The following is a 57,671-nucleotide window of genomic DNA, read 5'->3' as shown; positions in this document are numbered from 1 at the left end:
CCGACGTGCCCGTGGTGCTGGTGACCAACACCCGCCGCCGCGTGGCCGACTACTGCATCGACGCGATGGGACGCGACGCCTTCACCGCCACCGTCTGCGGCGACGAGGTGCCCGCCGGCAAGCCCGCCCCTGACCCGTACCTGCGCGGCGCCGAAATCGCCGGCGTCGACCCGGACGACTGCCTGGCCCTGGAGGATTCCGTCACCGGCGTGCGCTCCGCAATCGCCGCCGCCTGCCGCGTCCTGTGGGCGCCCATGCCGCAGGCCGCGCCGCCCGCCGAGGCGATCGCCGAGTTCGCGCCCCCGGCCGAACATCTCGACGGCGACCTCGGCGGCTGGTCCCTCGACGACCTCCGGGCAGTCCACGCCCGACTGGGGTGACCCCTCCCGTCGCAACGCAACGACCCGCGTGGAATGATGGTGCGCGTGAAAAACTTCGATGACCTCTTCGCGGAACTGATGGACAAGGCGGCCAACCGCCCCGAGGGTTCGGGCACCGTCAAGGCGCTCGACGCCGGCGTGCATTTCCAGGGCAAGAAGATCGTGGAAGAGGCCGCCGAAGTCTGGATGGCCGCGGAGTACCAGTCCGATGAAGAGCTGGCCGAGGAAATCTCGCAGCTGATGTACTGGACCCAGGTCGTCATGGTGCAGCGCGGGCTGACGCCGGAAGACGTCTACAAGCACCTGTGAGGCGCCCCGCCGCCCCGCCCGCACCGAACAACTAGGAGCAACATCGTGACCACGCTGCGCGTCGCAGTGCCCAACAAGGGTTCCCTGTCCGAGGCCGCCACCGAGATCCTCGAGGAAGCCGGGTACCCGGGCCGCGGGGAGTCGAAGTCCCTGTCGGTGGCCGACAAGGTCAACGGCATCGAGTTCTACTTCCTGCGCCCCAAGGACATCCCCGTCTACGTGGGCAACGGCCACCTGGACCTGGGCATCACCGGCCGCGACCTCGCCGCCGATTCGCTGGCGCCGGTCGACGAGGTGCTCACCCTCGGCTTCGGCGCGTCGACGTTCCGCTACGCGGCGCCGGCCAACGAGGAGTGGGGCGTGGAGGACCTGGCGGGCAAGCGCATCGCCACGTCCTACCCGAACCTGGTGCGCGAGGACCTCAAGGCCCGCGGCATGGACGCCGAGGTCATCCGCCTGGACGGCGCGGTGGAGATCGCCATTCGCCTGGGCGTGGCCGACGCCATCGCCGACGTCGTCTCCACCGGCCGCACGCTGCGCAAGCAGGGGCTGGCCGTCTTCGGCGACTCGCTGTGCGATTCCGAGGCCGTCGTCGTCGGCCGCCGCGGCACCGGCGTCACCGAGGCCCAGCGCGTGTTCCTTCGCCGCCTGACCGGCATCCTGCACGCGAAGAACTACATGATGCTCGACTACAACATCAACGCCGCCAAGGTCGACGAGGCCTCCCGCATCACCCCGGGCCTGTCCGGCCCGACGGTGTCGCCGCTGGCCAACGAGGACTGGGTCGCCGTGCGCGCCATGGTTCCCCGCGACCGCGCGAACCCGATCATGGACGAGCTCGCCGGCCTGGGTGCCGAGGCCATCTTGGCCTCCGACATCCGCATCGCGCGCATCTAGGGACCGCTTCACGAAGACCGGCGCCCGGCCGAACCAACCGGCACGCCGCACACGGCGCACCCGCTGCATGGCGGGTGCGCCGTCGTCGTCAAGCAAGCGCCCCCGCGAACCCATCACCGAGGGCCGCTTGATCGTGCGAACCGATCAAGCCCATGGAGCATGGTTACTCGCGTCACTTTATCGATCCGACCTGCAGTTTTTTCGTGACCCGCAGCCCGTGCGCACGTATGCTTGTGGGCATGAGCACAATTGGAAAAAACGAGGCACCGGGCCACAAGCACCGGATAGAAACCGACCTCCTCGGCGACCGGGAAGTACCGGCGGACGCCTACTACGGCGTGCACACAATGCGCGCCATCGAGAATTTCTCCATCTCGGGCACCACCGTCAACGACGTCCCCGAGTTCATCCGCGGCATGGTCATGGTGAAGAAGGCGACGGCCATCGCCAACCGGCGAATCCACACCATCCCCTCCGACGTCGCCGACGCGATCGTTTGGGCGTGCGACCAGATCCTGGTCAATCACCGCTGCCTCGATCAGTTCCCCACCGACCTGTTCCAGGGCGGCGCGGGCACCAGCATCAACATGAACACCAACGAGGTCGTCGCCAACCTCGCCCTCGAGTACCTCGGCTTCCCCAAGGGGCGCTACGACGTCGTCAACCCCAACGACGACGTCAACCAGTGCCAGTCCACCAACGACGCCTACCCGACGGGCTTCCGGCTGGCCGTCCACATCGCGCTGCAGGCTCTGCTCGTGGAGCTCGACGAACTCGAACACGCTCTCCACGAAAAGGGCGACGAGTTCAACGACATCATCACCATGGGCCGCACCCAGCTGCAGGACGCGGTGCCCATGACGCTGGGCCAGGCATTCCACGCCTTCGGAAACAACCTGTCGGAGGAGCATGCGGTGCTGGCGCAGTCCGGCGAAATGCTGCTCGAGGTCAACCTCGGCGCCACGGCCATCGGCACCGGCGTGAACGCCCCCGCGGGCTACCAGAAGGCCGTCGTGCAGTCGCTGCGCGAAGTCACCGGGCTCGAGATCCGGTCGGCCAAGGACCTGATCGAGGCGACCTCCGACACCGGTGGCTACGTCAACGTTCATTCCGCGCTCAAGCGCACGGCGATGAAGCTGTCGAAGATGTGCAACGATCTGCGCCTGCTGTCTTCCGGCCCCCGCGCCGGCCTCAACGAGATCAACTTGCCCGAGATGCAGGCGGGATCGTCGATCATGCCCGCGAAGGTCAACCCGGTCATCCCCGAAGTGGTCAACCAGGTGTGCTTCAAGGTCTTCGGCAACGACGTGACCCTGTCGATGGCCGCAGAGGCCGGTCAGCTCCAGCTCAACGTCATGGAGCCCGTCATCGCCCAGTGCCTGTTCGAATCGATCGGCCTCCTGCGCCGTGCTGCGACCACCCTGCGCTCCAAGTGCATCACGGGCATCACCGCCAACGCCGACGTGTGCCGCGCCTACGTGGACAACTCTATCGGCATCGTCACCTACCTGAACCCGGTGATCGGCCACCACCAGGGCGACATCATCGGACGCGAGGCCGCCGCGACCGGCAAGGGCGTGCGCGAGCTCGTGCTGGAGAAGGGGCTGCTCGACGCAGCCGAGCTCGACCGGATCCTGTCCACCGACAACCTCATGCACCCCGAATACCGAGGGAAGAGGTACGTGGCGGGGGAGACCCGCCTGGCGGAGTTGGGCCTGCAGCCCGACGCCGACGGGCCAGATTCACCGCAGGACGTTCCAGCCGACGTTTCCGCCGCGCCCGGCCATGCCGAGATCGACGGTGAAACCGGGTCCGCGGACCAGGAGAACGTCAATCTGCAGGGTGATGATTTGCGGTGATTCTCGCAGCTCAGATTATCGCGGTAGTGGCCGCGCTGATCATCGGTGCCCGTTGGGGATCCGTCGGCATCGGTTTCGCCGGTGGCGCGGGCGTTCTGCTTCTCGGTGCTATGGGCACCCCGGTCACGGCGGAGGACATCCCCTTCGACGTCATCGGAATCATCATGGCGGTCATCGCGGCGATCTCCGCGATGCAACGGGCGGGCGGAATGGACTACCTGGTCCATCTCGCCGAACGCCTCCTCCGCCGCAATCCCAAGCGAGTCACGTTGCTCGCGCCCCTGGTGACGTGGTCGATGACGGTCCTGGCCGGCACGGGACACACGGCCTTTTCGACGCTCCCGGTCATCGTGGAGGTGTCGAAGGAGGGCGGAGTCCGTCCGTCGCGGCCGTTGTCGATCGCGGTCGTCGCCTCCCAGATGGCCATCACGGCTTCACCGATCTCCGCCGCCGTCGTGTTCATGGCATCGGTGCTCGAACCAAGGGGAGTCGGGTATCTCCAGCTCCTCGCCGTGGTGATCCCGTCGACCCTTCTGGCGGTGATCGTCACGTCCTTCGTCGTGGTGCACCTCGGCCGAGAGCTCGAGGACGATCCCGTGTACCGGCAGCGGCTCGAGGACGGGCTGGTCAAGCCGCCCCGCGAGTCCGCGGCATTCGAGGCCGCGCCCGGAGCGAAGGCCTCCGTGGGCATCTTTCTCGCGGCCATCGTCACCGTCATGGTCTACGCGACCTTGATCTCCGACCAGATCGGGCTGATCACCGATCCCTCGCTGCCGCGCAATGAAGCGATCATGGCCATCATGCTCGCCACTGCGGGACTGATCGTGGCCGTGGCCAAGATCCCCGCCGCCGAAGTTCCCGGCACGCAGGTGTTCAAGTCGGGCATGAGCGCGACCGTCTGCGTCATGGGCGTCGCCTGGCTCGGCTCGACTCTGATCAACGCGCACATCGACGGCATCAAGTCCACTGCGGGGGACTTGCTCACCCAGTGGCCGTGGCTGCTCGCGGTGGTGCTCTTCTTCGCGTCGGCGCTCCTGTACTCGCAGGCGGCGACCGCGAAGGCGATGATCCCCGCCGCGCTCGCGGTCGGGGTCAGCCCCTTGACCGCAGTCGCCAGCTTCGCGGCAGTGTCGGCGCTCTTCGTTCTGCCGACGTACCCCACTCTGCTGGCGGCCGTCGAAATGGACGACACCGGCTCCACCCGCTTGGGCAAGTACGTGGTCGACCACCCGTTCTTCATCCCGGGCACCGTCTGCATCGCGCTTGCCGTGGCATTCGGTTTCGCCATCGGGGCAGTGGTCCTCTAAAGCGGCCGGCGAACGCGAACCGGTCCTATATAGCGGCCGGCGAACGCGAACCGGTCCTATATAGCGGCCGGCGAACGCGAACCGTCGCAAAGCCAAAACGACCCGCACCGGAAACCGGTGCGGGTCGTCCCATGCCGGGGGTCAGGCGACGCCGCCGGCGATGAAGTCGAAGGCCTCGTCGAGCAGCTCCGGCATCGATCGGCCGCCGGCGAGTGACTCGTCGCGGGCGGCCTCGAGCACGACGCCGGATGCCGACATGCACACGTGGATCAGCGCCTGCGCGCGGAAGGGCGACAGCCCGCCGCCGGAGCGCTCGACGATCGCGCCGCGCAAACCCTCGAAAACGCAGCGGGCGCGCTTGCCGGCGTCCGGGCCGAGACCCGCCATGATGTGCTCGGCGACGGTCGCCAGGTTCGGCACCGACGCGAGATCGCCCCGCGGCTTGCCGTACATGTCCACGATGATGCCCCGCAGCACCTCGAACGGCGTGAGGTCCGCCGGGGCGGCGCGCATCTGCGTCTCCCAGACGGCGATGGCCTCCTCGATGAAGAAGAGGAACGCATCCTCGCGGGCGGCGAAATAGTTGTGGAACGTGCGGGGCGACACGCCGGCGCCGGCGGCGATCGCCGCCACCGTCGCCCCTTCGTCGCCCTCGGTCACCAGCAACTCCACCGCCGCCGTCGCCAAATCGAACTTGGTCTGGCGCTTCTTTTGCTCGCGCAGTCCCGACATTCCCCTGCACCTTTCGGTTCGCGTGCGGTCTCGCCCCGCACGATCACGCGCATATCGGAAGAAGGTATCAGGAACGCGCCACCGACGAATCAACGGTTTCGGTCGGCGTGGCGGCGGCGTCATCAGGGCGCGCCGTCAGCGACTCGCCCTCGATGTCCACCTTGGGGAGGATGCGGTCCAGCCAGCCCGGGATCTTCCACGCGCGCTCGTCCAGCAGGAACATCGTCGCCGGGATGATGGTCATGCGGACGATGAACGCGTCGAGCAGCACGGCCAGCGCCAGCGCGAAGCCCATCACCTTGATGAACGGCTCGTCCAAGAGCATGAACGCCGCGAACACGGAAATCATGATCAGGGCCGCGGCCGTGACCACGCGGGCGCCGTGCTTGAAGCCGTTCGACGTCGCGTTGCCCGCGGTCTTGCCGTGGGCCCAGCCCTCGCGCATGCGGGTGACCAGGAAGACCTGGTAGTCCATGGCCAGGCCGAAGACGATGCCGATGCACATGATGGGCAGGAAGCTGATCAACGGCTGCGGATCGGAAATGATGCCCAGCCAGCCCTCCTGCCACACCGCCACGGTCAGGCCCAGCGTCGCGGCGACGGAGAGCCCGAAGCCCAGCGCCGCGAGCAGCGGCACCCACAGCGAGCGGAAGACGACCACGAGCAGCAGGAACGCCAGCACCATGATGATGGCGATGTACGGCACCAGCACCTCGGACAGCCGCTCCGAAATGTCCTCGTAGATGGGGGAGACGCCCGTGACCGAGTAGGTCGCGGGGGCCCCGGCCTCGAAATCGTCGACGCCGGCGCGGATGTTGTCCAGCACCTCGGCGGCGCGCGGGTCGGTGGCGCCGACCTCCGGGGTGATCAGGATCTGCGCGGCGGTGCCGTCCTCGGACATGCCGACGACCTGCGCGTTGGTCACGCCGTCGATGCCCTGGATGTGGGCGGCCGCCCCGCCCAGGATCATGGGCAGCTGCGCGGGGTCGACGTCGCCCGAGCCCGCACCCGCGTCGGCATCGCCGGTCACTTCGGCCAGCGCGACCATCGGCGCGTTGCGCCCCGGCCCGAAGGCGTCGTCGATCATCTCGTAGGCGGCGCGGTTCGGCGTGCCGGGGGCGGCGGAACCGTCCGAGGGCATGGCCAGGCGCATCTGCGTGGCGGGGATCGCGGCCAGCGCCAGCACGATGACGCCGCTGAGCAGGAACAGCACCGGGCGGGCGCGGATCATGCGCACCCACTTCAGGCCCATGGTCGGCTTTTCGTCCTCCGGGTCCGGGGCCTTGACGATCGGCGCCCGCGCCGCGAACACCTTCGTGCCCACCGCGCCGAGGATCGCCGGCAGCAGCGTCACGGCGACGAGCACCGCGATGAGGACCGTCGCCGCCGCGGAAAACGCCATCGCGGTAAGGAAGTCGATGCCGATGATCGACAGCGCCACCAGCGCGATGATCACCGTCATGCCCGCGAACACGACGGCCGTGCCCGCCTTCCCCACGGCGAGGCCGGCCAAATGGGCGCGCTCGCGGAACGGGATCCCGCGCAGCTCGTCGGCAAGCTCCTTGGGCTCCAAATCGTTTCCGCCGACGTGGAGCACCAGCTCATTGCGGAAACGCGACAGGATGAACAGCGCATAGTCGATGCCGACCGCCAGGCCGATCATGACCGCCAGGGTCGGGGTCATCGACGTGATCGAATCCGTGAACGACGTCGCCGCGTACACGCCCGCGATGCCGATGCCGACGCCGATGACGCCGGTGAGCAGCGGCAGGCCCGCCGCGACGAAAGACCCGAAGGTGATGATCAGCACGACCGCCGCCACCGCGATGCCCAGCAACTCGGCGATGAAGGACAGCTCGCTCATCTGGAAGACGTTGCCGGAGTAGGCGATGTCCAGCGCGCCGTCGTCATGCTCGTCAACGACCGCGGTGAAGGCGTCCTTCGCCTCGGGAGTCACGTCCATCGCGCCGTCCGCGTCGAACGTGACGGTCACGGTGCCGGTCGCCGCGTCCTCGGACAGCGGGGAGACCGCCGCGATGTTGGCGTCGATCTGCTCCTGCGGCATGCCCTGCGCCGCGTACTGCTCGTTCATCTGCTGGGCGACGCCGCCGGCGGCGAGCACGGGGGAGACCAGCGCTTCGGCGTCGGCCAGCTCGTCGAGCCCGCGCAGGTCGGCCAGGAACGCGTCGACCTCCGCGGACACCTCGGGGTCGGTCAGCGCCGCGCCATCGCGGGCCTGCATGACCACCGTGCCGGTCGGGGCTTCCAGGGCGTCGCCTTCACCGGGGAAGCGTTCCTGGATGCGCTCCTGCGTCTCGACCGATTCGAGGCCTTCGATGGTGAAGCTGTTGCTCATCGGCTGGGTCAGCGTCGCGGCCGCGGTGCCGGCGCCGAGGATCAGCAGGATCCAGATGGCGATGAACCGCCATCGGTGGAGGTAGGCCGATCGGCCCACCTTGTACAGGAATGTCGCCATGTGGGCGGGGCTCCTCGTTCGTCGTCGTGTGGGTCGTGGTCGGGTGGGGGGACGGGCGCCGTCGCGGCGGCCTCGCGATGCGCGCACGATGTTCGCGCCCGTTTCACGCTCGCCGCACGCCTGCTTGACGCTTGCTTCACGCTTGCTGCACGCCCGCTTTACGACGCCCACCTCACCCGTAAAGCCGCCCCAGATTATTGCAGGATGAATGCAAGCATCCAACGTGGCGCGGCCGAATGTGCGAAATGTCACCGCGCACCGATCGGGCGAGCCAATCCAGCGCCGCCCGGCGCGCCCGACCCCTCCCGCCCCTTGCCTCTCACACGCGCGCCCCGTCGCCCCGCGCACCCCTCGCTTCCCACGCGCCCCTGATCCCACATGCGTCGCACCCGCAACACCCAACCGCACCCCAGAAGGTGGAACCCCACAGGATCGACGCAGACGGCCGAACGGCGCGGAATCGAGGGAATGTGCCACAGGGCCACCCAACCCCGCAGAACGCCATACGGCGCGATATTTGAAATCGAGGTCATTTCACCAGACCCGAATTAATGGGCCCATCCCCACGAATTCAATACCGCGCCGTACGTAACCGATCTTTTCGCCGCGAAAGCGCTGATGTTGAAGAAATGGACCCTCAAATCTTCAACATCAGCCCGTTCGCGCCCCTCGAACTACCGACGTACGGCGGCTTCTTGCTCAGGAAATTCTCAGGCTCGGATTTGCGGTGGAAAACGGCGTCGATCGGGCACCACTCGCCCCTTCGTGGGCTCGATGGCGCGCATTGCCCGATCGCCGGAGGCTTCGGCGCCGCTGTTACTCGCCACGTGGCGCGTGCCGTGCGAAGTGAAGCGAAAATCGCGGCCGGCTACTCGCCGTGGGCACCCGGCCAGCCCGGGTATTCGGGCGGGGTGCCGCCGAACGCGGGACACAGCTCCTGGAACGAGCACCATCCGCACAGCTTCGACTTCTTCGGCCGAAAATCGCCGAACTCGCCGTCGCGGACGATGGACGCCCACAGGCGCGCGAGCTCACCCTCGAATCGCTCGAGCTCGGGCGCGGTCGGCGAATGCGTCAGATCGTCGGCGACCTTGAGGTACATCAGCCGCAGCTGCTCGGGGATCCGCCCGGTCATGCGCCACCACACCAGCGCGTAGAACCGCATCTGGAACAGGGCCTCGTTCTGGAATCGCGGATGCGGCTTCTTGCCCGTCTTGTAGTCCACGATGCGCACCTGCCCGGTGGGCGCGACGTCGACGCGGTCGATGAAGCCGCGCACGGGCACGCCGGCGGTCTCGTCGGTGCCGGTGTCGAGCCCGAGGGTCATCTGCACGAACTTCTCGATCTCCGCCGCATCGAAGCCCGTCGGGTTCTCCATGATGAAGTACCCCTTCAGCAGACCGCGGCATTCGACGAGGAAGTCGAGCAGGGAATCCTCGGGCACGAGCTCGGAAAGTTCGCCGCTGGGGTCGTCGTCAAGCATCTTCTGCCAGGTGGGCTTGAGTTGCTTGACGACGGCCGGGTAGGAGCGGTCCTCCCGAGGCTGCGCGTGCATGTGCTCGAGAACCGCGTGGACGAGGGTGCCCTTGACCTGCGCGACGGTGGAGGGCTCGGGAAGCTTGTCTATCGCCCGGAGGCGGTACTTCAGGGGGCACTGCCGATAGTCGCCGGCGCGGGACGGCGACAGGGCGAGACCACGGCGCTTCGCGGGGGAAGGGGCGGAGGACGGGTCCGAGGAAGGGTCCGGTGACGGGGACGCGGACGAAGTCGAAGACGAAGAGGGAGAAGCGGCCGAATCGGAGTGCAGGGGGCTTTCGGGCATACTGGCCAGGTTAACCCGGGGCCCGGATCGAACCGGCGAGCCCCGCCACCGACCGCACACGATGCAGCGAGGATCAGACGAACATGGCAGACAGCGGCCCGTTCCAGGAAGGCGATCGCGTCCAGCTCACGGACTCGAAGAACCGGCATTTCACCGTGACGCTGGAGAAGGGCGGCCAGTTCTTCACCCACCGCGGCGCCATCGCGCACGACGACCTCATCGGCGCGCACGAGGGCACCACCGTCACCTCCGCCGAGGGCACGGTCTACCTGGCCATGCGCCACCTGCTGGTCGACTACATCCTGTCCATGCCGCGCGGTGCCGCGGTGATCTACCCCAAGGATGCCGCGCAGATCATCGTCGAGGGCGACATCTTCCCGGGCGCCCGCGTCCTGGAGGCCGGCGCCGGCTCCGGCGCGCTGAGCCTGAACCTGCTGCGCGCCATCGGCCCGGACGGCAAGCTGTTCAGCTACGAGATCCGCGAGGACCACATCGAGCACGCCGAGCGCAACGTCGTCGAGTTCCTCGGCGGCAAGCCGGACAACTGGGACCTGCGCCTGGGCGACATGGCCGAGGCCACGCCCGACGATCTCGGCGGCCCGGTCGACCGCATCATCCTGGACATGCTCGCCCCGTGGGAGTGCCTGGACACCGCCTCGAAGCTGCTGCAGCCCGGCGGCGTGCTGATGGTCTACGTGGCCACGGTGCCGCAGCTGATGAAGGTAATGGAGGGCATCCGCGCCCAGAAGTGCTTCACCGAACCCCGCGCGTGGGAATCGCTGGTGCGCGATTGGAACGTCAAGGAGCTGTCCGTGCGCCCGGCGCACCGCATGCAGGCGCATACGGCGTTCCTGGTGTGGGCCCGCAGGCTTGCCGACGGAACGGTGCCCCCGCGGCCGCAGCGCCGCAATCAGAAGAGGTAGCAATCGGAGGTATCGGCTGCCGCGGCCGTACCGGTGGGTAACCTGGGGGCCATGACCACCCCCGCCGACACCATCCGTGATCTGCAGCAGAAGAACCGCTCGTTGGGCGCGCGCAACGAGAAGCTCGTGGAGCTGCTGCGCGAGTCGCGCGACCAGATGACGCTGCTGCGCCAGGACCTCGAGCAGATGACCAATCCGCCGAGCACGTACGGCATTTTCCTGGAGCCGGCGAAGGGCAAGATCGACGACCCGAACGGGCCGATCGGGCAGACCGGCGGCGCGTCGAAGCCCGCTCAGGCCGCCGAGGTGTGGACCGGCAACCGCCGCATGCGGCTCAACGTCATCCGCAGCATGGACGTCGCCGACCTCAAACCCGGCACGATGGTGCGGCTGACCGACGGCAACCTGATCGTCGAGGACTGCGGCTACCCCGACCATGGCGATCTGGCGCTGGTCCGTGAGACTCTCCCGGACCGCAAGCGCGTCCTGGCGACCGATCACCACGGCGAGGAGTTCGTCGTCAAGCTGGCCGGCGACCTGCAAGCCAAGGTCGGCGACACGGTGCTCATCGACCGCAAGTCGGGCCACGCCTTCGAGGTGATCCCGAAGGCCGAGGTCGAGAACCTGGTGCTGGAGGAGATCCCCGACGTCGAGTACTCCGACATCGGCGGCCTGACCCGCCAGATCGCGCAGATCCACGACGCGGTGGAGATGCCCTTCCTGCACCCGGAGCTGTTCACGCGCTACCAGTTGCGGCCGCCGAAGGGCGTGCTGCTCTACGGCCCGCCCGGCAACGGCAAGACGCTCATCGCCAAGGCGGTGGCCAATTCGCTGGCGCGCAAGATCGCGCTGAACAAGGGGCACTCGGAGGAGGAGGCGAGACGGGCGCAGTCGTACTTCCTCAACGTCAAGGGCCCGGAGCTGCTGAACAAGTTCGTGGGCGAGACCGAGCGCCAGATCCGGCTGATCTTCGACCGCGCCCGCGACATCGCGGAGAACGGCCGGCCCGTCATCGTCTTCTTCGACGAGATGGACTCGATCTTCCGCACCCGCGGCTCGGGCGTGAGCTCCGACATGGAGAACACGGTGGTCCCGCAGCTGCTGGCGGAGCTCGACGGCGTGGAGGGCCTGGAAAACGTCATCGTCATCGGCGCGTCGAACCGCGAGGAGATGATCGACCCGGCGATCCTGCGCCCGGGCCGCCTGGACGTGAAGATCCGCATCGAGCGCCCGGACGAGCAGGCGGCGAAGGAGATCTTCGCCAAGTACCTCACCCCGGAGCTGCCCTACGCCGCCGCGGAGATCGAGCGCCACGGCAGCGTCGCGGCGGTCGTCGAGGCGCTGACGGAGTCGGTCGTCGAGCGGATGTACCGCACCAGCCCGGACAACGAGTACGTGCGCATCCGCTACGCCGACGGGTCGAGCGAGATGCTGTACTTCCGCGATTTCAACTCCGGCGCGATGATCGCCAACATCGTCGACCGCGCGAAGAAGCACGCCATCAAGGAGGTCATCTCCGGCGGCGCGGACGGCATCACCGAGTCGCATCTGCTGCGGGCGGTGCGCGAGGAGTTCGCCCAGAACGAGGACCTGCCCAACACGGCGAACCCCGACGAGTGGGCGCGGATCTCCGGCCGCCCGACGGGACGCGTCGTCGACGTGCAGGTCGTGCAGCACGATCACTCGTCGGACGTGCTTGACGACGGCCCGCGCGACGGCGCAGGGGAGTAGGGGATTCACATGGCGCGAGTGCTGGGCACCGAAATCGAATACGGCATCACGTCGCCGGGCAAGCCGGAGCTGAGCCCGATCCTGACCTCCACGAAGGCCGTGCTGGCCTACGCCGAGGCGCACGCCGGCGGACTGGACCGACGGACCCGCTGGGACTACGAGCCGGAGTCGCCGTTGCGCGATTCCCGCGGATTCGACCTGCGGCGCTACCGCATGGCGCCGGTCGTCGACCCCAATGCGCTGGGCGCGGCGAACCTGATCCTGGTCAATGGCGCGCGGTTCTACGTCGACCACGCCCATCCCGAGTATTCGGCGCCGGAGACGACGTCCGCGCGCGACGCGCTGGTGGCGGATCTGGCCGGCGACCGGATCATGCTCGAGGCGGCGCAGCTGGTCGGACGGGGTTCCGTCGGCGCGGGGTCGAGCCGTTCGGACGAGGACTCCGAGCCGATCGAGCTGAAGATCTACCGCAACAACGTCGATGGCAAAGGCGCCAGCTACGGCGCGCACGAGAACTACCAGTTCCGCCGCGACACCGACTTCGACGCGATCATCGGCGGTCTGACGCCGTTCTTCGTCACCCGCCAGGTCTTCACCGGGTCGGGGCGCGTGGGCCTGGGGCAGAAGGGGCAGGAGCCGGGCTTCCAGATTTCGCAGCGCGCCGACTACATCGAGACCGAGGTGTCGCTGGAGACGACGCTCAATCGCGGCATCATCAACACCCGCGACGAGCCGCACGCCGACGCCGACGAGTGGCGCCGTCTGCACGTGATCATCGGCGACGCGAATCTGTCGCAGACGGCGACCCTGCTCAAGCTGGGCACCACGTCGCTGGTGCTCGACGCGATCGAGGACGGCGTCGATTTCTCCGATCTGAAACTGCGCGAGCCGGTCGCCGACGTCCAGCGCGTGTCCCGCGATCTGGCGTGCACGCAGAAGCTGCAGCTCGACGACCACGTCACGCATCTGACGGCCATCGAGATCCAGCGCCGCTACCTCGAGCGCGTCGCGCCCTACGCCACCGACGACGGCGGCCGGGAGATCATCGCACTGTGGGGCGAGGTCCTCGACCTGCTCGAGACCGACCCGCTGTCGACGGCGCATCTGCTCGACTGGACGGCGAAGCTCAAGCTCATGGAGGGGCTGCGGCAGCGCGCGGGCATCGGCTGGGACCACCCGAAGCTGGCCCTGATCGACATCCAGTACTCCGACATCGACCCGGCCCGCGGGCTGTACCACGCGCTGGTGCGTCGCGGCGCGATGACAACCATCGCCGACGACGCCGAGGTCGAGCGCGCCGTCACCCACGCACCCGAATCGACCCGCGCCTATCTGCGCGGCGGGCTGCTGCGCCGCTTCAGCGACGACGTCGTCGCCGCCAGCTGGGACAGCGCCATCGTCGATGTCGGCGACGAAGTCGTCAAGCTCACGATCTCAGACGTTTCCGGGTTGGGCGCGGGCGCCGTCGGAAAGCTGCTCGAGGAAGCACCCGACATCGCGAGCCTGGTTGCCGGACTGCGCGACCGCGGCCTGGCAGGATTGTCCTAGCTCACGCGAACCAGCGACGGCACGGTAAACCGACGGCAACAGAATTCGATAGCACCGAAAGAGGAGAACACCATGGCGGACATCAAGGGCGGCCAGATCCAGGGCGGCGGCGGTTCCGGCGGCGACGACGACGCGATCGACGAGGTCGCCGGCGGCGGCCAGGCGCAGGCCCACATCGACTCCACCGACGATCTGCTCGACGAGATCGACGGCCTGTTGGAGAACAACGCGGAAGAGTTCGTGCGCTCCTACGTGCAGAAGGGCGGCGAGTAGGCCGTGGTCGACGCGGTGGAGATGGACGGCGCCGGTGCCGCGGCGGCGTTGACCCGGCGCATCGCCGGCGTGGAGACGGAGTACGGCATCACGTGCACCCTCGACGGCGAGCGGCGCCTGGGCCCCGACGAGATCGCGCGGTTCATGTTCCGCCCGGTCATCGAGGAGTTCGGGGCGACGAACATCTTCACCGCCAATGCCGGGCGGCTCTATCTCGACGTCGGCAGCCACCCGGAATTCGCCACCGCCGAGTGTGATTCGGTGTCGCAGCTGGTCGCGCACGACCGGGCGGGCGAGATGCTTCTCGACGACCTGGCGGAGAGGGCCGAGAAGGGCCTCGTCGGAGAGGACATCGGGGGCAAGGTTTTCCTGTTCAAGAACAACGTGGACTCCGCCGGCAACTCCTACGGCTGCCACGAGAATTACCTGGTCGGCCGCGGCATGGGGCTCAAGGCGCTGTCGAAGCTGCTGCTGCCGTTCCTGGTCACCCGCCAGCTGCTGTGCGGCGCGGGCAAGATCGCGCGGCCGTACCCGGGCAGCCCGTACGAGGATGAGCCGGAGCAGTACTGCTTCTCGCAGCGCGCCGACCACGTGTGGGACGGCGTGTCCAGTGCGACGACGCGGTCGCGGCCGATCATCAACACCCGCGACGAGCCGCACGCCGACTCGACGCGGTTCCGCCGCCTGCACGTCATCGTCGGCGACTCGAACATGTCGGAGACGACCACGGCCCTGAAGATCGGCTCGACGCAGCTGGTGCTGGAGATGATCGAGGCCGGCGTGGAGCTGCCGAACTTCGAGGTGGCCAACGAGATCAAGGCGATCCGCCTGGTCAGCCGCGACATGACGGGCACCGCGCCGATCCCCCTGCGGGCGGGCGCGGAGAAGGCCGAGGCGTCGGCGCTGGAGATCCAGCGGGCGTATCTTGCGGCCGCGACCGAGTGGCTGGAGCGCCGCGACGACTCCGGCGGCGGCACCCCGAACGAGGAGATGGCGCGGCTGGTGGAGTTGTGGGGCCGGGTGCTCGACGCCGTCGAGTCGGGCGATTACTCCGCCATCGAGCGCGACATCGACTGGGCCATCAAGCTGTCGCTGCTGCGGCGCTTCATGGACCGGGGCCTGGACATCGCCGACCCGAAGCTGGCGCAGGTGGACCTGGCGTACCACGACATCCGGCCCGGCCGCGGCATCTTCCGCGCTCTGGAGGCCAGGGGAGCGGTGTCCCGCTGGGTCACCGACGAGGCCATCGACGAAGCAAAGGCGAACCCGCCGGCGACGACGCGGGCGGTGCTGCGCGGCCGTTTCCTCGCCGCGGCCCGCGCCGCGGGTGCGGCGACCGTCGTGGACTGGACGCACCTGAAGATCTCCGGCGAGGATCCGCGCATGGCCGTCGTCGACGATCCCTTCGCCACCGCCGACGCGGAGGTCGATGCGCTGGTCGCGCACCTGGAGTCGCTCGGGACCGCCTCCGACGGAGCAACCACCGAAGAAATCACCGAAGGAACCACCGAAGGGAACGCCGGATGAACGCCGCGCCCCGACCCGCGGATGGGGATGCTCGGTACTCGGCCGTCCGCATCCGGCGCGTGAGCCTGCTGGCCGCACTGGCCGATGATCCTGCGGGGCTGCGCGGGGACTGGATCCTGCGCACGGTCCGCGGGTACAACACCGTCAGCGAGGAATCGGCCGCGCGCTACCTGCGCGACGACGTCCCCGCTCTCGCCGCCGCCGGCATCCGCGTCGAGTGGGACGCCCGGAACGCCACCCTGACCCTCGACCGGTCGTCGTTCCGCACCGATGATCCGGGTTTCACCGAGGAAGAATCCGAAGCCCTGGCCATGGCATCGCTGGTGGCCTTCGACGACGATTCGCTCAAGGACCTGACCACCGGCGCGTGGGCGAAATTGGCGCCGATCGCGCGCCGCTCCAACCTCGCCGACGACCGCGGCACCGTCATCTTCGGCGACCGGGTCAGCCTCGACGGCACCCAGTTCGCCGACCTCACCCGCGCCATCCAGCCGCCGCGCAAGCGCGTGGAGTTCTACTTCGCGCCGCAGCTGTTCGCCGAAGAGGTGCTGCGCACCATCGAGCCGTGGGCGATCGTCAACCTCAAGGGCCGCTGGTACGTCGTCGGCCACGACGTCGACCGGGATGACGTGCGGACGTTCCGCATGACCCGCATGGTCGACGTCACCGTCACCGACGCCGACGCCACGCAGCCGATTCCCGCGGAGAATCTTCAGGACATCGCGGAACGCTCGCTGAACAGGGGAGCGGCGCCGGTCACCGCCGTGGTGAAGCTCGCCGACGGCGCGGACCCGCGGGCGTGTGCCGACGTGCTGGCCTCCGCCCGCGATCTCGGCGACGGGACCTGGGAAATCGGGCCGGCGACCACCGCCGAACTCGTCGACGCCGGATTGGAACATGCCGGCGACCTGATCGTCGTCAAGCCGAAGGACGTGCGCGACCGCATCGTGGAAACGCTGCGCGCCATCGTCGCGGCAGACGATGAAGCCGACGACGCAACGCCGAATGGGGAGGAGCGCCGATGAGCGACAAGGACGTGCCCGAACTGTCCTGGCTGCGGACGCTGACGCTGGTGCCGTACTTCGCCGAGGAGCGGCAACTGACCGAGGCCTCCGTGGACCTGGGCATCGAATACCGGCAGTTGCGCGAGGCGCTGGACTTCCTGGCGCAACTGGAGATGCCGGGGCTGCCCGGCACGGCCGCGTTCGAGGTGCGGGTCAAGGGGCTCTCGGCGCGGGTCACGCCGGCGGCCGAGCTGCTCGCCGAGCCGCTCCAGTTGGCTCCCGAAGAGCTGTCGGCGATGCTGCTGACGCTGGAAACCCTCGAATCGTCGCCGATGCAGCGCGACCCGGACATCGCGCGGTCCGCCGCGGCGAAGCTGCGTGCCGGCGCGACCGGGCGCACCGCCGTGGCCGACACGACGCCGCACGCGACCGTGGACGTGGCCCATGCGGAGATCCTCGCCACCGTGCGCGAGGCGATCGCCGAGCGGAAGGTGCTCGAACTCGACTACCGCTCGGCGTCGGGGGAACGGGGCGTGCGCCGCGTCGACCCGGTGACCCTGGTGATGATCGAGGACGACCCCTATCTCAAGGCGGTCGACCGCGCCGATGACGGAAGCGGTGCAGGCGAGACCGTCGTCAAGTCCTTCCGAATCGACCGCATGCTCGCGGCCGCGAAAACCGGCGAGGAAGCCCGGTGGCACGACGTGCCGGAGTTCGACGCGAACGATCCCCACGGATTCCTCCGCGACGGCGGCGCATGGGCCGCCGTGGAGGTCGCCGCCGATTCGACGTGGGTCGCCGAATACGACCCCGTGGCCTTCGCCCACGACGCCGACGACGAGGACTTCCCGGAAGGCGGCCCGTACCCGGCGTGGGTGCCGGCGACCAACGCCGACCGGACCGTGGGGTTCCTGCTCCGCCGCTGGCCGGGCGTGAAGGCCATCGACCCGGTATCGTTGCACAAGGCCGTGGCGGACCGAGCACGCGCGGGGCTTCGCGCGTATGGTGAGGTCCCTGTCGACGGGTGAACCGGCCCGGTCCACGAACCCGCCCACGCAATCTCGAACACGCAATTTCGAACACCGAACTTCGAATATAGCCCGAAAGGTGAAGCGGATGCCGAATCTCGGCCCCACCGAGCTCATCATCATCGCAGTCGTCCTGATCCTGCTCTTCGGATCCAAGAAGCTGCCCGACGCCGCCCGTTCCCTGGGCCGCTCGATGCGCATCTTCAAGTCCGAGGTCAAGGAAATGAAGCACGACGACGAGCAGCCCGAGGTCCCGCAGCAGCAGGCCATCCAGCAGGCGCCGCAGGCTCAGCCGCAGCAGCCGTACGCTCAGCAGCCTCCGCAGGCCCAGCCGCAGCAGTACCAGCAGGCTCCGCAGACGCCGCAGGCCCAGCAGGTTCCGCCGCACGTGCAGCAGCCGCAGCAGCCGAACCTCGACGACCAGCGCTAGATAAGTGGTGGCGGAAACCGCTCAGCGCCCCCGGCTCCGCAAACGCAAGAAGCGGGACCCCGAGGGCGTCATGTCGATCGTCGAGCACATCCAGGAGCTGCGCTCCCGGTTGCTCAAGGCCCTCGCGGGCATTCTCGTCGGCACCATCATCGGCTTCACCTGGTACCAGTTGTCCTTCACGCTCGGCCCGTGGCGCCTTCCCTTCGGCGATTGGACCTTCGGCCCCGCGCACGTCATGTCGTTGGGCGAGATCCTCAAGGAGCCGTACTGCCAACTGCCGCCGGAACAGCGCTTCGGCGGTGCCGAAACCGGGGAGTGCCGCCTGTTGGCGACGAGCCCCTTCGAAATGTTCATGCTGCGCCTCAAGGTCGGTGCCCTGGCGGGTCTGGTCCTCTCGGCGCCGTGGTGGCTGTACCAGATCTGGGCGTACATCACGCCGGGCCTGGTGCGGAAGGAACGCCGCAACACGCTGATCGCGGTGACCGCGGCGGCCCTCCTCTTCGCCGCCGGTGCAGTCCTGGCGTACTTCGTCGTCGCCTACGGCCTCGAGTTCCTGCTCCAGATCGGCGACAACGCGCAGATCGCCGCGTTGACCGGTGGGCAGTACTTCAACTTCATCCTCGCGCTGATCCTCATTTTCGGCGTCAGCTTCGAGCTGCCGTTGTTCATCATCATGCTCAACGTCGTCGGCGTGCTGCACTACGAGACGATGAAGGACAAGCGACGCCTGATCATCCTGCTGCTGTTCATTTTCGCCGCGTTCATGACCCCGGGCCAGGACCCGGTGTCGATGATGGTGCTGGCGCTGTCGCTGACGGTGCTCATGGAGGTCGCGATCCAGTTCACCCGCATCAACGACCGCCGGCGCGACAAGCAGCGACCCGACTGGCTCGACCTCGACGACGACCAGTCGTCCGGCCCGATCGCTACCTCCGGGGGCATCGGGCAGCTCGGCGGCATCGACGCCCCGGCGCCGGTGTCCGCGTCCGGTGCCGTCGGCGGCACGGCGCCGGTCGGCCGCACCGCCCCGGTTTCGGGTCCCGGCGCAGTCAGCGCGCCGAGCCCGGTGGGCACCTCGCCCCGACCGACGACGCGGCCGACGCGCAACTCGCGCCCGGCACCGCCCGCGGCGCCGCCGGCCGAGGTGACCCCGGACCTGTCCACGCGTTCCGGTTCGGACTTCGACGACGTGCTGTAGACGGACCGCAGACGACGCCGGCACCGGCGCGGATGCGGCTCCTATGAGCGTCCCGGGTACGCACCCCGAATACGCTCCGCCCCCACCCATTACCGCGTGGGGGCGGAGCGTTTCCGCATCTCAACACCGTCAACCGCGATTGCCATGTCTTACCCCCGTTGTCGGTCACCGCTATTGACCGTCGGGCATGGCCCCGGAAGACTCTCCGCAACGACCACGGAAGAGGCGCACCGGATCCGGCCGCGAGCACCGTGTCCGACGGGGACGGAGAAACCATGACCACGACGATGACGCCGACCAAGGCGGAGCAGCGCCTGCGGAAGCTTGTCGTCGGATGGGGTCTCGTCCTCATCGGCATGACGATCGGCTACATCGGGTGGACGCTGCCGAATGCCTGGACGGGCTGGACGCTGTGGGCGGTGGCGGGCACGCTGGCCACCATCAGTGCCGCGGTGGCCTATCTCGCGCACGTGACCCGCAGCATCGCGCTCGGACTGGCCGCGATCCTGCCGTTGGCGTCGCCGGTCATCGTCATCGCGGTGGGATTGTCGGCATACGGCCCGTGACGGCGCGCCCACCCGACGACCCCCGGTCCCGGGGCACGTTTTGTGACACCCTTGACGCATGACCCTTCTGGACGACTTCATCGCCGACCTGGGCTTCGCCCCCGATGATTTCCAGCTCCGCGCCTGCCGCGCCATCGAGGCCGGGCGCGGAGTTCTGGTGTGCGCGCCCACCGGCGCCGGCAAGACCGTCGTCGGCGAGTTCGCCATCCGCGCGGCCTTCGCCGACGGCGGCAAGTGCTTCTACACGACGCCCATCAAGGCGCTGAGCAACCAGAAGTACCACGACCTCGTCGCCGTCTACGGCGAGGAGAAGGTCGGGTTGCTCACCGGCGACGTGTCGCGCAACGGCGATGCCGACGTCGTCGTCATGACCACCGAGGTGCTGCGCAACATGCTCTACGCGCAGTCGCCGACGCTGAACCGCCTGAGCCACGTGGTCATGGACGAGATCCACTACCTCGCCGACCGCGAGCGCGGGCCGGTGTGGGAAGAGGTCATCCTCAATCTCGACGAGTCGGTGAAACTCGTCGGCCTGTCGGCGACGGTGTCCAACTCCGAGGAGTTCGGCGACTGGCTGTCCACCGTGCGCGGCCACACCGAGGTCGTCGTCACTGACCACCGCCCGGTGCCGCTGAGCCAGCACATGCTCGTCGGCCAGCGCCTGTACCCGCTGTTCGAGGCCGGCGGCACCGACGTCAACCGCGACCTGCTCGAAGCCGCCGCCCGCGCCGAATCCGGTTACGACGACGGCCGCGGCGGCAGGGGAGGCCGCGGCCCCGCCCCGCGCGGCCGCCGGGGTTCCGACGATTCCGGCGGGGGCGACTACCTCGGCGGCGGCAAATTCGCCCGCCACCAGTGGAAGCAGCGGGAGGAAACGCAGAAATGGCGGCCTCCGCGCCGGGGGGACGTCGTCAAGCTGCTCGGTTCGCGCTCGATGCTCCCGGCCATCGTCTTCATCTTCTCCCGCGCCGGCTGCGAGGGTGCGCTGCAGCAGCTCGGCGCCTCGCGCATGGAGCTGACCGACATGGGCGAGCAGGAGGAGATCGGCGCCATCATCGACGCCGGCGTCGCCGACATCCCGCCCGAGGACCTCGAGGTGCTCGGCTTCCGACGCTGGCGGCGCACGGTGATGCGGGGATTCGCCGCCCACCACGCGGGGATGTTGCCGGCGTTCCGGCACATCGTCGAAAAGCTCTTCAATCGTGGCCTGGTCAAGGTCGTGTTCGCCACGGAGACGCTGGCGCTGGGCATCAACATGCCCGCGCGCACCGTGGTGCTGGAGAAGCTGGTCAAGTACAACGGCGAGGCGCACGTCGATCTCACGCCCGGCCAGTACACGCAGATGACCGGCCGCGCGGGCCGCCGCGGCATCGACACCCAGGGCAATGCGGTGGTGCAGTGGGCACCGGCGATGGACCCGAAGTGGGTCGCCGGCCTGGCGTCGACGCGCACGTACCCGCTGGTGTCCACGTTCACGCCCGGCTACAACATGTCCATCAACCTGCTGCGCACCCTCGGCCATGCCGAGGCGCGGAAGATGATGGAGAAGTCCTTCGCCCAGTTCCAGGCCGACGGCGACGTCGTCGGTGACGTCGCCGAGCTGGACCGCGCGCGGGCGCGGGTGGCGCAGCTGTCCGCCGAGATGGGCGAGGCCGGCGCCGACGTCGAGGGCCTGCTGGCGTACCTGGAGCTACGCTCGACCATCTCCGCCGAGGAGAAGGCCGCCAAGCGCCGCAACATCGAGGACCGGCACACCGAGACCGTCACCGTGCTGCGACGACTGCGCCGCGGCGAGGTCATCGCCATCCCCATGGGCAAGAAGGCGCAGCTGGCGGTGGTGGTGCGCGAGGACAATTCGCCCAATCACCCGCGTCCGACCGTCGTCGGCGTCGGCGGGTTCACCGGCCGCATCGAGCCGGACGCGTTCCCCAGCGCGCCGGAGGTCCTCGGCCGCGTGAAGGTGCCCGGCGACGCCGCCCGCCATCCCAAGCGCGCCGTGAACATCATCCGTTCCGAGATCGACCGCCACAACATCCGCGGGCCCAAGCGCCTGCGCCGCCGCACGGCCGTCACGTCGCCCGAGCTCAAGCGCCTGCGCCGCGAGTTGCGCGATCACCCTTTGCACGGCGATCCCGCGGTGGAGTCGGTGGCCCGGGATGCCGATGCTTTGCGACGGGCACAGTCCACCGTGGCGACCCTGGAGCGGCGCGTGTCGGCAGCGTCGGACACTTTGGCGCGGACCTTCGACCGCGTGCTGGCGTTGCTCGGCGAGATGGACTACGTCGAGTGGCCCGAGGCGGGGGAGCCGGGGACGGCCGGCGAGGGTGGTGCGGTCGATCAAGGCGGTGCGGTCGGCGAAGGCGGTGCGGTCGGTGAGAGCCGCGCTCCCGGTGAGCCGTACGTTTCCGAGGAAGGCGAGCGTCTGGCGCGGATCCACAACGGCTCCGACCTGCTCGCCGCCCAGTGCCTGCGGCGGGGCATCTGGAATTCGCTGGACCCGGCCGAGCTGGCCGGCGCGGTGTCGACGCTGGTGTTCGAAAACCGCAAGGCGACCCAGGGTTCCGACGAGGTGCCCACCGAGCCCCTGGCCGCCGCGATCTCCGACACGTACCGGATCTGGCAGGAGCTGGCCGCAGACGAAAAGCGCCACCGCCTGCCCATGACGCGGATGCCCGACCTCGCTTTCGCCACCGCCATCCACCAGTGGACCGCCGGCGCGCCGCTGGGGTATTGCCTGTCGGCGGCGAAGGAGGCCGGCGCGGAGCTGACGCCGGGTGACTTCGTGCGCTGGTGCCGCCAAGTGGTCGACCTGTTGTCGCAGGTCCGGCACACCGGGTACTCCGAGGAGATCCGCGACAACGCCACCCAGGCCGTGCAGGCGATCCGCCGGGGAGTCGTGGCCCTGGGCCACTAGCGCGCGTCCGGCGGCCCGACTGGCTGTCCTCTGCGCTCAGCTGCCCGCCCGCCCGTCCTCTGCGCGCCAAGCTGCCCGCCCGGCTGTCCTCTGCGCGCTCAACCCACCCCGAATGAGCTAACCCACCCGTTACAGCGGGTGGGTTAAGCAATTCGGGGTGGGTTAAGCGGGATGGGGGCGCGATGCGGCGGTCCGACTCGCCGACCGGGTCCAATGCCCGGTTCGCCTGCGCCGCCGGCCACTCCCACCTAACCTGGTTTCATGGACGATACTTCCCCCGGCAACGGACACCCCGACCACGCAGCTCCCGGCAACGGACACCCCGGCAATCGGCATTCCGGCCACACGCGGCCCGGCGACGCAGACCTCGACCGCCCCGCCAGCCCGCCGCTGCCCAGCGGCCGCCCGGGGCCGGGCACGCGCAAGCAACTCGGCCTCGTCAACGGCGCCATCGAAGCGATCGGCGCCCGCGCGACCGGCCGCAAGCGCCTCGGCGTCTTCGCCACCATCGGCCGCGCCAAGCGCCTGTTCCGCGGCTGGCTGATCTACTCGGCGACGATGATGCCCTTCGGCGAGCTCTCCCGCACCGACACCGAGCTGATCATCCTGCGCGTCGCCCACGGCCGCGGGGCGGATTATGAGCGCGACCACCACCGGGTCATCGGCAAGCGCGCGGGCTTGACCGACGCGGAAATCGCCGCCGTCGACCGCCGCGATCACGGATTCACCGGACGTCGCGGGGCGATGATCGCGGTTGCCGATCAGCTCGTCGCAAAGCGGGACGTCGACGACGCCGCCTGGGCCGCACTGTCCCGCCACCTGTCCGACCGCGAATGCGTGGCACTGGTGCAGCTGATCACGCATTACGACGGCCTGGCCACCGCACTCCACGTGCTGGGCACGCCGGCCGACGAAAAGCGGTAGTCGGCGGCTACGTCGCCTCGGCGCCGTCGGCGGCCCAGCGCAGGCCCTTGTTCAGGGCCTTCATCACGCCGCGGTACGCCCACGGCATGTTCACCTGCGCCCAGCGGCCGAGGGGCACGTCGTGGGAGGTGGCGATGAGGTACGTGCCGGCGTCGACCTCGTAGCGGATGATCGCGGCGGCCTTCGCCGGCGAGATCGCGTGGCCCTGGAAGAGCTTCGTCGCCTTGGCCACGCGCGGGGCGCCGCGGTCGATGCCGTGGATGTCGATGGTGCGCACGAGCGGGGTGTCCACGGCGCCGGGTGCGACGGCGTGGACGGAAATGCCCTTCGGCGCGAGGTCGAAGCGCAGCACCTCGCACAAACCGAGCACGCCGGCCTTCGACGCGGAATACGCGCCGTGCCAGGGCAGGCCAAGGATGCCGGCGGCCGAGGACACGCAGATCAGCCGCCCGCGGCCGGCGTCGGCCATGGCGGGGGTGAATGCCTCGACGATGTGGATGGTGCCCATGAGGTTGATGTCGATGACGCCGCGCCATTTGGCGTGCGGCAGGGTGGTGGGGTCGCCCCACACGGAGATTCCGGCGGCGTTGTACACGTCCGTCGGGGCCCCGTGTTTTGCGACGACAGCGTCGGCCCATCCCTTCACCTCGTCGAAATCGGCGATGTCCAGTGCGGTGGCGTCGACGACGGGATGCCCGCCCGGCCCGGCGGCGCGATGGCCGCCGGCCACCGCCGCCCGGCGCGCCGCCCGCTTCACCTCCTCCAGGCCCGCGGCGTTGCGGTCGGCCATGGCCACGCGGAAACCGTCGGCGGCCAGCGAGATGGCCAGGCCGCGGCCGATGCCGGAGGCCGCGCCGGTGACCACGGCCAGCGGGCGGGGGTCGCCGAGGGTCGGGCGGTCGCTGGTGGGGTCGGGCGTGGCGTCGGGAGCGGCGTCATGGGCCGCAGCACCGTTGGTGGGGCCGGTGGCGTCGGTGGAGTCGTTCAGCGAGCCGTTCGGGGTGCCGTTCGTCGTGTCCGTCATTGCCTGACCTCCAGAGCCAGACGCACGGCGCCGGCGAGTTCGTCGATGGCCCGGCGCGAGGTGCGCCACAGGCCGGGGGAATTGATGAATGGGTGGACCATGCCGCGGTGCATCTTCACGCTGACCGGCACACCGGCTTCCGCCAGGCGCGCAGCGTAGGCCTCGCCCTCGTCGCGCAGCGGGTCGAATCCCGCCAGCGCGACGTATGCGGGCGCCAGCCCGGACAGGTCCTCGGCGAACAGGGGAGAGACCCGCGGATCGGCGGCCAGCTCGCGATCGGCCGACCCCGGCGTCCCGTCGCCGACGTAGAGCTCGGCGTAGGCGACCATGTTGACGGAGGTCAGGAAGTACCCTTCCTCGAATTCGCGGCCGCTGCCGGTCCAGCCGTCGCGCGGCCCGATCCACGCGGTCAGGTCGGTCACCGGGGCCAGCAGCGCCTGCAGCGCCGGTTGCGGCAGGCCGCGGCGCTTGGCTTCCAGGCAGATCACGGCGGCGAAGTTGGCGCCGGCGGAGTCGCCCATAACCGCCACCCGGCGGCCCTGCCCGATCAGCGTTTCGTACACCGCCATCGCGTCGTCGAGCCCGGCGGGGAAGGGGTGCTCGGGGGCCAGGCGGTAGTCGACGGAGATGACGTCGACGCCGGCCGCCTCCGCCAGGCGCAGGCACGGGGCATCGTGCGAGTCCAGCGACCCCAGCGCCCACCCACCGCCGTGGAAGTACAGGACGGCCGGCGCGGTGGCGTCGGCCAGTGGGAAACCGAAGTAGCGGCGCACGGGCACCCCGGCGATCTCCTCGTCGCGGGTGCGCACCTTCGGGCCCGGGCCGCCGGCCAGGTAGGCCTCCCGGTCGATTTCGTGGCGGGCTTCGGCCGCCTCCAGCTCGCCGATGCCTTTGCCGGATCCGATGATCTTCAGCAGCGCCAGCGACATGGCCACGTCCGCGTCGAGCAGGTACCCCCTGCCGTTGCGGGGCGGGCGTGCGATCAGCCGCAGCAACGGCTCGGGCATCGTCATGATGCCGCGGGCGGCTCGGGCCATGATCCTGGTCAACGGGTCCGGGCGGTAGTTCATGCCATCAAAATACCTTTGTCGGGGTCTATCGTGGTCGATATGACGGAATCACTCTTTCCATCGAACGTGTACGCCGAGCGCCTGGCCCGCGCCGCCCGCCTGGCCGCCGACCGCGGCATCGGCGGCCTGGTCTTCGGCACCGGCCCCGATCTGGAGTACCTCATCGGGTCGAGGGTCAGCTCGCATGAGCGCCTGACGTGCGTGGTCGTCCCCGTCGCAAAGCCCGGCGATGGTGACACGGCCCGGCCGACCCTGATCCTGCCGGCCGTGGAGCGCGGAGACCTGCCGGCGTCGGCGGTGCCGGATCTCGACGTCGACGTGGTGCTGTGGGCCGACGGCGAGGATCCGCACCGGCTGGCCGCCGACGCGCTGGGCCTCAACGAGGGCGACATCCTCGGCGTCGGCGCGTCGCTGACCGCGGACCACCTGCTGCCGATCCTGGGGCTCACCGGGGCGGCCCCGGTGCTGGCCGGGGACACGCTGCGCGAGCTGTTCATGCGCAAGGACGCCGCGGAGATCGATCAGCTCCGCGACGCCGGCGCCGCCATCGACCGCGTCCACGCCCGCGTGCCGGGCATGCTGCGCGCCGGGCGCACCGAGGAGGCCATCGCCGCCGAGTTGTCCGCGGCGATCCTCGAGGAGGGCCACACCGCGGTCGACTTCGTCATCGTCGGTTCGGGCCCCAATGGGGCGAACCCGCACCACGATTTCTCGGGCAGGGAGCTTTGCGACGGTGACGTCGTGGTCGTCGACATCGGCGGCACCTGGGGAGTGGGCTACCACTCCGACTGCACCCGCACCTACGTGGTCGGGCAGGCCCCGGAGCGGGCGACGGCCGCGTGGGAGGTGTTGCGCGCGGCGCAGGAGGCAGCCGTGGCGGCGGTGCGGCCGGGCGTGACCGCCGCGTCCATCGACGCCGCCGCCCGCGATGCGATTTCCGCGGCCGGCCACGGGGATGCGTTCATCCACCGCACCGGCCACGGCATCGGCCTGAGCCTGCACGAGGAGCCGTTCATCATGGAGGGCAACGACCTGGTGCTCGAGCCGGGCATGGCGTTTTCCGTCGAGCCGGGCCTGTACTTCGAGGAGGACTTCGGCATGCGCCTGGAGGACATCGTCGTGGTCACCGACGACGGCTGCGAACCGCTCAACCGCGGCCCGCATGAGCTGGTCGCGGCCACAGGGGTCACAGGAAACGGCGCCGCCGGTTCGGCCGCATCGGACGAGGGGGAGAACTAGGCATGGGGCACGTGCTCATCCTTGGCGGCACCAGCGAGATCGGCGGCGAGGTCGCCGCGCGCCTGGCAAACCACAACACGGTGACGTTGGCGGCGCGGCGGGTCGACGCGCTCGACGGCATCGCCAAGCGCCTGACCGACGCCGGCGCAGTCGCCGTGCACCGCGTGTTCTTCGACGCCGACGACCTGGCCTCCCACACCCTCGTCCTCGACGAGGCGTGGTCGCACGCACCGGTGGACACCGCCGTCATCGCGTTCGGCATTCTCGGCGACCAGGCCGCCTGCGAGGAGTCCGGCGCGGAGACCGCCCGGATCATCCACACCGACTTCACGGCGCACGCCGCCATCGCCACGGAGCTCGTCGCCCGCATGGAGGCCGCGGCCGCCTCCGGCGAACTGCCCGTCCGCGACGGCGTGGCCGGGCGCATCCTGGCGTTTTCGTCGATCGCCGGAGCCCGCGTGCGCCGCGCCAACTACGTCTACGGTTCGGCGAAGGCCGGCCTCGACGGTTTCCTGCAGGGCATGCAGGACCGCCTGCACGGCAGCCCGGTGCAGCTGACCATCGCCCGGCCGGGCTTCGTCATCGGCCGGATGACCGAGGGCATGACGCCGGCGCCGATGTCGTCGACGCCCGCCCAGGTCGCCGCCGCCTCCGTCACCGCTCTCGACGGCCGCAAGCTCGACGTGTGGATTCCCGCGCGCCTGGGCTTCCTGGCCCGCGCCACCCGATTCACGCCGCGGTCGATCTGGAGGAAGATGCCGCGATGACGCGCGCCCGCCTCCGCGTCGTCGGCATCGGTTGCGACGGCCTCGACGGGCTGACCGCCCGGGCCCTGCGCATCCTGGCCGGCTCCCGCCGCATCATCGGCGCGCCCCGGCAGCTCGGGCTCCTCGACGTCGGAGACGCGGCCGGCGCCATCGCCGCCGAGCGCGTCGAATGGCCCGAGGGGTACTGGCGCCGCTGGGCGGAGGTCCTCGCCGACCTCCAGCCGGACACCGACGTGGTGTTGGCCAGCGGCGATCCGATGTTCCACGGCATCGGCACGACGCTGGTCCGCGAGCTCGGCGCCGACGCCATCGAGGTCCACCCGGCGCCGTCGTCGGCGTCGCTGGCGTGCGCCCGCCTGGGCTGGGCCCTCGACGCCACGCCGGTGGTCTCGCTGGTCACCGGCCCCGCTGGTGCCGCCGGTGCCGGGGCCGTGGTGCCCGTCGCCGACGCCGGCCGCCCCTTCCTGGTGCTGTGCCGCGACGCCGGCTCCGTCGCCCTCGTCGCCGCCGCCCTGGCCGATCGCCCGGGCACCGTCCTCACGGCCCTGACCAACGTCGGCGGCGGGGACGCCGGGCCGTACCCGGAGACGATTGCGCGGGGAACCGTCGCCAAGCCCCCGGTACCGGCCGGGAACCTGACCATCCTCGCGGTCGAACCCGCCGGCCCACCGCGCGGGTGGCTGCCCGACACCGCCTTCGACACCGACGGCCAGCTGACCAAGAGCCCCATCCGGGAACTCACCGTCGCCGCCCTGGGACCGCGCCCCGGTGCGCTGCTGTGGGACGTCGGCGGCGGCACCGGCTCCATCGCCATCGAATGGGCGCGACACGGCGGCCGCGCCATCTGCATCGAGCGCGACGCCGACCGCGCCGCGCGCATCGACGGCAACGTCGCGGTTTTGTCCGGTGGCGTGCGCGTGGTCCACGGGTCCGCGCCCGAAGCACTCGCGTTGCTTGACGACGCCCGCGCCTCCGCCCCCGACGCAATCTTCATCGGCGGCGGCCTGACCGCCGACGGGATGATCGAGGCGTGCTGGGAATCGCTCGCCCCGGGCGGCCGCCTGGTGGCCAACACGGTCACCCTGGAGTCCGAGGCCGTGCTGTGGGACGCCCGCTCGCGCTTCGGCGGCCAGGTCCACCGGATCGGCGTCGAACGCGCCGGTAAGGTTGGGGCGTTCACCGCATGGCGGCCGGCGTTGCCGGTGGTGCAGTGGATCGTCGACAAGCAGGTGGCGCAGGGCGCCGCAGCGGAAGGGGAGCAGGGCCAGTGACCGTGTACTTCATCGGGGCGGGGCCGGGTGCGGCGGATTTGCTGACGCTGCGCGCCGACCGGCTCATCCGCTCCTGCCCGGTGTGCCTGTACGCCGGGTCGATCGTGCCGCCGGAGGTGCTGGCGAACTGCCCCGACGACGCCGAGGTGATCAACACCGCGCGGATGCCGCTGGAGGACATCGTCGCCGTCATCGAGCGCGCCCACGCCGAGGGCAAGGACGTCGCCCGCCTCCAGTCCGGCGACCCGTCGGTGTGGTCGGCCCTGGCCGAGCAGGCGCGGCGGCTGACGGCGCTGGGCATCGACTACGAGATCGTGCCCGGCGTGGCGTCGTTCTCCGCCGTCGCCGCCGCACTGGGCCATGAGCTGACGGTGCCTACTGTGGGGCAGTCGGTGATCCTGACCCGCGTCTCCGGCCGCGCGTCGGCGATGCCGGAGGGCGAGACGCTGGAGAACTTCGGCCGCACCGGCGCCACGCTGTGCATCCACCTGGCGGCCCACGACATCGACCGCGTCGTCGCCGAGCTCGAGCCGCACTACGGCGTCGATTGCCCCGTGGCCGTGGTGGCCTTCGCATCGCGTCCGGAGGAGACCATCCTGCGCGGCACGCTCGGCGACATCGCGGGGCAGGTCAAGGAGGCGGGCGTGACCCGCACCGCCGTCATCGTCGTCGGGCGCGTGCTCGGCGCGGAGGGCTTCCCGGACAGCTACCTGTACTCCGACGGCCGTCCCCGCGACGCCGAGGGGAGGACCCTGACGTGCGGGCACTGATCCTGGGCGGCACCGGCGAGGCCCGGGCGCTGGCCAAGAGGCTGGTCGACGTCGGCTGGCACGTCACGTCCTCGCTGGCCGGCCGGGTGGCGGAGCCGAAGTTGCCGGTGGGCCACGTGCGCATCGGCGGTTTCGGCGGGCCGGCGGGCTTGACCAAGTGGTTGCTCGCCGACGCCACCGAAGTCATCGTGGACGCCACCCACCCCTTCGCCGAGCGCATCAGCGCGTCGGCGGCGGAGGCGGCGCGCGCCACCGGTCTGCCGTTGGTCGCGTTGCACCGGCCGGCGTGGGAGAAGGAGCGCGGCGACGAGTGGCTGGAGGTGCCGGACATGGCCGCGGCCGCCGAACTCGCGCGGACGCGTTTCGCCGCGCCGTTTTTGACCATCGGCCGCCAGCAGTTGTCGCACTTCGCCGCCGACGACGAGGGCCGGTACCTGATCCGCTGCGTCGAACAGCCCACCGGCCCGCTGCCGCGCAACCGGAAGGTCGTGCTCACCCGCGGGCCCTTCGACGTGGCCGGGGAGCGCAAGATCATGCGCGATTACGCGGTGGACTGCCTGGTGACCAAGAATTCCGGCGGCGCCCAGACCTACGCCAAGATCGAGGCGGCCCGCGACCTGCGCAAGCCGGTGATCATGGTGCAGCGCCCGGAGTTGCCGGGCAAGGGCATCGCCTACGTCGCCGATTCCGTGGACCGCGCCTTCGACGCGATCACCCGCGGCCGCGCGTAGTCGGCCAGGCCTAGTCGGCCACACCCGGTCGGCCGATCGCTCAGCGGTCCCCGCCGAGTGCCCCGGTGCCGGCGAAGCCACCGCCGCCGTAGTGGCGGGCGGTGAACACGCGCACGCCGTCGACGCCCGCGTACGCCTTCGTCGACGATGCGCCGACGATGAGCATGGTCCGCATGTCCACGACCTCCGGGTCGAGGTCGGCGACGGTGGTGACGGTGACCTTCTCCTCGGGCGCACCGACCGCACGGGCGACGATGACGGGGGTGCCCGGGTCGCGGTATTCGGCGACGAGGTCGCGAAGCGCCACGACCTGGGCGCGCCGCGTCTTCGACGCCGGGTTGTACACGGCGAAGGCCATGTCCGCGCCGAGCACCGCACGCAGGCGCTTTTCGACGGTCGCCCACGGCTTCAACCGGTCGGACAGCGACAGCATGGCGAAGTCGTGGCCCAGCGGCGCTCCGACGCGGCTGGCCACGGCCTGGGCAGCGGTCATGCCGGGCACGATCCGCACGGGGACGTCCCGCCACGGCTCGTCGTCCGCGGTTTCCAGCACGGCGGCGGCCATGGCGAACACGCCGGCGTCGCCGGAGCTGACGACGGCCACCTTTGCCCCGGATTTCGCCAGGTCCAGCGCCATCGCCGCCCGTTCGCCCTCGACGCGGTTGTCGGACATGTGCTTGGTCTGGCCGGGGCGCTCCGGGACGCGGGCGACGTAGGTCGAATAGCCCACGACGTCGGTGGCCCGCTCGAGTTCCTCCGCCGCCTCCGGGGTGAGCCAGCGGTCCGGGCCGGGGCCGAGGCCAATGACCACGACCTCGCCCATGCCCCCTGGGGCAGGGGCGGAGGCAGCGGCGGGGGAAGCATCGGCCACCGTCCCGCGCGATTCGACGCGCACGCCGTGATCGGGACCGTCGTAAGGCACCGCACCCACGACGACCACCGCGAAGTAGGGGACGTCCGCGGCGTTGACGTCCGCCAGCGGCGCGGTCCAACCGTCGCCCATGGTCGCGCGGACGACCACGCGCGCCCGGTCGAGCATGCCGGCGCCGTGCAGGACCTCGCGGACCTCGTCGACGTGGCCGCCGAGCTTCATGATCACCAGGCAATCGGCGGCCTCCGCGGCGCCGGCAAGGCGCTCGCGGCCGGCGGTGGCCGGGAGGATCGACAGGATGTCGGCGCCCTCGGCCAAGGGGTGGGCCAGCTCGGCCGCGGCGGCGGTGACGCTGGGCACGCCGGGGATCACGTGCGCCGGGAAGTCGCCCTCCAGCGCGCGGTGAAGGTGCTGGTAGGAGCTGTACAGCATGGGATCGCCCAAGGAGAGCACAGCCACGGAACGCCCGGCCGACAAATGCCCGGCCAGCCGCTGCGTCGCCTCCGCGTAGAAGGCGCCCATCTGCTCGGCGTATCCCTCGGCATCGCCGCCGCGGGTGACCGGATACACCAGCAATTCCTCGATGGCCGCCGGACGACCCGCAGCGGCCCGGCCGTCGAGAAGCTCCGCCGCGATGCGCCGCGCCGTCGAGCGCCCGTGCGGGCCGGCGTGGAAGGCGACGACGTCGGCGGCGGCGATGACGTCCGCGCCACGGCGCGTGATCAGGCCTGGATCCCCGGGGCCGAGCCCGACGCCGTAGAGGTGGCCGGGTTCGACCGCGGCCGCGCTCGCAGCGGCGGCGGTCACGGCAGGATCTCCTGCTTCGTGGCCAGCGCGTTGAGCGCCGCGCAGGTGATGGCCGAACCGCCGCGGCGGCCGGTGACGGTGATGTAGTTCAGACCCGGGATCTCGTGGGCGACGTCGATGGTCGCCTGCTTGGATTCCACGGCGCCGACGAAGCCGACCGGGATGGCCAGCACGGCCGCCGGCATCGGCAGCTCGCCCGCGCGCAGGCGGTCGAGCAGGTGGTACAACGCGGTCGGGGCGTTGCCGATGGCCACCACGGCACCCTCGAGGTTCTCGCCCCACAGGTCGACGGCGGCGGCGGTGCGGGTCGTGCCGAGTTCGGCGGCCAAGCCGGGGGTGCGTTCGTCGTGCAGCGTGCAAATCACCTCGTTGTCCGCGGGCAGGCGGCGGCGCGTGATGCCGGAGGCGATCATCGTGACGTCGGTGAAGATCGGCTTGCCGGCCTCCAGCGCGGCCCGGGCGGCGGCGACGGCGCCGGGGGAGAACACGATGTCCCCGGCGAGGTCCGTCTGGCCGGCAGCGTGGATCATCCGCACGGCGACGACCTCCTCCTCGGTCGAGAAACGCCCCAGGTCGGACTCGGCGCGGATGATGGAGAACGACTCGCGGTAGATCGCCGCGCCGTCCGTTACGTAGTCGAAGCCTGTCATGCGGACAGGTTAAGCCACGGCAACGGTCGAACAGCGATCAGGAGGCGCATACGGGGCCGGGGCCCGGTCAGCGGCCGGGCCGTCCACCAGTCAGCCGACCGGTCAATCGACCGAGGTGACCTCGTACTCGCCGTCGTCGATGGCGAGGTAATCGACGAAACCGCCCTTCGGCTTGCCGCACCGGCGCTCGCAGCCGGAGAAGTGCACGCGGCCTTCGGGCAGCCGGGCCTGCGCGATGGCGTGGGCGGCGTCGCCGCGGGTGTCGGACAGCGACTTCGGGCACCCGGGGCGGCCGGTGCAGGCGGAGACGTTGAGCCACGTCGACTTGCGGTCGAACACCAGGCCATTGGGCGCCATGACGCGCACGACCTGCTCGGCGACGGGTTCCTCCAGGTCGTGGAGGATCAGCGAGTACCAGGGGGTGACGTGCACCGGCACGCGCGTGTGGGAGATCGCGCGGGCCAACCGCGCCGGCAGCACGCCGAAGCGCAGGCCCGCGGCGAGGCTGACCAGTCCGTCGGGTTGATCGATCCAGCCGATCTGCGCGGTGCCCGGGTGGGCAAAGGCAAAGGACTCGGCGTCGGAGGCTTCCCCGGCGTCGACTCCCATGGCTTCGGAGGTCATGGCGATGATCCGGTCGGCCAGACCGGATTCCGCCACGCGCCACGCCTCGCCGCGAACCTCGGCCCACGCGCGCGTCGCCGACAGCAGCGCAGGGACGGCACGCTCGCGAGGTACGGAGATGCCCGCGGGTGCGCCGGCCACGACGAGCTCGTACTCGCCGCCGCCCAACGCGACCAGCCCCAGGTCGGGAGCCTCGCCGAGGACGTCGCCGCGGCCGTCGTCGATGGCGAACAGGGTGCGGCCCGGCAGCGACGCCAGCGACTCGTCGGCGCACAACGCGTCGTCGAAGGCGTGCACCAGCTCCGAGACGTCATCGAGCCCGCCGACGCGGCCGGTCATGGGCGACTGCAGGATGTTGCGCACGCGATCGTGGGCGGGGTGGGGGAGCATCCCCGCTTCCTCGGCGGCGTCGGCGAAGCCCGACACGTCGCGGATGCCGCGGATCTGCACGTTGCCGCGGGAGGTGAAGTGGATGTCGCCGTCACCGAAACTCTCGGCGAGATCGGCGAGTACGGCGAACCCCGGCGCGGGCAGGGATCCACCGGGGAAGCGCAGTCGCCCGATCGCGCCGTCGGCGGCGACGTGCACGCGGCGGGCGCCGGGGCAGCCGTCCGGGCGGTCGCGTTCGGGGCGGGGTGATTCGGGCCGGCTGGCGGGCATGTCCATGCCCCGATCATACGTCCGGCCGGCCCCGTTCCCGGTGCCGCTTGACGACGGCCCGGCGCGGCCCCATCGGGGCGAAACTCTTTTTCGCCGAAACCAATGTATCGGAACTTACGCCGATGTAACCTCCGTCACATCGCAGCGCCATTCACCCCGCACGCCGCCCCCATCCCCGCGGCGCAGCACCACCCCGCCGCATCGTCGTCACGCACCACACGCCACGAGTTTTCGCACATGAACCGTTGCCGCCGCACCGTCGTCGCCATCGGCACGGCATCGGCACGGCATCCGCGCTCATCCTCGCCGCCGAGCACCTCTCCCGCGGCGCCGCAGGGGTCATCATCGACCACCACCGCAACCCGGACACCGGATCGCAGGAGTACGTCGATAACATCTCCTCCGGCCAGTCGCTGCTCGACGCCGCCATCGCCGCACGGGGACTGGGCGTCGACCCGGCCGCCCCGGTCGGCCTGCACGGGTACTCGCAGGGCGGCGGCACGTCCGGCTGGGTTGCGGAGAACGCGCACGTCTACGCGCGCGACCTCAACGACGGCGGCCGCCGCTGGCTCGACGCCTCCGACGGCCTGTGCGTCGGCGGTTCGATCTTCGATTCGGGCTTCCGCAGCACCAAGGACTTCACCGCCACCGGGGAGTCGCTCAAGGAGGTCATCTTCGAGCGGTACCCGTTCATCATCGACGAGCTCGAGCGCCAGGAACTGGGCAAGCGCACGCCGACGCACCCGACGATGCTTTACGCCGGCGTCCACGACGACATCATCCCGGTCAACCAGATCCGCAAGATCCGCGACGCGTGGACGGCCGGGGGTGCGGACCTGAAATACGTCGAGGACCCCACCACGTCCATCCCGGGCAAGACGGCCGCCAACCACATCGTGCCGATGCTGTCCCAGCTCATCCCGTCCATCGACTTCATGTGGTCGCACCTGGCGCCGGGCCACCAGCCCACGATCCCGGGCATGCCCGGCTCGCTGACCCCGACGCTGCCGGGGGCGCCGGAGCTGCCCGGGGCCTCCGCACCCGAGGGGCCGGCCGCACCCGAATCCCCGGAGGCGCCGGGAGCTCCCGCCGCACCGGCCGCCCCGCAGGCCCCGGCCCTGCCGCAGCAGGCGGCGATCCCGGGCCTCGGCGCGCTGCCGGCGCTCGGTTTCGGGGGCGCGTAGCCCGCATCGCTTCCGGGCCGGGGTAGGCTGCCCGGAAGTAACATCCACCCGACCCGGGTGCTGGGGAAGCCGGTGAAATTCCGGACGGTCGCGCCACTGTGAAAGTCAGACCCCCGCAGCCCGGGAAGCTTGCCACGGGGCGCGAAAATCCCCGGGAAAGGCGCGCAGCCACGATGATTTTGCTGCTCTCCACGTCCGACACCGATCTCCTGTCCGCCAGGGCCGCGACCGCATCGGGGGAGGACGTCCGGTTCCGGTGGGCGAATCCCTCCCGTTTGCTCGACGACGACCTGCCCGGCCTCCTCGACCGCTGCGACGTCGCCGTCATCCGTCTCCTCGGCGGGCGGCGCGCGTGGGAGGAGGGCATCGACGCGGTCATCGCCTCGGGCGTGCCGACGGTGCTGGTCTCCGGTGAACAGGCCCCCGACGCGGAATTGACGGAGTATTCGACCGTCCCCGCCAACGTCGCCACCACGGCCCACGCGTATCTCGCCGAGGGCGGCGCCGACAACCTGGTTCAGCTGCACAACTTCCTGTCGGACACCCTGCTGTTCACCGGCCTGGGCTTCGCGGAGCCGAAGCGGCTGCCCGCCTGGGGCCGCCTCGAGCGCACGTGGGGATCGGGCCACGGCCCCGCGACCACCGACGCCGACGCCGACACCGACGCGGCCGCCCCGACCATCGGCGTGATCTACTACCGCGCCCAGCACCTGGCGGGCAACACGGCCTACGTCTCGGCCTTGTGCGAGGCCATCGAGGAGCGGGGGGCCGTCGCCAAGCCCCTGTACGCCGCATCGCTGCGCACCGCCGGCGACGACCTGCTCGCCGAACTGGGCACCTGCGACGCGCTGATCACCACGGTGCTCGCCGCGGGCGGCAACCGCCCGGCGCTGGCCCAGGCCGGCGGCGACGACGGCACGTGGGACGTCGCCGCGCTGGCGGAGCTGGACATCCCGATCATCCAGGGCCTGGCGCTGACCTCGCCGCGCGACGCGTGGGAGGACAACGACGAGGGCCTGACGCCGCTGGACGTGGCCACCCAGGTCGCGGTCCCCGAGTTCGACGGCCGACTGATCTCGGTGCCGTTTTCGTTCAAGGAGATCGACGCCGACGACCTGATCGCCTACGTCCCCGACTACGAACGCTGCACCCGTCTGGCCGGCATCGCCGTGCGCCACGCGCGCTTGCGGCACCTGGCCAACGCCGACAAGAAGATCGTGGTCATGCTGTCGGCCTACCCGACCAAGCACGCCCGCATCGGCAACGCCGTCGGTCTGGACACCCCGGCGTCGACGCTGAAGGTCCTTCATGCCCTGCACAACGCCGGTTACGACCTCGGCGACGTCACCGCCATCCCCGGATTCGCCGCCTACGCCGCCGCCGAGCGCGACGGCGACGCCGAGGCGCGCACCGCCGCGGCCGATGCGTTCATGCACGCCATCATCGACGCCGGCGGCCAGGACCCGGATTGGCTGACCGAGAAGGTCATGGCCGCCAACGAGCTGCGCCTGCCCGCCGACGTCTACGCCGAGCACTTCGAGACGCTGCCGTTGGACCTGCGCGAAACCATGATCGACCACTGGGGCGAGGCCCCCGGCTCGCTGTACGTCCACCCGGACAGCGGCGACATCTACATCGCCGGTCTGCGCTTCGGCAACGTCGTGGTCATGGTGCAGCCGCCGCGCGGTTTCGGCGACAATCCCGTGGGCATCTACCACGACCCCGATCTGCCGCCGACCCACCACTACCTGGCCTGCTACCACTGGCTGGCCCGTGCGGCCGAGGCCGGGGGCTTCGGCGCCGACGCGGTGATCCACATGGGCAAGCACGGCAACATGGAGTGGCTGCCGGGCAAGACAGTCGGACTGTCGGCGTCGTGCGGCCCGGACCAGGCCATCGGCGATCTGCCGCTGATCTACCCGTTCCTGGTCAACGACCCCGGCGAGGGCACACAGGCCAAGCGCCGCGCCCACGCCACGCTGGTCGACCACCTGATTCCGCCGATGGCCCGCGCCGAGTCCTACGGCGACATCACCCGCCTGGAGCAGCTCCTCGACGAGCACCAGAACATCTCCGCCATGGATCCGGCGAAGCTGCCTGCGATCCGCCAGGAGATCTGGACGCTCATCTCGGCGGCGCAGATGGACCGCGACCTCGGCTGGGATCAGCGTCCCGACGAGGACGTCTTCGACGACATGCTCATGCACGTCGACGGGTGGCTGTGCGAGATCAAGGACGCCGCCATCCGCGGCGGCCTGCACATCCTCGGCCGCGCGCCGTCGGGGGAGGACCTCTCCGGCACCGTGTCCACGATGCTGCGCGCCCGCCAGCTGTGGGGCGGCGAGTTCACGCTGCCGGGCCTGCGCGAAACGCTGGGACTCGCCGAAGACGGCGGCGACGCCCGCGCCGACGTCGATCGCATCGACGCCATCGCCACGGCGCTGATCACCGCGCTCATCGCCGATCCGGCCGTCGACCTCGGCGCACTCGCCGACGACGCCATCGGCGCCCATGCGCTGGATCCGGAGGTGCGGGAGGACGTCGTCAAGCTTCTGTCCTTCACCCGCGACGAAATCCTGCCGCGGCTGGCGGCGACCGCCGGCGAAATCCCGCGGATCCTCCACGCCCTCGACGGTGGTTTCATCCCGGCGGGCCCCTCCGGTTCGCCGTTGCGCGGCCTGGTCAACGTGCTGCCCACCGGCCGCAACTTCTACTCGGTCGATCCGAAGGCGATCCCGTCGCGGCTGGCGTGGGAGACCGGCGAGCGCCTGGCCGATGGCCTCATCGACCGCTACCGCGCCGACCACGGCGGCGAGTATCCGGCATCGGTCGGTCTGTCGGTGTGGGGGACCTCGGCCATGCGCACGTCCGGCGACGACATCGCCGAGGTCCTGGCGCTCATCGGCGTGCGCCCGGTGTGGGACGAGGCGTCGCGGCGCATCACCGGCCTGGAGGTCATCCCCGCCGAGGAACTGGGCCGCCCGCGCATCGACGTCACCGTCCGCATCTCCGGTTTCTTCCGCGATGCGTTCCCGCACGTCATCGATTTGCTTGACGACGCCATCGCCCTCGTGGCCGGCCTCGACGAACCCGATGAGGTCAACTTCATCCGGGCGCACGCACTCGCCGACGATCCGGAGACGGCCGAATCCGGCGGGCACGCCGGAGCGGGGGAGACCGGCGGCGTCGCAAAGCCCAGGCCCCGCCGCATCTTCGGCTCCAAGCCGGGCACCTACGGGGCGGGCCTGCTGCAGTTGATCGACTCCGGTTCGTGGCACGACGACGAGGACCTCGCCGCCGTGTACACCACCTGGGGCGGCTACGCCTACGGCCGCGGCGTCGATGGCGCGCCCGCCGCCGACGAGATGCGCACGGCCTACCGCCGCATCCAGGTCGCCGCGAAAAACGCCGACACCCGCGAGCACGACATCGCCGATTCCGACGACTACTACCAGTTCCACGGCGGCATGATCGCCACCGTCCGCGCCCTGACCGGCACGGACCCGGAGGCCTACGTCGGCGACTCGACGCGGCCCGATGCCGTGCGCACCCGCACCCTCCATGAGGAGACCCGCCGCGTCTTCCGCGCCCGCGTGGTCAACCCGCGGTGGATGGCCGCCATGCGCGCGCACGGATACAAGGGCGCGTTCGAGATGGCCGCCACCGTCGACTACCTCTTCGGCTACGACGCCACCACCGGCGTCATGGACGACTGGATGTACGAGACGCTCACCGACGAATACGTCGCCGATCCCGCCAACCGCGAGTTCTTCGACAAGTCGAACCCGTGGGCCCTGCACGACATCTCGGAGCGGTTGCTCGAGGCCGCCGACCGCGAGATGTGGGAAAACCCGGACGATGGGCGCCTCGAGCTGCTGCGCCGGACCTTCCTGGAAACGGAGGGCGATCTCGAGGACAGGTAGCGCGGCGGGTTTGGTTCTGCCGTGCGCCGGACCCGCGCACGTTCGGCGCCGGCGGTGCCCGGTCCCGCGCGCGTTCGGCGCCGGCGGTGCCCGGTCCCGCGCGCGTTCGGCGCCGGCGGTGCCCGGTCCTCTCCGGACATGTCTCCCCTCGGTCAGGGTTTCCGGTTTCATCCGGTGATTGGGGCATGTTCGGAGGGGTCCGGGGGCCGTCGGCGCCGACCTCGGGCGCGCCTGTCGGGCGCTGCTGCCCAAGCGGGGTCGCTGCCGTCGGGCGCGGCTCCTCGGGCGACGTGGTGCACCGGGCATTCACCCCGAAGGACACTCCAGCCGAACGGCACACGAGCACCAGCAATCACACCCGTCACAGTGAAATCTTGATCTGCACCGAGTCGGTCGATTCGCGGCAAATCCGGCCCCGAAACGGGCCGATATCGGGGTTTCATGCCACGAATCGACCAAGTTGTTGCAGATCAAAACGCCACGGCCGGCATAGGGCGCAGCTACCCCGGTGCGACTACTCGGGCAGGGTCATCCGGGCGAGCCGGCCCCTGTGTCCACTCCGGTGCCGACGGCTGTGATGTCGAACATCCACCGCACGCCGAAGCGGTCGGTGAGCATGCCGAACTTGCCTCCCCACGGCGCCTCCGCCAACGGCGCGATGATGGTCGCGCCGTCGCTCAGGGCGTCCCACCAGCCGGTGAGCGTCGCATCGTCGGCGGGGTCGGCACCATCGGAGATCACCGCGACACTGGTGTTGCCGGCCACGTCGTAACCGCCGCCCATCTCCGACGGGGTGTCGGACGCCATGATCAGCAGCCCCGGGCCGGCGCGGAGCGACGAGTGCATGACCTGGCCGGCGATGGCGGGATCGGCGCCGCCGAACTGGCCGAAGGTGACGATGTCGGGGGAGCCGCCGAAGATCGCACCGTAGGTGGCCATCGCCTCGGCGGCGTTGCCGTGGAAGTGGAGGTAGGGGGAGAAGGAGGTGCCCATGACGGGTCCTTTCGTTTCGCGCCCCGCGCACTGGCCCGGACCTGGGCCGGACCCCGGAACGCGATGTGATCCAGGACACGTTCGGCCTGGTCCGCCGAGTTTACGCCGCCCGCGAACACCGCGTCGGCGGCACCGGCGGGACGGTAGGCTGGACCGCATGTCACGGGCCCTTCTGCTGCTGTACTTGATCGTCGAAATCGCCGCGTTCGTCGCGGTGGCCCAGTGGATCGGCTTCGGCTGGGCCATCCTCGCGCTCGGCGGGTTGTTCCTGGTCGGCGTGATCGCCGCGGCGTGGGAGATGCGCCGCCTGACCGCACGCGCCATGGACGACGCCATCGCCGCCCAGGAGGCGATGGGGCACGGTGCCGCAGGCAGGGCCGGCACGGCCGACGCGTCCGACCCGGCCGCCGCCGTCTTCGATCCCGCCGCGGGCGAGACGGAGGCCCGCAAGGCCCTCGCTTCGGCCGGCACGCTCATGGTCGATTCCGCGATGCTCATGGTCGGCTGCCTGTTGCTGGCGCTGCCCGGTTTCGTGTCGACGGTGATCGGCCTGGCGCTGATCCTGCCGCCGACGAAGTGGCTGATCCGCAAGGTCGGCGGTGCGTCGCTGGGCTCGTGGTTCCAGCGCACGGGCTCGAAGAGCATGTTCGTGATCCAGCAGTACGGCGTGAAGTACGGCGACGACGGCGCGGAGATCATCGACCACGATGACCCGACCGCACCCGCCGGTTCCTCCGGGCCGGGCTTTGCGACGGACGACGCCTCCGCACCCCGCCGCCTGGGCCGAGGGACCGGCGAGCGCATCACCTTCGACGTGCCCGACGATCTCAGCGAGCTCGATGATTGGGCCCGAGAAGACGAGAACCGGCGCGGCGGGCGCAGGGGAGCCGGCGCCTCCGATGACGGGGTCATCGATGAGCGTCCCGACGACGATTCCGGCGACAAGCGGGACGGCGACGATTCCGACGGTGCGGGCCCGGAGCCGCGCGCATGACGCTTCCGTCCGGCGGGAAGCTGGTCCTGGCACGTTTCCTGCTGACCGCGATCGGCGGCGCCTTCGTCGCGTGGTCGTTCCAGCCGTTTGGGCTGTGGTGGCTGGGCTGGGCCGGCGTCGCGATGCTGTTCGTCGCACTGCTCGGCCGCCCCTCGTGGCGCGCAACGGTCGGCCTGGCGGTCGTCTGGGGCTTCGTCACCGCGATGATCGCCTTGCCGTGGATCGCCGAATTCGTCGGCGCCATGCCATATGTCGCGTTGGCCGTGACGCTGGGCCTGATGCAGATCCCGGGGGTGCTGCTGGCCCGGTTCATTCTCGGCGCCGATCTGCCGTGGCCCGTCCGCGCCGTCGGCGCCGCCGCCGCGGTCCTCACCGGCGAAGCGCTGCTCGCACGCTGGCCTTTCGGGGGTTTCCCGTGGTTGCGCGTCGGCTGGGGACAGCTCGGCGGCCCACTCGACGACGCCGCCGTCCTCGGCGGAGTCGCCCTCGTCGGATTCCTCGCGGCATTGGCCGCTGCGGGGGTCGCGTCGCTCGTCGTCAAGCAATGGGTGACCGGCGTGGCGCTGATCCTGGTGCCGTTGGCCATCGGCGTCGTGGCGCAGCCGGCGACCGGCGACGACGTCGGCACCGTGCGCATCGCCGCGGTGCAGGGCAACGTGCCGCGGATGGGCATGGAGTTCAACGCGCAGCGCCGCGCCGTGCTGGAAAACCACGCCGACGCCACCCGCGACCTGGCCGACCGAGTCCGCGCCGGCGAGGAGCCGAAACCGGACCTGGTGGTGTGGCCGGAGAATTCGTCGGACGTCAGCCCCTTCACCGATGCGGAAGCCGCGCGGATCATCGACGCCGCCGTGCGCGACATCGACGCGCCGATCATCGTGGGCACGTTCACCTACGACGACGGCGTGCAGAACACCATGGTCCTGTGGGACCCCGAGGCGGGGCCGGTCGACGGGCAGCGCCACGAGAAGATCTACCTGCAGCCCTTCGGCGAGACCATGCCCTTCCGCGATCTGCTGCGCATGATCACCCCGCTGGTCGACCGCGCCGGCGACATGACGCCGGGCACCGGCGACGGCGTCATCGAGGTCGACAGGGGTGCGGCCGGGACCATCGCCATGGGCATCGCCACCTGCTACGAAGTGGTGTTCGACCCCGCCTTCCGCGACGCGGTGAACAACGGCGCCACGATCCTGGCCACGCCGACGAACAACGCCACGTTCGGCTACACCGACATGACGTACCAGCAGCTGGCAATGAGCCGCATGCGCGCCATCGAATTCGACCGCGCCGTCGTCGTGGCGGCGACCAGCGGCGTCAGCGCCATCGTCGGCCCCGACGGGGCGGTGCAGCAGGAGACGGAAATCTTCGAGCAGAAGGTGCTCACCGCCGACCTGCCTCTGCGCGACGACCTCACCATCGCCGCCCGGTATGGTGGAGCGGTGGAGTGGGCCATCGTCGCCCTCGCCGCGCTCGCGCTGATCGGTGCGGTGCGCCGTGCCATGCGCGCGGCCGCCGCGGGCCGCGAAACCGAGCACCAGCAGGAATCCCATAAGGAGCGATAGTGGCCAAGCCGAGTGACAGCACCCTCGTCATCATCCCGACGTTCAACGAGCGCGAGAACCTGCCGCTCGTCGTCGGGCGACTGCGCGATGCGCAGCCGGACGTGCACATCCTCGTCGTCGACGATTCCTCGCCCGACGGCACCGGCGACGTCGCCGACGCGCTGGCCGCCGAGGCTCGCGAGCAGATCCACGTCCTGCACCGCGAGGGCAAGAGCGGACTGTGGGGCGCCTACCGCGCGGGCTTCGCATGGGGCCTGGAGCGCGACTACCGGGTGCTGTGCGAGATGGATGCCGACGGTTCCCACGCCCCGGAGCAGCTGCAGCTGCTTCTCGACGCCATCGACGACGGCGCCGACCTGGTCATCGGCTCGCGCTACGTGCCGGGCGGGTCCACGGTGAATTGGCCGGCGTCGCGCAAGATCCTGTCGCGCGGCGGCAACATCTACATTTCGGCGCTGCTCGGCGCCGGCATCCGCGACATCACCGCCGGGTACCGCGCCTTCCGCCGCGAGGTGCTGGAGACGCTGGACCTCGACGCCATCGGCAAGGAGGCGTACCTGTTCCAGACGGAGATCGGCTGGAAGACCGTGCGCGCCGGCTTCGACGTCCGCGAGGTGCCCATCACCTTCACCGAACGCGTCCACGGCGAGTCGAAGCTGTCGGGCAGCTTCGTCACCGATTCGCTGACCGCCGTGACCAAGTGGGGCCTCGGTTTCCGCGCCGGCCAGGTCCGCGACATCGCAGACGAGGTCGGCCGCCTGGCCAAGCACGCCATCGACAAGCGCAGGTAGGTGCCGCACGGCGACCGTGCTTGACGACGAATCGACCCGGAAGGCCATGCGGTCTTCCGGGTCGATTCTTCGTGAAGCTACTTGCCCTCGGCCTCCGCGGCCTCGGCTTCCTGCTGCTGCTTGAGCAGGCGCGCGGCGTTGCGGCGGCGCTTGCGCAGGAGGTCGACGCGCTCGTCGAGCAGGACGTCGAGGTCCTCGATGGAACGGCGCTCGCGGAGCATGTCCCAGTGGGTGCGCGGCGGCTTGACCGGCTTGGCCTCGGTGCCCTCGCCCTCGACGAGCTTGCCGACCTGGCCGTTCTTGCACAGCCACTCGCCGGGGATCTCGGCGTCGTCGGCGAAGGGGACCTCGAAAATGCCGTCGTCGGTCTGGTAGCGGACCATGCGGCGGGGCGCGAGGTCGTGGTCGCGGTCGGTCTCGTAGGAGACGGCGCCCATGCGGCTGCCGCGAAGAACTCGATCTGCCATGGTGTGGCGGCCCTTCTTCCAAATGATCGGGGATGGGACGGGAAATCGGGGGCGACCTGGCCGATGCGCGGCACCGAAACGACGCTCCCGAAACGCTGACCCTCGATTATAACCCCTGGGCACCGGGACGTGCCATAATCGCCGTCGTGACCGTCACCGAACCCGCCCACTGCGAATGGTGCGGCAGGGAAATCGCCCTGTCGCCGCGCGGCCGCCGTCGCAAGTACTGCGACCAGACGTGCCGCCAGCGGGCCTACGAGCACCGCAAGGCGGGGGCGCCGGGGGAGTCGGGGAGCGGTGCCGGGGCGATGGCCGGGTCCGGCGAGGCCGCATCGGCCCGGACGACGGGTGCAGGCATGTCCGGCGCCCGCCTGTCGGCGCTGCGCGATGGACTGTTCGAGCTGCGATGCGCCGCCGAGGACGTGGAAACGGCAGTGTCGGAGGGTGCCGATACCGGGGAAGTGGCGGCGATGTGCCGCGAACTGGTGATCAAGGCGCGCGAGCTGGAGCATTTCCGCTGAGCCGTTGATGTGGCCGACGGGCGAGCCGATGAGGCCCGCCGAGCACCGAAGGGATACCATGACGGGTATGAATTCGGGCATGAAGAAGTCGATCGTGACGCTGGTCGCGGTGGCGGTGGTCGCGTTGGCGATCATCATCGTCGGACCCGTTTTGTACCGCGTGATCACGTCGGAGGGCGTGCGCACCGGTGGCGTCGACACCGCCAACGTCGAGCCGGCGACCACGGACCGCAACGGCACCTGGGAGGTGGCGCGGTCGGGCGCGGGCACGAGCACGTCGGTGGGCTTCACGTTCAACGAGCTGCTGCCGGGCAGCCAGCGCACCACGTCGGGGTCGACGCACGATGTGACGGGCACCTTCGAGATCTCCGACGACGTGCTTCGTTCGGGTGAACTCCTCGTCGACATGACCACGCTGACCACGGACATCGCCAAGCGCGACATCAACGTCCGCGACACCATCTTCACCACGAGCTCGTACCCGGAGGCCAGGTTCGAGGTCGCCGAGGACGTCGATCTGTCGGCGGTGCCCGACGACGGCACGGCGGCGAACGTCGAGGTGCCGGGCCGCCTGACCATCCGCGGCGTGACCAACGACGTCGCGGTGCCGCTGCAGGTGATGCGCCACGGCGATCACGTGCTGATGTCCGGCACGTTGGAGATCAACCGCCTGGACTACAACGTGCGTACACCGGATTTCGTCGCCGCGAAGGTCGACGAGAACGGTGAGCTGAATCTGCGCATCGTTCTGCGCAAGCCGGAAGCCGGGTAAACGAGCAGACGAGCAAGGGCCAGCCAAACGGCCACATTTCGTCACAGTGACATTTCTAACCGTCACTCCGGTATAGTCCCGAAACGCCCCGGATCGCCCCGATGGGGCGGAATATCGACCACGACGCGAAAGAGAGCCCGACCATGTACGAGAAGATGCTTCTGGCCCGCCGGGTGCGCATGGCCTTGCTCGTCGCGTTCGTCATCTTCGTCGCATGGCAGAAGATGTGGCTGCTCGTCGCCATCGGCGCGTTCCTCATGGCGCTGACCGTGTGGCAGACCAAGCGCCTGCGCGAGGAGATCGCCGTGCGCACCGCGGCGGAGAACGCCGGCATCCCATACGGTCCGGCGGCCAACGTCGTCGACGACGACGCGACCGACACTCGGCAACCCAAGAACAGGAAGCGCCGCCAGCGCTAGGCGAGCGTGACGCGTGCGTGACGACGGGCCAGCCACCTCATGAAGGGGCCGGCCCGACGCATGTCCGGGCAACCGCAGGCAGGGCCCCTCTTGCCGGATGTCCGATAATATACATTATGACATTACGGACATTGCCCCGCCGCCCCACGGCCGTCAGACAAAGCGGCTGAGAGCTTCCGTTAGAAGTTCTTCGCACCGAGCGAAGTTGGCGACGTCCTCTGGATAGATCTCGATGAGCTGTACCCCTTCTCGGCGCGCAAGGATCCGCTTCCGAACAGTTTTCGCGTCATACTCGGGATCACCGGCCAATCCGAAGTACTCGATCAAAGCGTCACCGACCTTGAAATCAGCGCGCAACGGCGAGTTCGGATAGTGCGGCTCCCGGGTATGCGGAATGCCATGCTGGCTCAACCAATCGTCGATCATTTTCTCGCCTAGCGAAAGACACACGTGCCCATCCTCCGCGATGCACTGGGTGCCCCTCGACGTCCGTCGCGTCCCCTCCGGAAGCACGCGTGCGTCAATCAACGCCGCAAGATGAGAACCGTATTTGGATTTGATGCACTGAACCGCCGGCCTCGTCTCCCCCAGGGCGAGCAGTTCCGCTTGGACCTCGACCGGCAAGCCGATTAATGGACCGGGCGCATCGAAGAAATTTGCGTTGGGAACGACTCCCGAGAGTCGATGGAGCGCAGCAAGATGCTCTTTGATCGCCTTCTTGCTGCACCGAACACTTGCGACAGTTCCGAAGAACCCACTTTTGCAGCAGGTGGGGCAGAAATTTAGCGCCTCAATGCTCCCAAGCCGTCGCGCGGCCCATTCAGGACACTCCCCCTGATTGAACGAATCGCCGCATTTGAAACACCTACGATCTTGCGGTTGCCGTTCGGCGGCTCTGTACCCCTTCCCTTGTGCACGGGAAATCGCAAAGTACATCAGAACGTTGTACCAAGCGTATTGCTCGCACAGAGGATCCTCGGCTCGCCAGCGCTCGATCGTTTCCTCCTCAACGACATGGCAAATGGCCTCCTGCGCGAACCAGGACCAGTACCAGGCATGCCTGTCGATCAACTGGACAAGCAATTCGTCCAGCTCATTCGTCCACCAACGCAGGATATTCGGGTTTTCTGAGTAGCTTTGGGGAACGTTCTCGAACATGCCCACACGATAGTCAACAGCGCTGATTGGTGGCTCACCGTCGAGCTGCGGATCCAGGTCCGCTTGCGTGGCGTCCGTTCATGCATACCGTCGGCACAGCATCTCGGCACCGCTCCCCGCAGCTCCTCGTCATGTGCCCAAGCACACCGGAACACGGCATCGGCGTGCGCTGCTAGCCTCGTGCCATGAAGGATCCGAAGGACCACGCACCGAGCCATCTGGACCTCGAGATCGCCCAGATCGACGCATTCACCGACCGGGTTTTCGGCGGCAACCCCGCGGCGGTCGTGCACCTGTCGCAGTGGCCGTCGGACGCCACGCTGCAGGCCATCGCGGCGGAGAACAACCTGTCGGAGACCGCGTTCCTCGTCGGCCGCATCCCCGACGACGCCCCGCCCGCGCCGTCCAATGCCCCGGCCCATCATCTGCGCTGGTTCACCCCGACCACCGAGATCGAGCTGTGCGGCCACGCCACGCTGGCCTCCGCCGCGCACCTGTTCGCCGCGGCCGATGCGGGCTGCCAGGATTTCGGGGCCTGCGACGGGGACGATTCGCTTGACGACGATCCGGGCGATTCCCCGGACCGCCTGAACTTCTGGACCATGTCCGGGTGGCTCGGCGTCACCCGGACGCGCGGAGTGCTCGATGGCACGGTGCCGCGCCCCGATCTGTACACGCTCGACTTCCCCGCCGACTGCCCCGCACCGCTCGACGCGGACTCCCCCGCATTGTCCGCCGAGGCGAAGGCCGACGTCGAAATGGGCGGCGACGCCGGCCGCGGCGGCACCATGACCGCCGATCCCGTGGTCCTGGCCGGCCGCATCCGGGCGAGCATCGCCGAGGCCCTCGGCATCGACGCCGCCGCCATCGTCGAGCTGCGCTCCGGCCGGACCATGCTGATGGCCGTCGTCGAATCTCCCGACCTCATCCGCCCCATCTCCCCCGATTTCGGGGCCGTGGCGCGCATCGCGCCGCACGGGATCATCGTCACCGCCGACGCCACAGGAGTCGGCGACGGCCCCGACGCGGACCATGACGTCGTGTCCCGCTACTTCGCCCCCGGCATCGGCATCGATGAAGACCCGGTGACCGGTTCCGCGCATTGCGTGCTCGGCCCCTACTGGTTCGCGCAACTCGGACGCGACCGGCTCACCGCCCATCAGGCATCCGCCCGCGGCGGAGTGCTGCACCTCGAGTCAGATGACGAACGCATCCGCATCTCCGGCCATGCCATGCGGTACTTGACGGGGACCATCCGGGTACCGGTGCAGTAGACGTCACCCGGGCCGGATCGTCGTCAAGCGAACCGCAGGCAAGGCCGAGCGTTCGCCCACGGCGAAACACCTTCCCCCACTGATGCGTGCACTCCGCATGAACCTATAAAATCGCGCCATGCCTTCAGAGCATTCCGAAACGAAGCAGGTCCCCGCGGAGTCCACCGACGACTCCGCCGCGGCCGAGCCATCCCGAAGTCCCGATTCCGTCCACGCGGCGGAATCCCCGATCGGCGCCGCAGGGGGTGAGCGGCGATGATCTGGTCGGCATTGATCCTTCTGATCGTCCTTTTGCTGCTCATTCTCGGCAATGCGCTGTTCGTGGCCGTCGAGTTCTCCTACCTCACCGTCAACCGCAATGATCTGCGGCGGCGCATCGACGCCGGCGACAAAACCGCCGCAATCGTCGACAAGGCGCTGACGAAAACGTCGACCAACCTGTCCGGAGCGCAGCTGGGCATCACCGTCACCAGCCTCGTCGCCGGCTTCCTCACCGGCCCGTCGGTCGGCGTCCTGTTCGCCGAGGGCTTCGGGCTGACCGGCCTGAGCCAGGGCGTGGTCACGGCGATCTCCACCACCGGCGCATTCATCGTCGTCACGTTCACGCAGATGGTGTTCGGCGAACTCGTGCCCAAGAACTGGGCCATCGCCCAGCCGATGCGCGTCGCCGACCTGGTGGTGCGCCCGCAGAACGTGTTCATGTTCCTGTTCGGCTGGCTGGTGCGTTTCCTCAACGGCTCCGCCAACATGATCCTGCGCTGGCTCGGGTTCACGCCCGAAGAGGAAGTCGCCTCGGCCCGCACCGCCGAGGAGCTCCTCGCCGTGGTGTCTCGCTCCGGCGACGAGGGCACGCTGGTCAGCTCGACGGCCGAGTTGGTCGCCCGTTCCATCGAGTTCGGCGACCGCACCGCCGCCGACGTCATGACCCCTCGCCCCCGCGTGCGGTTCATCGAAGACGAGACCGTCGCCGAAGCCCTCGACGCCGTGGCCGAGACCGGCCACGCCCGCTTCCCCGTCTTCAGCGACCACGTCGACGACATCACCGGCGTGATCCACTACAACCGCCTGCTCACCGTTCCCTACGACGAACGGGCCACCACCCCGGCCGCATCCGTCGCGGAGCCCGTGCACATCGTATCCGAGTCGATGACCCTCGACCCGCTCATGCGCGAGCTGCGCGAAACCCCGACCCAACTGGCCGTCGTGGTCGACGAGTACGGCGGCACCGCCGGCGTCGTGACGCTGGAGGACCTCGTCGAGGAAATCGTCGGCGAGATCGACGACGAGCAGGACGAGGAATCCCGCGACCACCACCGCGTCGATGCCACCACGGTGATCGTCTCGGGCCTCATGCGCCCCGACGAGCTCGGCGACCTCATCGAGCTCGACGTTCCCGAAGGCGAGGAATCCGACACCATCGGCGGATTGATCACCGAAAAACTCGACCGCATGCCCCACGTCGGCGACGTCGTCCGGCTGCAGGCGCTCGACCACAGGCACCGCGACGAAGACGACCTGCCCACCACCGCGGACATCGAACTGCGGGTGCAGAAGATGGCGCGGCGCCGCATCGGCCGCGTGAGGGTGACGGTGGTCCTGTCCGACGAAGCCGCCGCCGACGACCGGAAGGATGACGCCTAAATGAGCACCTCAGTCGCTCTCACCGTCCTGGTGGCCATGCTCGCGCTCAACGCGTTCTTCGTCGCCGCCGAATTCGCCATGGTCTCGGCCCGCCGCGACCAGGTCGAACCGATGGCCCTCGCCGGCCGCCCCGGCGCGAAGTACGCCCTGCGCGGCATCGAAGACGTTTCGGTCCAGCTCGCGGCGACGCAGCTGGGCATCACGGCATGTTCGCTGATCATCGGCTCGGTCGGCGAGCCGGCCATCGCCTCCCTCATGGAGGGCCCGTTCCTGGAATGGGGCGTGCCCGAGGCGCTGGTCCACCCGATCGCGCTGGTCATCGCCCTGCTGATCGTGACCTTCCTGCACATGGTGATCGGCGAGATGGTGCCCAAGAACATCGCCATCGCCAAGCCCCCGATCACCGCGTCGATCATCGCCGTGCCGCTGCACATCTTCGTGCTGGTCATGCGCCCGTTCATCACGCTGATGAACTCCACCGCCAACTTCCTGGTGCGCAAGCTGTTCAAGGCCACGCCGAAGGACGAGGTCGACTCGACCTTCACCTCGGCGCAGGTGCAGGACTTCGTCGCCGAGTCCGGCCGCCAGGGCCTGCTCGACGATGACGAGCTCTCCCTGCTCCAGGGGGCGCTGACCTTCGAACGCCTCACCGCCGCAGATGTGCTGCTGCCGCCGGAGAGCCTGGTCACCGTGACGCGTGACATCACCCCGGCGCAGCTCGAGGCCCTGTGCGCGGACACCGGGTTCTCCCGCTATCCCGTCCTCGAGGACGGCACGTGCGTCGGATACGTCCACGTCAAGGACGCCATCCGCCTGCCCGCCGACGTCCGCGACGTCCCGGTCCCCGACATGCTGGTCCGCACGCCGTCGCGGGTGCGCTCGGACTCGAAGCTGCAGGCCGTCATGCGCGCCATGCAGCGCGACCAGACGCACTTCGCGCTCGTCGAACAGGCCGCGGTGCTCGGCCCCGCCGAGCCCGGTGCGGTCGGCGGCGCGATCTCCGACGCCCACTCCTACGCGGGCATCATCGCCTTCGAGGACGTCCTGGAAGAGCTGGTCGGCGAGGTCCGCGAGGCCACCGCCACCTAGTCCCCCGCCCCCGAAGCCCCAACACGAAAACCGGCCCGCACATCGAATGATGTGCGGGCCGGTTCGTCGTCAAGCGAAGACCCCGGTTTACACGGGATCCGCCGCGGCCGAATCATCGGCCGCCTTCTCCTCGACCAACTTGTCCACGTGCGGGTCGTCCTTCTTCTTGCCCCAGAACAGCAGGCCCCATGCCATGGACGCCACGAAGAGCACCGCCATCGCCGCCAAAAGCGGATACGGCCCGAACTGGAAGATGATCGGCACCGACAGCGCCGTGATCAGGCCACCGCCGAAGAACGGCTCGAACACCAGCTGCTTGTAGCCGAACGCCTCGAACGCCGGGGACTTGCCCTCCGGGTCGACGATGCGCATGAGGATCAGGCCCGTGGCCGTCACGCCCATCGACTGGCCGAAGTCGCCGATGCCGCGCTCCAGCCAGTACGACGGAATGGTGCGCGGCACCATCCACAGCAGCAGGAACACGTTGAGCACGATGCCGCCGACGCACAGCAGCACGAACGGCCAGATGTTGTCCGCGATGGCCTCCAGCGAAATGGTCGCCAGCGCCGCCACGATGAGCAGGTCCAGCGCCAGGCCCTGGATGCGCAGCATGATGCCCGAGTCGATGAGGTGGCCGTAGCCGATCTTGTTCAGGCCCAGCTGCAGGATGATGCCGCCGATCATCGCCAGCGGGAACAGCGGCACGTACGCCAGCAGCTCCACGGTGTCGGCCCACAGCATCTGCTCGATCCACTGGATCCCCTCCAGCAGGATCACGCCGATGAGGATCGCGATGGCCACGAACGCCACGTGCAGCGACAGCGGCTCGATCGACGACGGGCGCGACGTCAGGTTGCCCGCGGTGTACTGCTCGTCCTTGCGGAACAGGCCGCGCTGCTCGGCGATCGAGCGGTCCTTGACCTCGGTGACGACCTCGGTGCGGCCGGTGCGGATGGCCCAGTTGATCACGGCGACGCCGATGACGATGCCGCCGACCAGGCCGACGGTGGCCACCGCGATTGCCAGGTCCGCGCCTTCGGACCAGCCGAGATCCTCGAACACGGGGATCATGCCTGCGGCGGTGCCGTGGCCGCCCTCGAATCCGATTTCGATGAGCGCGCCGGCCATCGGGGTCATGCCGAACAGCGGCGTCAGCACGGCGACCGCCAGCAACAGGCCGACGACGTACTGTCCCGACGCGAACGCCACGCCGACCGCCAGCTGCGGCCCGGCGAGGTTGTACACGGACTTGGGCCCGGGGAGCTTCTGCCCCAGGAACAGGGTGGCGAACACCACCGAAATCAGCAGGCCCGGCAGCGTCTTCCACACCGACAGCACTTCTTCGCCGAAGACGCCGCCGGATTCGATGAACTCGCCGACTCCCCCTCCGATCGTGCCGCCGAGCATGCCCAGCACCTCGGGGCCCAGCAGCAGGGCGACGAAACCGCCCATGATCGACGCGGGCAGGAACAGCTTCTGCGTCACCTTGATCCGGATTCGCATGACCTTGCCGATGAACAGCATCAACGCCAGCAGCAGCAGCGCGAATCCAACCATGTTCGCGGACATTCGCACCTCCTTCCGTCATGCGCCTCCGGTTCGCGGCGGCGCTTGTTTCGCTTTTTTGGTCACTTTCGACCTTAACCATTCACAGGTTCGATTAAGCACCGCCCCGGCCGTTTCGTTGCCCAATCTCAACCAACTGCTTGGCGACGGCTCGTGCGCACCGTGACTGACGGGCACGCGAAAACCCGCCCGCCACGGTGAACGTGGCGGACGGGTCCGTCGTAAAGCGGGAGGGGTCTACTTCAGGGCGGCGAGGGCGGAATCGTAATCCGGCTCCTCGGTGATCTCGTCGACGAGCTGGGTGTAGGCGACGGTGCCGTCGGAATCGAGGACGACCACGGAGCGGGCGAGCAGCCCGGCCAGGGGGCCATCCTGCTGCACGACGCCGTAGGCCTCGCCGAAACCGTGGCGGAAGTCGGAGGCGGCGGAAACGTTCTCGATGCCCTCGGCGCCGCAGAAACGGTCGAGCGCGAACGGGAGGTCGCGGGAGATGTTGACGACCGTGGTGCCGTCGAGTTCGGCGGCGAGCTCGTTGAAGCGGCGCACGGAGGCGGCGCACACGCCGGTGTCGACCGACGGGAAGATATTGAGAACGACTCGCTTGCCGACGAGGTCCGCGGAGTTGACGTCCGCGAGGTCGGTGCCCACGACGGTGAAGGCCGGGGCCTTGTCGCCGACGGAGGGCAGGTTGCCGGACAGGTGGACGGGGTTTCCCTTGAACGCAGTGTTAGCCATGTCACCGTTCTACCCGTGAATGGCGGAAAATGCAGGGATCACCCCAGCGCCGCGAGCATCTCCACCACCCACACCGTCGAGGCCGCGCCCAGGGCCACCGGCATCAGCGACATGCCGCGCCACGCGAGCAGGATGGCAGCCACGATGCCGGCGACCCCCGAATACCAGTGGGCGGTCGCGTGGATGACCGCCGGCAGGGTCATCGCCGTCAGCACGGCGTAGGGCGTGAACTCCAGGAAGGTGCGCAGCCGCTGGTTGCGCAGCTCCCCGCGCACCAGCAACAGCGGCACGGCGCGCAGGGCGTAGGTGACGGCGAACATCACGGCCACGGCAATCCACGGGTTGATCATCGGTGGACCTCCAGGTCGGTCTGCTCCGCGCCGGCACCGTCGTCAAGCCCGGTGCCCTTCGGAAACAGCCACGCCCCGATGGCCGATGCCACCAACGTGGCGATGATGATCCGCCAGCCCGCCTGGATGCCCGACGTCGCCGGCACGTAGTACAGCAGCGCGCTGGCGACGGCCGCGAGCGCCGCGACAATGGCAACCGGCTTCGAGCGGCGCACCGCGGGCACGACCGTGGCCGTGAACATGGCGTAGAGCAGCACGCCCATCGGCCCCGACAGCGATTCCGGCAGCACCTCGCCCGCGACCGCGCCGACGATGGTGCCCGAGGTCCACCCGAGGATCGGCAGCGCCATCAGCCCCGCGGCGTAACGCGCGCGGACGACGCGGTGGCCGAGTTCGACGGCGAAGATCTCGTCGGTGACGCCGTAGGCCACCACCAGCCGGCCGAGCGTCGAGGTGCCCGGCTGGAGGCGCTGCGACAGCGACATGCTCATCAGCAGATAGCGCAGGTTGACCAGCAGCGTGGTCAGCGCCAGCTCCACCAGCGTGCCGCCGGCGACCACCGCCACGCCCGCGAACTGCCCCGACGACGACAGGTTCGTCGCCGACATCAGCGCCAGGCCGAGCGTCGGGAAACCGATCGCCGCCGCCGCGAGGCCGAAGGCGATGGACACCGTGAAGTACCCGAGCGCGATCGGTATGCCGTCGCGCAGCCCCGCGCCGAATCCGGGCGCGCGCACCGGCGCCGCGCCACCGTCCCCCTCAACCTTGGTCACGCGGGTCAGCATAGCCAGCCGCGTATCATCGTCGGCGACGGGGCCGGATGCCCCTCCCCGCACGACCACCGACCTCCGAGGAGCGTTTTCCATGTCGCTGACCACCGCCATCGTCCACATTGACGTCGAGGCCGACCTCATCCCCGAGGCCGCGGAGGCCATCGTCAACATCGACGGCGTCACCGAGGTCTACTCGATCACCGGCGACTGGGACCTCATCGCGATGGTGCGCGTGTCCGACCACGAGAAGCTGGCGGAGATCATCCCCAACCGAATCTCGAAGGTCGACGGCGTCATCCGCACCGAGACGCAGCTGGCGTTCCGCGCGTACTCGCGCCACGACCTCGAGGCCGCGTTCTCCCTCGGCCTGGACTAGCCCAGCGGCTCGGCGGTCCCGGCCATGCCGCGGCCGGCGCGCAGGCCGCTGAAGATGCAGCCGCCCAGGAACGTGCCCTCCAGGGCGTTGTTGCCGTGGACGCCGCCGCCGCCGAAACCAGAGGCCTCGCCTGCGGCGAACAGTCCCTCGATGACGCCGCCGTCGGGGCGCAGGGCGCGGCCCTCGAGGTCGGTCTCGATGCCGCCCAGCGTCTTGCGGGTGAGCATCCGCAGCCGCACCGCGATCAGCGGCCCCTCGTTCGGGTCGAGGATCGGCTTCTGCGGCACCGACCGCACGATCTTGTCGCCCAGGAACTTCCGCGCCACGTGCACGTAGTTGACCTGGTAATCCTTCGAAAACGCGTTGACCGTCTGCCGGTCGCGCGCCTCGATCTGGCGGCGCAGGTGCTCGACGTCCAGCACGGGGACGTCGGAATGGACCTCACCGTCGGCGTCGGTTGCGCCGTCGTGGCTTTGCGACGCTTCCGCGGAACCGTCGGAATCGGGGTCGACGGCATCGTCGTCAAGCTCAGGGGCCGGACCCGCGGCCGGCCCGTCGCCGATGAGCTCTTCCGGAACGCCCGCGACGCGGTTCATGCCCGCGACGAGCTCCTCGAGGGTTTCGGCGATGACCCAGTCCTCGCCGTTGTCCATGAACTTGCGCACCGGCTCCGGGATGCCCGCGGTGACCTTGCCGACCAGCTTCTTGACCTGCTTGTCCGTCAGATCCGGATTCTGCTCCGACCCGGAGAACAGGAACTCCTTGGCCACGATCGCGCCGTTGAGCACGAACCACGAGTACCCGTGTCCCGTGGACAGGATGTGCTTCATGGTCGCCACCGTGTCCGCGCCCGGGATCAGCGGCGCCGGCAGGCGGTTGCCCTCGGCGTCGAACCACAGCGACGACGGGCCCGGGATGATGCGGATGCCGTGGTTCGGCCAGATCGGATCCCAGTTGGCCATGCCCTCGGTGTAGTGCCACATGCGATCGCGGTTGATCAGGTGCGCACCGGCGTCGCCGGCGATTTCGATGCCGCGGCCGTCGACGTGGGCCGGCACGCCGACCACCATGTCGTCGGGCATGGCGCCCAGGCGATCCTCGGGCCAGGCGCGCCGCACCGCGTCGAGGTTGCCGCCGACGCCGCCGGTGGCGATGAGGACCGCGCCACCGCGGATCTCGAAGGTCTCGCCGACCTCGTCGCGCGGTGACGCGACGCCGCGCTCCAACTCGTCGCAGGGCACGAGGATGCGGCCGCGCACGCCGACCGCCCGGCCGTCCTCCATGATGATCTCGTCGACGCGGTGGCGATGGTGGAACTCCACGCGGCCCTCGTTGGCCGCGGCCTTGAGCGGCTCGGCGAACACGCGGACGATCTCCGGGCCCGTGCCCCACGTCAGGTGGAAGCGCGGCACCGAGTTGCCGTGGCCGTCGGCGGAGCCGTCGCCGCGCTCGGCCCAGCCGACGATCGGCAGGAACTTCACGCCCAGGTTGCGCAGGTAGTCGCGCTTCTCCCCCGCCGCGAAATCGAGGTACGCCTCGGCCCACTTGCCCGGCCAGTGGTCCTCGGCGCGGTCGAACGCCGCAGATCCGAACCAGTCGGACCGGGCCAGCTCGCGCGAGTCCTTCACCTTCAGGCGGCGCTGCTCCGGCGAGTCTATGAGGAAGATGCCGCCCAGCGACCAGAACGCCTGGCCGCCGATGTTGGCCTCGTTTTCCTGGTCGACGATGATGACCTTCCGCCCCGCCCGCTGCGCCTCGTAGGCGGCCACCAGGCCGGCCAGTCCCGCGCCGACGACGATGAGCGGCGCCTGCTTCCCGTTTTTCGCATTCGTTTCCATGCGCCGAGGTTATCGCGATATCGGGGCCCGGGTCCGCTTTACGACGAAACTATCCCCGACGTCCGCCGATGCATCCTGACTCACCGCCAAAGAATCCGCCTCGATCGGCCAAAATCGGCCTCCGACACGGTGCTTTTTGACCGGACGAGGCGGATTCTTCGTTGCGCGGCGCACCATCTAACGCCGGGTGCGCGGGCGGGCCATCAGCTCGATCTGCACCATGTCGGTGCGGCCCGAGGAGATCATCGCCTGCTGCAGCGCCAGGTGGTAGTCCCACAGGCGGCGGTAGACGCGGTCGTAGCCGAGCCCCGCGGCCTGACGGGAATGGGCGGCGAACAATTCGCGCCACAGCTCCAGGGTCCGTTCGTGGTGGCCGGCCATGTGCGTCTCCGAGATTATGCGCAGGCCGGTGTCGCGGTCGACGATGCGCCGCAGTTCGTCCATGGTCGGGTAGTGCAGCGCGGGCCAGATGTAGGAGCGCACCAGGTCCAGGGCCGATCCGGCGGCGTCGTCGAAACGCGGCCCCGCCACGGTCATCTGGACGACGATGGTGCCGCGATCGGCGAGCACCCGCTCCGCCCCGCGCAGCCACCGGCGGATGCCGTCGACGCCGAAGGTCTCCAGCCGCTCGACGTTGAAGATCGCCTCGTAGTCGCCGTCGAAGTCGCGCGGCGACGGGATGACCCGATCGGCGCGCAGCACGCGGACCGGGCCGGCGAGCCCGGCTTCGTCGACCCGTTTTCCGACGACGTCGGCGTGCTCGTCCGAAATGGCCAGCACGTCGGCGGAGGCGCCGCGGTCGGCCGCCCGCAACGCCAGCTCGCCGCCCGACGACGGCCATTCCAGGATCCCGTCGCCGGCACGGACGCGGGCGAGGTCGAGCATCCGCTCCACGCGGCGCGCCTGGGCC

General features: G+C 69.7%; 51 protein-coding genes and 1 riboswitch (2 of these 52 cut by a window edge). Of the genes, 34 read left to right on the top strand and 17 right to left on the bottom strand.

Annotated elements, in window-relative coordinates; translation table 11 throughout:
• The 5 genes from CX1_RS10530 to CX1_RS10510 all read left to right on the top strand — a co-directional run.
• Nucleotides 1-380: the 3' portion of an HAD family hydrolase gene (locus CX1_RS10530; RefSeq protein WP_113570079.1), read on the top strand. 307 nt of this gene lie to the left of the window's left edge; only the last 380 of its 687 coding nucleotides appear in the window; the start codon falls outside the window, past its left edge; it ends in the stop codon at nucleotides 378-380.
• A 33-nt stretch (nucleotides 381-413) separates the two neighbouring features.
• Complete coding sequence (locus CX1_RS12700) at nucleotides 414-689, top strand: phosphoribosyl-ATP diphosphatase (RefSeq protein ID WP_193600469.1); 276 nt, start codon at nucleotides 414-416, stop codon at nucleotides 687-689.
• 54 nt (nucleotides 690-743) lie between these two features.
• The gene (gene hisG / locus CX1_RS10520; RefSeq protein WP_046651520.1) at nucleotides 744-1,586 is read left to right on the top strand and encodes an ATP phosphoribosyltransferase; all 843 of its coding nucleotides are present in this window, start codon (nucleotides 744-746) and stop codon (nucleotides 1,584-1,586) included.
• A gap of 239 nt (nucleotides 1,587-1,825) precedes the next feature.
• Complete coding sequence (aspA, locus tag CX1_RS10515) at nucleotides 1,826-3,445, top strand: aspartate ammonia-lyase (RefSeq protein WP_082719307.1); 1,620 nt, start codon at nucleotides 1,826-1,828, stop codon at nucleotides 3,443-3,445.
• Nucleotides 3,442-4,752: an anaerobic C4-dicarboxylate transporter gene (locus CX1_RS10510; protein WP_046651504.1), complete on the top strand. Its 1,311-nt coding sequence runs from the start codon at nucleotides 3,442-3,444 to the stop codon at nucleotides 4,750-4,752. Before aspA ends, CX1_RS10510 begins: the two co-directional genes overlap by 4 nt.
• 141 nt (nucleotides 4,753-4,893) lie before the next feature.
• On the opposite strand, the gene CX1_RS10505 is transcribed toward CX1_RS10510, so the two are convergent.
• From CX1_RS10505 to CX1_RS10495, 3 genes are all read right to left on the bottom strand, one after another.
• Nucleotides 4,894-5,484 carry a TetR/AcrR family transcriptional regulator gene (locus CX1_RS10505; protein WP_046651505.1) on the bottom strand — a complete coding sequence of 197 codons (591 nt, stop codon included), beginning with the start codon at nucleotides 5,482-5,484 and terminating at the stop codon, nucleotides 4,894-4,896.
• A 67-nt stretch (nucleotides 5,485-5,551) separates the two neighbouring features.
• Nucleotides 5,552-7,960 carry an MMPL family transporter gene (locus CX1_RS10500; protein ID WP_060925641.1) on the bottom strand — a complete coding sequence of 803 codons (2,409 nt, stop codon included), beginning with the start codon at nucleotides 7,958-7,960 and terminating at the stop codon, nucleotides 5,552-5,554.
• An 868-nt stretch (nucleotides 7,961-8,828) separates the two neighbouring features.
• A complete protein-coding gene (locus CX1_RS10495) occupies nucleotides 8,829-9,782 on the bottom strand; it encodes a RecB family exonuclease (RefSeq protein WP_060925640.1) in 954 nt (317 codons plus the stop codon).
• 83 nt (nucleotides 9,783-9,865) lie between these two features.
• On the opposite strand from CX1_RS10495, the gene CX1_RS10490 reads away from it, so the two are divergent.
• The 12 genes from CX1_RS10490 to CX1_RS10435 all read left to right on the top strand — a co-directional run bounded on the left by CX1_RS10490 (nucleotide 9,866) and on the right by CX1_RS10435 (nucleotide 23,848).
• A complete protein-coding gene (locus tag CX1_RS10490) occupies nucleotides 9,866-10,705 on the top strand; it encodes a tRNA (adenine-N1)-methyltransferase (RefSeq protein WP_046651506.1) in 840 nt (279 codons plus the stop codon).
• A 51-nt stretch (nucleotides 10,706-10,756) separates the two neighbouring features.
• Nucleotides 10,757-12,436: a proteasome ATPase gene (gene arc, locus CX1_RS10485; RefSeq protein ID WP_046651507.1), complete on the top strand. Its 1,680-nt coding sequence runs from the start codon at nucleotides 10,757-10,759 to the stop codon at nucleotides 12,434-12,436.
• Between the two features lie 9 nt (nucleotides 12,437-12,445).
• Entirely contained in the window at nucleotides 12,446-13,984 is a 1,539-nt protein-coding gene (gene dop / locus CX1_RS10480; protein ID WP_046651508.1) for a depupylase/deamidase Dop, read from the top strand.
• Nucleotides 13,985-14,056: 72 nt separating this feature from the next.
• A complete protein-coding gene (locus CX1_RS10475) occupies nucleotides 14,057-14,257 on the top strand; it encodes a ubiquitin-like protein Pup (RefSeq protein ID WP_046651509.1) in 201 nt (66 codons plus the stop codon).
• 21 nt (nucleotides 14,258-14,278) lie between these two features.
• A complete protein-coding gene (gene pafA / locus CX1_RS10470) occupies nucleotides 14,279-15,784 on the top strand; it encodes a Pup--protein ligase (RefSeq protein ID WP_046651522.1) in 1,506 nt (501 codons plus the stop codon).
• Between the two features lie 59 nt (nucleotides 15,785-15,843).
• Nucleotides 15,844-16,809, top strand: coding sequence for a helix-turn-helix transcriptional regulator (locus CX1_RS10465; protein ID WP_169793216.1), 966 nt, complete (start codon nucleotides 15,844-15,846; stop codon nucleotides 16,807-16,809).
• Nucleotides 16,806-17,816, top strand: coding sequence for a helix-turn-helix transcriptional regulator (locus CX1_RS10460; protein WP_046651510.1), 1,011 nt, complete (start codon nucleotides 16,806-16,808; stop codon nucleotides 17,814-17,816). Before CX1_RS10465 ends, CX1_RS10460 begins: the two co-directional genes overlap by 4 nt.
• A gap of 88 nt (nucleotides 17,817-17,904) precedes the next feature.
• Nucleotides 17,905-18,246, top strand: a complete 342-nt coding sequence (gene tatA / locus CX1_RS10455) for a Sec-independent protein translocase subunit TatA (protein WP_046651511.1) — start codon at nucleotides 17,905-17,907, stop codon at nucleotides 18,244-18,246.
• A 70-nt stretch (nucleotides 18,247-18,316) separates the two neighbouring features.
• Complete coding sequence (tatC, locus tag CX1_RS10450) at nucleotides 18,317-19,444, top strand: twin-arginine translocase subunit TatC (protein ID WP_060925653.1); 1,128 nt, start codon at nucleotides 18,317-18,319, stop codon at nucleotides 19,442-19,444.
• Nucleotides 19,445-19,719: 275 nt separating this feature from the next.
• Nucleotides 19,720-20,010 (top strand): hypothetical protein, encoded by a 291-nt coding sequence (locus CX1_RS10445; protein WP_146780739.1) that lies wholly within the window; start codon nucleotides 19,720-19,722, stop codon nucleotides 20,008-20,010.
• Nucleotides 20,011-20,068: 58 nt separating this feature from the next.
• Entirely contained in the window at nucleotides 20,069-22,924 is a 2,856-nt protein-coding gene (locus tag CX1_RS10440; protein WP_060925638.1) for a DEAD/DEAH box helicase, read from the top strand.
• Between the two features lie 261 nt (nucleotides 22,925-23,185).
• The gene (locus CX1_RS10435; protein WP_113570080.1) at nucleotides 23,186-23,848 is read left to right on the top strand and encodes a carboxymuconolactone decarboxylase family protein; all 663 of its coding nucleotides are present in this window, start codon (nucleotides 23,186-23,188) and stop codon (nucleotides 23,846-23,848) included.
• Nucleotides 23,849-23,855: 7 nt separating this feature from the next.
• On the opposite strand, the gene CX1_RS10430 is transcribed toward CX1_RS10435, so the two are convergent.
• Nucleotides 23,856-24,872, bottom strand: coding sequence for an SDR family oxidoreductase (locus tag CX1_RS10430; protein WP_082719305.1), 1,017 nt, complete (start codon nucleotides 24,870-24,872; stop codon nucleotides 23,856-23,858).
• Entirely contained in the window at nucleotides 24,869-25,942 is a 1,074-nt protein-coding gene (locus CX1_RS10425; RefSeq protein ID WP_046651334.1) for an alpha/beta hydrolase, read from the bottom strand. Before CX1_RS10425 ends, CX1_RS10430 begins: the two co-directional genes overlap by 4 nt.
• Nucleotides 25,943-25,981: 39 nt before the next feature.
• On the opposite strand from CX1_RS10425, the gene CX1_RS10420 reads away from it, so the two are divergent.
• Genes CX1_RS10420 through CX1_RS10400 form a run of 5 tightly spaced genes read left to right on the top strand, consistent with a single transcriptional unit; the run spans nucleotide 25,982 to nucleotide 30,720 of the window.
• Nucleotides 25,982-27,181, top strand: coding sequence for a M24 family metallopeptidase (locus CX1_RS10420; protein WP_113570081.1), 1,200 nt, complete (start codon nucleotides 25,982-25,984; stop codon nucleotides 27,179-27,181).
• Between the two features lie 2 nt (nucleotides 27,182-27,183).
• Entirely contained in the window at nucleotides 27,184-27,948 is a 765-nt protein-coding gene (locus CX1_RS10415) for an SDR family NAD(P)-dependent oxidoreductase (protein ID WP_046651335.1), read from the top strand.
• On the top strand, nucleotides 27,945-29,219 hold the full coding sequence (locus CX1_RS10410; protein WP_046651336.1) for a bifunctional cobalt-precorrin-7 (C(5))-methyltransferase/cobalt-precorrin-6B (C(15))-methyltransferase: 1,275 nt from the start codon (nucleotides 27,945-27,947) through the stop codon (nucleotides 29,217-29,219). Before CX1_RS10415 ends, CX1_RS10410 begins: the two co-directional genes overlap by 4 nt.
• Entirely contained in the window at nucleotides 29,216-29,989 is a 774-nt protein-coding gene (cobM, locus tag CX1_RS10405) for a precorrin-4 C(11)-methyltransferase (RefSeq protein ID WP_046651337.1), read from the top strand. The genes CX1_RS10410 and cobM overlap by 4 nt, the downstream gene beginning before the upstream one ends.
• Nucleotides 29,977-30,720, top strand: coding sequence for a cobalt-precorrin-6A reductase (locus CX1_RS10400; RefSeq protein ID WP_046651338.1), 744 nt, complete (start codon nucleotides 29,977-29,979; stop codon nucleotides 30,718-30,720). The genes cobM and CX1_RS10400 overlap by 13 nt, the downstream gene beginning before the upstream one ends.
• Nucleotides 30,721-30,760: 40 nt before the next feature.
• On the opposite strand, the gene cobJ is transcribed toward CX1_RS10400, so the two are convergent.
• The 3 genes from cobJ to CX1_RS10385 form a co-directional block, all read right to left on the bottom strand.
• The gene (gene cobJ, locus CX1_RS10395) at nucleotides 30,761-32,398 is read right to left on the bottom strand and encodes a precorrin-3B C(17)-methyltransferase (protein ID WP_060925637.1); all 1,638 of its coding nucleotides are present in this window, start codon (nucleotides 32,396-32,398) and stop codon (nucleotides 30,761-30,763) included.
• Nucleotides 32,395-33,048, bottom strand: coding sequence for a precorrin-8X methylmutase (locus CX1_RS10390; protein WP_046651566.1), 654 nt, complete (start codon nucleotides 33,046-33,048; stop codon nucleotides 32,395-32,397). Before CX1_RS10390 ends, cobJ begins: the two co-directional genes overlap by 4 nt.
• A 102-nt stretch (nucleotides 33,049-33,150) precedes the next feature.
• Complete coding sequence (locus CX1_RS10385) at nucleotides 33,151-34,338, bottom strand: precorrin-3B synthase (RefSeq protein WP_240941414.1); 1,188 nt, start codon at nucleotides 34,336-34,338, stop codon at nucleotides 33,151-33,153.
• Between the two features lie 239 nt (nucleotides 34,339-34,577).
• Here CX1_RS10385 and CX1_RS10380 point away from each other — a divergent pair, with 239 nt between their 5' ends.
• Nucleotides 34,578-35,516, top strand: a complete 939-nt coding sequence (locus tag CX1_RS10380; RefSeq protein ID WP_060925636.1) for a lipase family protein — start codon at nucleotides 34,578-34,580, stop codon at nucleotides 35,514-35,516.
• Nucleotides 35,517-35,579: 63 nt separating this feature from the next.
• Nucleotides 35,580-35,719: riboswitch (cobalamin riboswitch) on the top strand.
• Nucleotides 35,690-39,439, top strand: a complete 3,750-nt coding sequence (gene cobN / locus CX1_RS10375) for a cobaltochelatase subunit CobN (protein ID WP_060925635.1) — start codon at nucleotides 35,690-35,692, stop codon at nucleotides 39,437-39,439. (Overlaps the previous riboswitch by 30 nt.)
• 528 nt (nucleotides 39,440-39,967) lie before the next feature.
• Here cobN and CX1_RS10370 read toward each other — a convergent pair.
• Nucleotides 39,968-40,432: a VOC family protein gene (locus CX1_RS10370; RefSeq protein ID WP_046649976.1), complete on the bottom strand. Its 465-nt coding sequence runs from the start codon at nucleotides 40,430-40,432 to the stop codon at nucleotides 39,968-39,970.
• A 157-nt stretch (nucleotides 40,433-40,589) separates the two neighbouring features.
• Here CX1_RS10370 and CX1_RS10365 point away from each other — a divergent pair, with 157 nt between their 5' ends.
• From CX1_RS10365 to CX1_RS10355, 3 genes are read left to right on the top strand one after another with little or no spacing between them, the layout of a single operon-like run.
• Complete coding sequence (locus tag CX1_RS10365; protein WP_046649977.1) at nucleotides 40,590-41,426, top strand: FxsA family protein; 837 nt, start codon at nucleotides 40,590-40,592, stop codon at nucleotides 41,424-41,426.
• Nucleotides 41,423-42,991 carry an apolipoprotein N-acyltransferase gene (lnt, locus tag CX1_RS10360; protein ID WP_046649978.1) on the top strand — a complete coding sequence of 523 codons (1,569 nt, stop codon included), beginning with the start codon at nucleotides 41,423-41,425 and terminating at the stop codon, nucleotides 42,989-42,991. The genes CX1_RS10365 and lnt overlap by 4 nt, the downstream gene beginning before the upstream one ends.
• Nucleotides 42,991-43,782 (top strand): polyprenol monophosphomannose synthase, encoded by a 792-nt coding sequence (locus tag CX1_RS10355; RefSeq protein ID WP_046649979.1) that lies wholly within the window; start codon nucleotides 42,991-42,993, stop codon nucleotides 43,780-43,782. The genes lnt and CX1_RS10355 overlap by 1 nt, the downstream gene beginning before the upstream one ends.
• 77 nt (nucleotides 43,783-43,859) lie before the next feature.
• Here the strand turns inward: CX1_RS10355 and CX1_RS10350 are convergent, their stop codons facing one another.
• Nucleotides 43,860-44,249, bottom strand: coding sequence for an RNA polymerase-binding protein RbpA (locus tag CX1_RS10350; protein ID WP_046649980.1), 390 nt, complete (start codon nucleotides 44,247-44,249; stop codon nucleotides 43,860-43,862).
• Nucleotides 44,250-44,395: 146 nt separating this feature from the next.
• On the opposite strand from CX1_RS10350, the gene CX1_RS10345 reads away from it, so the two are divergent.
• The 3 genes from CX1_RS10345 to CX1_RS10335 all read left to right on the top strand — a co-directional run bounded on the left by CX1_RS10345 (nucleotide 44,396) and on the right by CX1_RS10335 (nucleotide 45,961).
• The gene (locus tag CX1_RS10345) at nucleotides 44,396-44,770 is read left to right on the top strand and encodes a hypothetical protein (RefSeq protein ID WP_082719310.1); all 375 of its coding nucleotides are present in this window, start codon (nucleotides 44,396-44,398) and stop codon (nucleotides 44,768-44,770) included.
• A gap of 67 nt (nucleotides 44,771-44,837) precedes the next feature.
• Entirely contained in the window at nucleotides 44,838-45,542 is a 705-nt protein-coding gene (locus CX1_RS10340) for a YceI family protein (RefSeq protein ID WP_046649988.1), read from the top strand.
• Between the two features lie 101 nt (nucleotides 45,543-45,643).
• Nucleotides 45,644-45,961 carry a hypothetical protein gene (locus tag CX1_RS10335; RefSeq protein ID WP_046649981.1) on the top strand — a complete coding sequence of 106 codons (318 nt, stop codon included), beginning with the start codon at nucleotides 45,644-45,646 and terminating at the stop codon, nucleotides 45,959-45,961.
• A gap of 153 nt (nucleotides 45,962-46,114) precedes the next feature.
• Here CX1_RS10335 and CX1_RS12470 read toward each other — a convergent pair whose 3' ends face one another.
• Entirely contained in the window at nucleotides 46,115-47,119 is a 1,005-nt protein-coding gene (locus tag CX1_RS12470; RefSeq protein ID WP_146780741.1) for a hypothetical protein, read from the bottom strand.
• 185 nt (nucleotides 47,120-47,304) lie between these two features.
• Here CX1_RS12470 and CX1_RS10325 point away from each other — a divergent pair, with 185 nt between their 5' ends.
• The 3 genes from CX1_RS10325 to CX1_RS10315 all read left to right on the top strand — a co-directional run bounded on the left by CX1_RS10325 (nucleotide 47,305) and on the right by CX1_RS10315 (nucleotide 51,123).
• Nucleotides 47,305-48,393, top strand: a complete 1,089-nt coding sequence (locus CX1_RS10325) for a PhzF family phenazine biosynthesis protein (protein WP_052753111.1) — start codon at nucleotides 47,305-47,307, stop codon at nucleotides 48,391-48,393.
• A 270-nt stretch (nucleotides 48,394-48,663) separates the two neighbouring features.
• Nucleotides 48,664-50,034, top strand: a complete 1,371-nt coding sequence (locus tag CX1_RS10320) for a hemolysin family protein (RefSeq protein WP_240941412.1) — start codon at nucleotides 48,664-48,666, stop codon at nucleotides 50,032-50,034.
• Nucleotides 50,035-51,123, top strand: a complete 1,089-nt coding sequence (locus tag CX1_RS10315) for a hemolysin family protein (RefSeq protein WP_060925632.1) — start codon at nucleotides 50,035-50,037, stop codon at nucleotides 51,121-51,123.
• An 87-nt stretch (nucleotides 51,124-51,210) separates the two neighbouring features.
• Here the strand turns inward: CX1_RS10315 and CX1_RS10310 are convergent, their stop codons facing one another.
• From CX1_RS10310 to CX1_RS10295, 4 genes are all read right to left on the bottom strand, one after another.
• Entirely contained in the window at nucleotides 51,211-52,692 is a 1,482-nt protein-coding gene (locus CX1_RS10310; RefSeq protein WP_046649984.1) for a sodium/glutamate symporter, read from the bottom strand.
• A gap of 234 nt (nucleotides 52,693-52,926) precedes the next feature.
• Nucleotides 52,927-53,424: a thiol peroxidase gene (gene tpx, locus CX1_RS10305; RefSeq protein WP_046649985.1), complete on the bottom strand. Its 498-nt coding sequence runs from the start codon at nucleotides 53,422-53,424 to the stop codon at nucleotides 52,927-52,929.
• A gap of 38 nt (nucleotides 53,425-53,462) precedes the next feature.
• The gene (locus CX1_RS10300) at nucleotides 53,463-53,774 is read right to left on the bottom strand and encodes an AzlD domain-containing protein (protein WP_046649986.1); all 312 of its coding nucleotides are present in this window, start codon (nucleotides 53,772-53,774) and stop codon (nucleotides 53,463-53,465) included.
• Nucleotides 53,771-54,547, bottom strand: coding sequence for an AzlC family ABC transporter permease (locus tag CX1_RS10295; protein ID WP_205908543.1), 777 nt, complete (start codon nucleotides 54,545-54,547; stop codon nucleotides 53,771-53,773). The genes CX1_RS10300 and CX1_RS10295 overlap by 4 nt, the downstream gene beginning before the upstream one ends.
• Nucleotides 54,548-54,638: 91 nt before the next feature.
• Between CX1_RS10295 and CX1_RS10290 the strand changes: the two genes are divergently transcribed.
• The gene (locus CX1_RS10290; RefSeq protein ID WP_046649987.1) at nucleotides 54,639-54,923 is read left to right on the top strand and encodes an Lrp/AsnC family transcriptional regulator; all 285 of its coding nucleotides are present in this window, start codon (nucleotides 54,639-54,641) and stop codon (nucleotides 54,921-54,923) included.
• Here the strand turns inward: CX1_RS10290 and CX1_RS10285 are convergent.
• Nucleotides 54,920-56,761: an FAD-binding dehydrogenase gene (locus CX1_RS10285; RefSeq protein WP_060925631.1), complete on the bottom strand. Its 1,842-nt coding sequence runs from the start codon at nucleotides 56,759-56,761 to the stop codon at nucleotides 54,920-54,922. The genes CX1_RS10290 and CX1_RS10285 overlap by 4 nt on opposite strands.
• Before the next feature lie 177 nt (nucleotides 56,762-56,938).
• On the bottom strand, nucleotides 56,939-57,671 hold the 3' portion of the coding sequence (locus tag CX1_RS10280) for a class I SAM-dependent methyltransferase (RefSeq protein ID WP_240941411.1). The gene runs 629 nt beyond the window's last position; 733 of the gene's 1,362 nt are visible here — the last part of the coding sequence; its start codon lies off the right edge, out of view; the stop codon is at nucleotides 56,939-56,941.

This window comes from Corynebacterium xerosis NBRC 16721 = ATCC 373 (assembly GCF_001552415.1).
Lineage (GTDB): Bacteria > Actinomycetota > Actinomycetes > Mycobacteriales > Mycobacteriaceae > Corynebacterium > Corynebacterium xerosis.
The sequence above is the reverse complement of the archived record's forward strand: the minus strand, read 5'-3'. Positions and strand labels throughout refer to the sequence as shown.

Coding starts and splice junctions, on each gene's coding strand:
- CX1_RS12700 (WP_193600469.1), top strand. CDS start 414: ATGATGGTGCGCGTGAAAAACTTCGATGACCTCTTCGCGGAACTGATG.
- aspA (WP_082719307.1), top strand. CDS start 1,826: ATGAGCACAATTGGAAAAAACGAGGCACCGGGCCACAAGCACCGGATA.
- CX1_RS10505 (WP_046651505.1), bottom strand. CDS start 5,484: ATGTCGGGACTGCGCGAGCAAAAGAAGCGCCAGACCAAGTTCGATTTG.
- CX1_RS10500 (WP_060925641.1), bottom strand. CDS start 7,960: ATGGCGACATTCCTGTACAAGGTGGGCCGATCGGCCTACCTCCACCGA.
- CX1_RS10495 (WP_060925640.1), bottom strand. CDS start 9,782: ATGCCCGAAAGCCCCCTGCACTCCGATTCGGCCGCTTCTCCCTCTTCG.
- CX1_RS10490 (WP_046651506.1), top strand. CDS start 9,866: ATGGCAGACAGCGGCCCGTTCCAGGAAGGCGATCGCGTCCAGCTCACG.
- arc (WP_046651507.1), top strand. CDS start 10,757: ATGACCACCCCCGCCGACACCATCCGTGATCTGCAGCAGAAGAACCGC.
- dop (WP_046651508.1), top strand. CDS start 12,446: ATGGCGCGAGTGCTGGGCACCGAAATCGAATACGGCATCACGTCGCCG.
- CX1_RS10475 (WP_046651509.1), top strand. CDS start 14,057: ATGGCGGACATCAAGGGCGGCCAGATCCAGGGCGGCGGCGGTTCCGGC.
- pafA (WP_046651522.1), top strand. CDS start 14,279: ATGGACGGCGCCGGTGCCGCGGCGGCGTTGACCCGGCGCATCGCCGGC.
- CX1_RS10460 (WP_046651510.1), top strand. CDS start 16,806: ATGAGCGACAAGGACGTGCCCGAACTGTCCTGGCTGCGGACGCTGACG.
- tatA (WP_046651511.1), top strand. CDS start 17,905: ATGCCGAATCTCGGCCCCACCGAGCTCATCATCATCGCAGTCGTCCTG.
- tatC (WP_060925653.1), top strand. CDS start 18,317: ATGTCGATCGTCGAGCACATCCAGGAGCTGCGCTCCCGGTTGCTCAAG.
- CX1_RS10445 (WP_146780739.1), top strand. CDS start 19,720: ATGACCACGACGATGACGCCGACCAAGGCGGAGCAGCGCCTGCGGAAG.
- CX1_RS10440 (WP_060925638.1), top strand. CDS start 20,069: ATGACCCTTCTGGACGACTTCATCGCCGACCTGGGCTTCGCCCCCGAT.
- CX1_RS10435 (WP_113570080.1), top strand. CDS start 23,186: ATGGACGATACTTCCCCCGGCAACGGACACCCCGACCACGCAGCTCCC.
- CX1_RS10430 (WP_082719305.1), bottom strand. CDS start 24,872: ATGACGGACACGACGAACGGCACCCCGAACGGCTCGCTGAACGACTCC.
- CX1_RS10425 (WP_046651334.1), bottom strand. CDS start 25,942: ATGAACTACCGCCCGGACCCGTTGACCAGGATCATGGCCCGAGCCGCC.
- CX1_RS10420 (WP_113570081.1), top strand. CDS start 25,982: ATGACGGAATCACTCTTTCCATCGAACGTGTACGCCGAGCGCCTGGCC.
- CX1_RS10415 (WP_046651335.1), top strand. CDS start 27,184: ATGGGGCACGTGCTCATCCTTGGCGGCACCAGCGAGATCGGCGGCGAG.
- CX1_RS10410 (WP_046651336.1), top strand. CDS start 27,945: ATGACGCGCGCCCGCCTCCGCGTCGTCGGCATCGGTTGCGACGGCCTC.
- CX1_RS10390 (WP_046651566.1), bottom strand. CDS start 33,048: ATGACAGGCTTCGACTACGTAACGGACGGCGCGGCGATCTACCGCGAG.
- CX1_RS10385 (WP_240941414.1), bottom strand. CDS start 34,338: ATGGACATGCCCGCCAGCCGGCCCGAATCACCCCGCCCCGAACGCGAC.
- cobN (WP_060925635.1), top strand. CDS start 35,690: ATGATTTTGCTGCTCTCCACGTCCGACACCGATCTCCTGTCCGCCAGG.
- CX1_RS10370 (WP_046649976.1), bottom strand. CDS start 40,432: ATGGGCACCTCCTTCTCCCCCTACCTCCACTTCCACGGCAACGCCGCC.
- CX1_RS10365 (WP_046649977.1), top strand. CDS start 40,590: ATGTCACGGGCCCTTCTGCTGCTGTACTTGATCGTCGAAATCGCCGCG.
- lnt (WP_046649978.1), top strand. CDS start 41,423: ATGACGCTTCCGTCCGGCGGGAAGCTGGTCCTGGCACGTTTCCTGCTG.
- CX1_RS10350 (WP_046649980.1), bottom strand. CDS start 44,249: ATGGCAGATCGAGTTCTTCGCGGCAGCCGCATGGGCGCCGTCTCCTAC.
- CX1_RS10340 (WP_046649988.1), top strand. CDS start 44,838: ATGAATTCGGGCATGAAGAAGTCGATCGTGACGCTGGTCGCGGTGGCG.
- CX1_RS10335 (WP_046649981.1), top strand. CDS start 45,644: ATGGGGCGGAATATCGACCACGACGCGAAAGAGAGCCCGACCATGTAC.
- CX1_RS12470 (WP_146780741.1), bottom strand. CDS start 47,119: ATGTTCGAGAACGTTCCCCAAAGCTACTCAGAAAACCCGAATATCCTG.
- CX1_RS10325 (WP_052753111.1), top strand. CDS start 47,305: ATGAAGGATCCGAAGGACCACGCACCGAGCCATCTGGACCTCGAGATC.
- CX1_RS10315 (WP_060925632.1), top strand. CDS start 50,035: ATGAGCACCTCAGTCGCTCTCACCGTCCTGGTGGCCATGCTCGCGCTC.
- CX1_RS10310 (WP_046649984.1), bottom strand. CDS start 52,692: ATGTCCGCGAACATGGTTGGATTCGCGCTGCTGCTGCTGGCGTTGATG.
- tpx (WP_046649985.1), bottom strand. CDS start 53,424: ATGGCTAACACTGCGTTCAAGGGAAACCCCGTCCACCTGTCCGGCAAC.
- CX1_RS10300 (WP_046649986.1), bottom strand. CDS start 53,774: ATGATCAACCCGTGGATTGCCGTGGCCGTGATGTTCGCCGTCACCTAC.
- CX1_RS10290 (WP_046649987.1), top strand. CDS start 54,639: ATGTCGCTGACCACCGCCATCGTCCACATTGACGTCGAGGCCGACCTC.
- CX1_RS10285 (WP_060925631.1), bottom strand. CDS start 56,761: ATGGAAACGAATGCGAAAAACGGGAAGCAGGCGCCGCTCATCGTCGTC.